Genomic DNA, 57,671 nt, shown 5'->3' with positions numbered 1-57,671 from the left:
ATAGACGGATGCTATGAGATTGACTTCGAGCTAGGTATAATATACAAACATGGAGTAGCAATGATTTTCCTTTTCGATGAAGAGATTTTTAAGGAATATACTTTTGATGAAATTCGAAAAAATCGTATGTGGCTCAAGAAGTACGATATGCGTTTAGAAGACTTTCAACGAATGAACTGGACTATAACCTATCCATAAATGTATAATAGAGTAGGGATAGCTAAACAAGCATATCCCTACTTATTGTCAAAAATTATGAAAAAATATATATTTATTTTATTGATCGTTCCTTTTCTATTGGCTGCGAACTGTAATGGAGATGATTCGGAAGATTGCCATCTTCGGGTTACTATAGTGAATAATTGGGATAAAGACATCTCTATATATGCTTCAGCTGATTATCCTGATTCAATAAGCAATCTGGGATACGCAATTATTGATAGAGATATTGAAGCCAATTCGACAAAGAAAGTTAGGTTTGAATATATAGATTGTTTAGAAACAACAATTAATTATCAAAATAAGGATGGCATAATGATGGTCTATTTTTATGATAAAGAGGTAATAGATTCATATCCGAGAGATACTATAATTAAATACCGTATGTATTTAAAAAAAATAGATCTGACAATAGACGATTTGCAAAACAGTGATTGGACGTTGACGTATCCGTAAAATTGATACTGAGGGGATGTCCCAAAAGTCGGACAAGCCCCTTTTTCTATGCTTTTTCTTCGGGTCTGTATCTGAGACCGTTTTCAAATATTCAATTCTCAGAGAAATAAAAATACTTTTGGGACAGCCTCTTAATTTTTCTATAAAGAATCCTTTTCAGTTACAATTCTTTCACATCCATCTTATCCTTCCTCAGCACATAATTCAGCCATGTATAACCGATGATAGCCGAAACCAGCGAGGCCAGTAATATCATTAGTTTCGATTCGTTAACAAGATGTTCTATTTCTTCCGGTGAAAAGCTAGGATTGCCTTTATATGCTAATAAAGTGATAAATATAGACATAGTGAATCCGATACCGCCGAGCATACCTGCCCCTATCAAGGCTTTCCATTTCACTCCGCGAGGAAGAGAACATAATCCTGTTTTTACAGAAATAAGACTAAATAGTGTAATTCCTAACGGTTTACCTACTATCAGACCGAGAATAATACCCAAGGCGAATGGCTCACCTATTGACTGATCCCAGTTGCCTTCTATCAGCATTGCTGTATTTGCCAAAGCAAAGACAGGCAATATAATGAATGCTACAGGATAATGCAGGGCATGCTGCATTTTGTTAGATAAACAGTGTGGGTCGCCTTTCTTAAATGGTATGGTAATAGCCAGAAGCACTCCGGCAATAGTAGCATGTATGCCCGAATGGAGCATGCAGTACCACATAATAATACCACCTATGATATAAGGGATCAGATTCGTCACATTGAACTTCTTATTCAAAATAAGTAACAAGACAAACATTCCCAAAGCAATCAGCAAATAAACCCATGAAAGTGATGTCGTATAGAAAATAGCGATTACTATTATTGCCCCCAAATCGTCTATAACAGCCAGTGCTGTAAGGAATACCTTGAGCGATGTGGGTACACGGCTACCCAACAGGGATAATATACCTAGTGCAAAAGCGATGTCTGTAGCCATCGGGATACCAAAACCATCATGTGTATCAGTTCCGAAGTTGAGGTACATATAAATCAGAGCTGGGATGAGCATACCACCTAAAGCTGCCGAAAGTGGGAGCATCGCCCGCTTTACATTCGACAACTCGCCTTCGTATATCTCCTGTATCAGCTCCAGGCCAACCAACAGGAAGAAGACAGCCATCAGGCCGTCATTTATCCAATCGGCTATAGTATGGCTACCCAAATGATAACCCCATATACCCCGATAACTGTCACCTATAGCTCCCGAATTAGCAAGCAGGATTGAAATCAGTGTACAGACGATGAGTGTTAGCCCGCCCGACTTTTCACTCTCCATAAATCTTTTCAGGGTGCGCCCCCTCAATATTCCGGATATTTTCATTCTTTTATAAATATATCGTTATCATATTCTACTTCCTCTAAAAACAGTGCATGCCCCGGAACAGATGTTCCTGCGGCACCCCTGTCTTTAGCTTCTATTATTTTTCGGAAATCATCCGGAGTTATCTTTCCACGTCCTGCTTCGAGCAATGTGCCTACTATAGAGCGCACCATATTGCGAAGAAAACGGTCGGCCTTTATTGTAAATATATAATCGTTACCCTGTCGTTGCCATTCTGCCTGCATAATCTCGCAGTTATTGGTTTTTACATCGGTATGCAGCTTGCTGAAACTGGTAAAATCGATATAGTCGAACAACACATTTGCACAGGCATTCATAGCATCCATATCTATATTGCCATGTATCTTATATTTCAGATGATGCAGAAACGGATCTTTCGCTGTCGTTACATAATATCTGTACAACCTCGATGTAGCATCGAAACGAGCGTGGGCATCGGCCTTTACCCTCATTATATTATATATTACAATATCTTTAGGCAGAATACGGTTCAGTTTAAATACCAACTGATGAACGTTTTCTATTTCTTCCACATCGAAGTGGGCGAACATTTGCCGAGCATGAACCCCTGCATCGGTGCGTCCTGCCCCGACAATAGAAACAGGATATCTCAATATGGTGGATAGCCCTTTTTCTATCGTTTCCTGCACAGAAGGAGCATTCGGTTGTATTTGCCAACCGTTGTAATTCTCTCCGTTGTAAGCCAAATATATAAAATAACGCTTCATACAGTTATCAGTCAACAGTTATCAGTCAACAACTCATAACTTATAATTTATAATTCATAATTCTTCATCTTACCGTTATATGAAAACATGCCTGCTTACGCTCATGCTTAATATAGCATCTGTCGCGCTGCCTGAGATCGTGCAAAACCTGCCCCAACACAGCCTTAAGCCGTCCATCATCCAGAATGCGTTCGTCAGAGGGATTCACTTTCTCGAATCGTGTCCATGCTATATCGAAAGTAGTAGCGTATCTGTGAACCGAGTTTTCACTCGCATTACGATTTCTTCTCGATAAGTTGGTAACATCATCATTCGTACGGGTTATACTGGTGACAATAGGCTTATACAATGGCAGCTTTTTGCTGATCAGCGAATCGCGAAAATTAAGACAAATATCCGAAAGCAATGTAGCCGCCTTAGGCACAAGAAACGGCATCGAGTGCTTTAGCTTATCCACTTTATATATTTCCAGTTCGCCCGGTATTCTCACCAAGCGGTCTTCATACAGCGCAGTATCACCTCTGGTCTCCAATGGTCCTACCCCGTTCACTACCGCTGCCTCTATATGCAAGTCGGGTAAATCGTTGAAAGTAGTACTGTATTTTCCGTCGAAACGGGTATATCTCTTCGGTTCTAACGGCTCACTGCCTGACTTCTCTTTAGATCCGCAACTCAATAAGGATAGAATACTTATCGAAAGCATCCAGATGTATTTCATTTCTTTTGCTTAATTTCGGGCACAAAGGTACAAAAATACGGACTTTTGTTTGTAATTAATACTTATTTTTGCACACTGATATCAATCCGAATAGAAATGGAACACATAACCAGCCTCCAGAATCCGAAGATAAAGAATATCGTCAAGCTCTCTAAAAACAGGGAACGAAAAGAACAAGGGCTTTTTATTATCGAAGGAGCCAGAGAGCTAAGTCTGGCACTGATGGCAGATTACGAAGCAGACTCTGTGTTTATATGTCCTGAGTTATTTGTTAAGAGTGATTATCCAGATGTTCTGGATTCTATTTCCCAAGATAAGCTATTTGAAGTAACGGAAGCTGTATTTGATAAGATCGCATATCGTGAAGGTTCGGACGGATTACTCACTTTAGCCAAGCCCAAAAGCCATACCCTTTCCGATCTGGAACTATCGGATAACCCTTTCATTATTATCCTCGAAGCGGTAGAAAAACCCGGTAATCTGGGAGCAATACTCCGTACAGCAGATGCCGCACAGACGGATGCAGTCATCATATGCGACCCGGCAACTGACTTGTATAATCCCAACGCAATCCGATCGAGCGTAGGATGCCTTTTCACCGTACAAACCGCAGTTTGTTCATCACAGGAAGCGCTAGATTTTTTACATAAAAACAATATCAGATCGTTTGCTGCCGAATTGCAAGCTTCGCTATGGTATCAGGATACGGATTTCACCGTTCCATCAGCTATTGTTATGGGTACGGAAGCTGACGGATTAACTGATTTCTGGCTAAATAATGCCGATGCGAGAATCAAAATACCAATGCGGGGAAAAATAGATTCATTGAATGTATCGGTTTCTACAGCTGTTATCACATTTGAAGCAATGAGACAAAGAGGATTTTAGGATTTTCACAAATTAGGCATCTCATCCTCTTTTCACCCATTCATTCCCCTAATTTTCAAAAACTTTCCTTACCTTTGCTCGATTTTAAGAAGTTTAGAAAAAAATATTTATGATGAATCCGATTACAAAGAGTATCGATTTGGGTGATGGAAGGACTATCACCATTGAAACCGGAAAATTAGCAAAACAAGCAGACGGATCTGTAATGCTACGCATGGGTGATACCATGTTGCTGGCTACTGTGACCGCTGCAAAAGATGCTAAGCCGGACGTTGATTTTATGCCTTTACAGGTAGAGTATAAAGAAAAGTTTGCCGCATTCGGTCGTTTCCCGGGAGGTTTCCAACGCAGGGAAGGTCGTGCGTCAGATTATGAAATATTGGTTTGCCGCTTGGTCGACCGCGCACTTCGCCCGTTATTTCCGGACGACTATCATGCTGAAGTATTTGTTAATGTCATCTTATTCTCGTCGGATGGTAAAGATATGCCCGATGCATTGGCAGGGCTTGCAGCATCTGCTGCTCTTGCTGTTTCCGATGTGCCTTTCAATGGTCCTATCTCGGAAGTAAGGGTTGCCCGTATCGACGGAAAATTCGTTATCAATCCGACATTCGAACAACTAGAACAAGCAGACATGGACATCATGGTAGGTGCTACCATAGATAATATCATGATGGTGGAAGGTGAAATGAAAGAAGTTTCGGAAGCCGAAATGCTTGAAGCCATTAAAGTGGCGCACGAAGCTATCAAGGTACAGTGTCAGGCTCAGATAGAACTGATGGAAGCTGTGGGCAAAACGGTAAAACGTGAATACAGCCACGAAACGAACGATGAAGAGCTTAAGAAAGATGTATGGGCTAAATGTTATGACAAGGCTTATGCTGTAGCTGCATCGGGAAATACAAACAAACACGAACGTGGCGATAATTTTGCTGCAATCGTAGAAGAATATAAAGCAGGTCTTACCGAAGAAGAGCTTGCCGAAAAAGGCACTCTTATTTCTCGCTACTATCACGATGTAGAAAAAGAAGCAATGCGCCGCTCCATCCTCGATGAAGGCAAGCGCCTCGATGGACGTACAACTACAGAGATCCGCCCTATATGGAGCGAGGTAGACTATTTGCCAGGGGCACATGGTTCGGCCGTATTTACACGTGGAGAAACCCAGTCTTTAACTACAGTGACACTGGGTACAAAACTGGACGAAAAGATCATCGACGATGTACTGAATAACGGGAAAGACAGATTCCTATTACATTATAATTTCCCTCCATTCTCGACAGGAGATGCCCGCCCACAACGTGGTGTAGGACGCCGCGAAATTGGTCACGGTAATCTTGCACACCGTGCATTGAAACCGATGATACCTGCCGATTATCCTTATGTTATCCGTGTAGTATCAGATATTCTTGAGTCTAATGGCTCTTCATCTATGGCTACTGTTTGTGCAGGTACGCTTGCATTGATGGATGCAGGGGTGAAAATCAAAAAACCTGTTACAGGTATCGCTATGGGACTTATCTCTGAAAATAAAGGAACTAACTATGCTGTACTTTCTGATATACTTGGAGATGAAGACCACTTAGGAGACATGGACTTCAAGGTATGCGGAACCAGAGATGGTATTACTGCTACTCAGATGGACATAAAGGTAGACGGACTTTCGTACGAGATACTTGAAAAAGCATTGAACCAGGCGCGTGCAGGACGCCTGCATATAATGGACAAAGTTACCGAAACATTGGCTGAACCTCGTCCAGACCTGAAAGACAACGCTCCTCGTATCGAAGTTATCATTATCAATAAAGAATTTATTGGAGCCGTTATAGGCCCCGGTGGCAAAATCATACAAGGCATACAGGAAGAAACCGGTGCAACTGTTACCATCGAAGAAATTGACGGATACGGCCGCGTAGAAGTTTCTGCAACCAATCGCCAGTCTATTGAGGCTGCTGTAGCTAAGATAAAAGGCATTGTTGCCGTTCCTGAAGTTGGAGAGGTCTACACAGCTAAAGTCCGTTCGGTAATGCCGTATGGTGCATTCTGTGAATTCCTTCCGGGCAAAGATGGTTTATTACATATCTCTGAAATCTCATGGGATCGTATAGAGGATATGGAAAAAGCCGGATTGAAAGAAGGTGACGAAATAGAAGTGAAACTGATCGATATCGATCCTAAGACAGGTAAATTCAAACTGTCGCGCAAAGTGCTTCTTCCTCGTCCTCCTCGTCCTGAAAAACCGGTACAGAAGAGAAACGAAAACGAAGGAGAAAATAATTAAATTTATATATCCGCATAAAAATGAGAGCGGCTTCAATATTGAAGCCGCTCTCATTTTAAGTATATTACATACATTTAATCATAAAGCAAATATACGATAGCCTAAAAGCTCATGCAATGATATTTGTTTTAGGCTACTTGTGTTTGCTGGTTTATCTAGTCCATATTGAGTACAAACATAATCGAAAGCTATAGTATAGGCAACTTTATTCTTTGTACTTATCATGTAAATATTATCATTTTCTCTACACGTATAATATTCATATTCAGGATTATTCATATTTAAGATATTTGTATTATACTCAAAATCTTTTTTAGGTAAAGTCTGTATAACTTCTGTTATATTCAAGTCATCATATATTGAGGGCACATGCATGTAATAATGCTTAGCCTTAACTTTAAGCCCAGCAAAGAATCCTTTCTCCTTGTCTATCATTTGATTAAATACTGCTTGAATATTAGCCTGTGTTACAGACATACCCGGCAATGTTATTGCCCCCACCCGAATATAATCATTATATTTGGTTACAAGGAATAACGAAGCAAATCTCATATCACTATCCCCATAAGTCTCTAAATATAAATATGGCTCAGTCAAAACCTTAGTTTCATTTGTCATGCTTGAGGTTAGATACCTTCTTGCCTGCTCTTTTAAGTTTTCTTCATATAAGAAATCATAGAATGGTACAAGCCCTTCCTCTCCTATTTTAGAAATAACTAATAAATTTTTATTCTTCAAAGATTGTGCCCAGCCTCCAAAATCAATTTCGGAAAGGTTGTCAATACTGACAGGGGGTGTGAATTTGGAAAAAGACATATCACCACCAAAGGTTCTATAAGATATATTTATAGATGAAAATTTCTTATCTCGTGAATTTGAATTTGAATTACTCTTGTGAAGAGTAAGGTCTATATTCCCATTTACATCTTTATATGATAAAGTAAAGTGAATACTATCATACATTGCTTTTGATCTATACTCATAATTTTCATGCGAAGTAAATGTTCCTTGATATAAAGCTGTCAGAATTCCTCCGGTTTCAACACCAGTTACTAAAAAATTACCATAAGACCTTAGTAAGTCCGTCATGTGCGTTGAATATAAATCCTTTTTAAATCTTGCACTATAAAAACCTGTTAAATCCTTATTTAAAGCCTCTCCTGTATTGATCCGATGTAAAGAATCTCTGTAAGCCATATCTAATTGTCCATAAACAGCTTTAGTTGTATCAATTATCAATTTATTGAAAACTTCTGTATATTTCTTTTTACTTCCAAAACCAAAGATGCTTCCTATTATAGGTATGTTTGTGAGAGAGAAACCTCCTTTCACCACTTTTGATACACTTTCAGATTTAGCATAGGCATTAAAATCTGTGAATGTCGCAATATCGGGAGCCCAAGAATTAATAAGCATAGATGTTTTTATATCATATTCTTTATTAGTCTTTCCTGCTTCAATAATTCTATTTATATCTAGTATTTGATAGCTTATATTAGTTACATCTATTAATGGTAATGTTATAGGCTTGTACCCATATCCCAAAAATTCATATTTATATATAATATCACTTTTCGTGACAGCATCATCGAGGTGTCTATTAGAATCTAAATTTAGCGGATAGTCAGGGTTACGATCTTTCAACAAAAACTCTTGAGTCTTAATATTGTCTACCTTTTCTATAAATTCATGTTCATTAGAACAGGAAAATAAGCATAATAGAATGACTATCAAAGGAATAAATGCTTTTCTCGTAATTTATTTATTTTTTATATAAGGTTAAATAATCACTTTTTTCTGCGGATATGATTTTCTGTAATTGTATATTCTTTTTTGTAGATATTGTAAAATGCCAAAGACCATCAACTATCAATTTGTCACTATCACCATAAATATTATAAAATCTTATCTCTCTATCCACGATTGAATATTCGAATAAACAAGAAAGATTTTCTTCACGATTTGAATAACAGTATCCTTCCTGCTCAGAATCAAAAGAGAGTAAAATCTTCTCTTCTTTTCCATCTATATTAATTGTTCCTTCCCAGATAGTTTGTGATAAATCTTTGCTGTTCCATACAATGTCCGGAGAATCATCGTCACCAGAACAACCCAATAAGGAAAAGGAGATTAAAGTTAATAGTAAAAATTTAACTGAAATTTTGAGGTTGAAATTAGTTTTCATAACAAGAATATTAATTTTATAGAGTTAATATGAATAAGAATTTTATTTATCTTATCACCAATGATTCATAGGATATTTCAGTTTCAAATATTCTGAAAATAAGTTGCTTGAAAAAATTGAATAGCAGTTAACTGACAATCATTCGTCTCAAAACTCATTATATATAATATTCAATTGCTAAATACTATATAAACGCCTAAACATCATGCCATAAACGTTTTATGCTTATACAATAGCATATAAATCCAGACAAGAATCTCCAAAACATTAAAAATGAAAAATTCCTTTTTGTTAAAACTTTATCCCACGAAAGTTTTAAATTAATTAATTTTGGCAGGTCTTCTGACTCACTTCATCTTTGAACGCCCTTCCCATTCAATGCGAACAGTGGTTTGAGTATTGTTCAAAGATTTTGATGAAGCTTACAGCAGCGGGTCTGTTCAGGATTTTCACTTGATTCCCTTTTCGCCATTACCCGAGAATACAGGCAATGAAACCAAAATCTACGCCGCAAAGCTAATATCTATTTTACAAAAAACCAAAACATTTATTAACTAAAATTTAAATAATTTCTAAATAGCTACTCAGTATATAGATAAATTACTTTTGGAAAAACACAAAAGTACAAGTATGCCGCGTGTTTTTCCCTTCAAGCAAAAAGAACAAAGAAGCCGATACATTATGTCTCCAATATGGCAAGAAGAGCCACTAATATATAACCAAATAGCTCTTTAGATTTATCCATTTACAGAATAAAAGTCATATTATCCCGACAAGAGATAAGACATTAACCACTGATTATCAATGAAAAATAAATTTATTGTTATAAAAAAGACCCATATCCGGAAGCGGTTAGAGAGTTTGACATCTCTTTTATCTATATATTTGTTTAAGCAACTTTTGTAAATACTCTGTGTGTGTGAGTATTTGTATAGCTTAAATGTTAACCTTAAATTCTTTTCTTCTTCCATCTTATTTATACTATTCTTCTAACCTTAAAAAGAAAAAAGGGATAGTATATATTGTTTGTTATCATTCAATATAAAAACGCTGTAACTTTTTTTCTTTTAAAAATAAGGTCGTACTTTTGCACACTAACTGATTAAAGTTATTACAAATAAACTAATTCGATGAATTTTGTTGAAGAACTAAGATGGAGGGGCATGATACAGGAAATCATGCCGGGTACGGAAGAACAACTGCAAAAGGAACTGACTTCGGGCTATGTGGGCATAGACCCTACAGCCGATTCACTTCACATAGGCCACCTTGTGAGCGTGATGATACTGAAGCATTTCCAGCGTGCAGGGCATCGTCCGATAGCCCTTGTTGGTGGCGCAACAGGTATGATCGGAGACCCTTCTATGAAGTCGGCCGAACGTAACCTACTAGATGAAGCTACGCTTCGCCACAATCAGGAATCGATAAAGAAACAACTTGCGAAGTTTCTCGATTTCGAGTCTGATAAACCCAATGCTGCTCTGTTGGTAAACAACTACGACTGGATGAAAGATTTCTCTTTTTTGAACTTTATCCGCGACGTAGGTAAGCACATCACTGTGAATTATATGATGGCTAAAGAATCCGTAAAAAAACGTCTGAATGGAGAAGCCTCAGAAGGGATGTCGTTTACAGAGTTTTCATATCAGCTGATGCAGGCTTATGACTATCTTCACTTATATAAAACAGAGGGTGCACGCATTCAGATGGGAGGCTCCGATCAATGGGGTAACATCACTACCGGAACAGAACTTATCCGCCGCACTGTAGGAGGAGAAGCTTTTGCGTTGGTTTGTCCATTGATAAAAAAAGCCGATGGTACAAAATTCGGTAAAACCGAGTCGGGCAATGTATGGCTTGAAAGGAAATATACTTCACCTTACAAATTTTACCAGTTCTGGTTGAATGTAAGCGATGAAGATGCTGAAAAATACATTAAGATATTTACAGCACTCAGCAAAGAAGAGATCGAAGCTTTGGTTGCAGAACAAAAAACGGCACCACATCTCCGCCCGCTACAAAAACGGCTGGCAAAAGAGGTGACCATAATGGTTCACTCCGAAGAAGACTTTGAGATGGCTGTTGAAGCATCGAACATCCTTTTCGGGAATGCAACAGCCGATGCTTTCAAGAAGCTGGATGAAGAAACATTCCTACAGGTGTTTGAAGGTGTTCCTGCTTTCGATATCTCTAAGAAAGAGCTTGCTGAAGGGATAAAAGCAGTGGACTTACTGGCTGAGAAGACAACAGTTTTCCCATCGAAAGGAGAAATGCGTAAAACAGTTCAGGCAGGTGGTGTAATGATAAATAAAGCGAAATTGGAAAACTTCGATGATGTTATAAATACATCCTCACTGATAGCCGGAAAATATATTATTGCACAAAAAGGAAAGAAAAACTACTTCCTATTGATCGCGAAATAAATTATTATTACTTTTGTATTCGCAAAAGTAATACTGTCTCATGGTGTAATGGTAGCACTGCAGATTCTGGATCTGCCTGTCTAAGTTCGAATCTTAGTGAGACAACAAAGCAGATAAACAAAAAGAATTAAGTCCCTGATAATTAATTATTATTAGGGATTTTTATTTTAGTCCGTTATCCTAAAAAAAATAATATAGGGTTTTCGATAAAGCCAAAGGAAGATGTATCTTTGAAGTTGCTAAACAAAAAGAAATATGTATCCAACAGACATTACTGAAAACCCAATGACAATATCCTCGGATATTATTGATAGACAAAGTGTAAATTAGACGGGGAGTAGTACAACAGGAACAATAGATGTAAGCAGAACAAAATCATTAATCTTAATTAGAAAAAATGAGAAATATATTTATACTGCTGACGATGATTTTAGTAGGTACATCTTGTGTAAATAAATCTCAAAAATCTGATTTACATCCGACTAAAGAGACTTATAACAATGTTGATGAATATCTTTCTTCTTTTAGGAATCTGGTAGAAATAGAAGGAAACAATAAAAATGTTCAATTTATTTTTTCAAATAAGCCATGGCCTAAGATATTTAATGAGAATACTTATTGTTGTATCTTTATTAATAATAAATTAGCTTTTAACGGAAAAATAGATGATGAAATTATAGTAGATATGTCTCTTTTTAGTAAAGAGAGCATACATCTTTCATTAATATTTTTAGTACTAAAAAAAGATGGGAAGTATGAAGTTTATAGATTGAGTAACAAAACAAAGATTTTTTGGGAAGATGATTACAGATATATCTTTACTTGTCTTTTCCCTACAAATCAAAATATAGACCAGGTGCAGTTTTTTCCAATAAAGAAAGATACTTTTTATTGATCCATTACCTTATACAGCAATAAAGATTTAAATCCACTAAACATCTTCCTGCCAACATTATTATTAACTGGCATAAAAATTATCAATACAGAAAGAGGGAAAGAAGCAGAGGTAATAAATGGGTTTCTGCTGTGATGATACACCGCAGACTAAATCCTTTCCCTTTATTCGCGTAAAATCAGCATTCGAGGAGAGGGTGAGACTCAATTCCGGTCTGTGTGCAGCAAAGCAAAAAAACGACTACCTTGCAAGCAAGGTATGGACAAGATGTCCGCACCAGCGAGAAACAGTCAACAGTTAACAACAATAAATGAGTACAATCAGCCAGATTCTAGTTAAAAAGTAACAAGTAAAAACAATTGCAAATCTGTTACCTTTGTTACCTTTTTACCGATTGATACTTGTCTGCTTTGTCAGGTTTTAGTTAAAAACTAGTGTACTAGATTATAGAGTTAGCTATACCTTGTTCCGCTGAACGATATTTCTAGTATACTAGAGAAAGGAAAATTTAGAACTAGCAAGCTAGTAGACTATAGACTATAAACTAATAAACTTGTAAGAAATGTAAGGTTTTAGTTAAAAACAGTATTTCTATTATTTACTTACTTTATCTTTGCTTAAAATATTTAGAAACTATGACACTGAAAGATAAACATATCGTATTGGGTATTACAGGGAGTATAGCCGCTTATAAGGCCGCATCACTGGCACGTTTGCTGATAAAAGCAGGCGCAGAAGTGCAGATCGTTATTACTCCTGCCGGAAAAGAGTTTATCACCCCCGTAACCTTGTCAGCCCTTACAGGCAAACCTGTGGTGAGCGAGTTCTTTACGGCCAACGACGGTACATGGCACAGTCATGTAGATCTGGGGCAATGGGCAGACCTCATGCTGATAGCACCTGCTACAGCTTCCACGCTAGGCAAGATGGCAAACGGCATAGCAGACAATATGCTGATCACTACATACCTTTCTATGAAAGCGCCTGTGATGATAGCGCCTGCTATGGATTTGGATATGTTTGCGCATCCTTCTACTACACGTAACATGGAGTTGCTCAAGTCATACGGAAACATCATGATAGAGCCAGCTGCCGGAGAACTGGCCAGCCATCTGATCGGTAAGGGACGTATGGAAGAGCCTGAGAAAATTTTATCTATAGTAGAGGATTTCTTTACGAAAGAGTCGTCACTCTCAAAAAAAAAAGTGCTGATAACAGCGGGACCTACATATGAAAAGATAGACCCGGTACGGTTTATAGGTAACTATTCCTCTGGTAAAATGGGATTTGCCCTTGCCGAAGAATGTGCCCGTCGGGGTGCGGAGGTCACCCTCGTTGCCGGCCCTGTTTCGTTGAAGGTGAACCATCCGAATATCACCCGAATAGACGTAGAGTCTGCCGAAGAAATGTATAATGCCTCTGTAAAAGCCTTTCCGGAAATGGATGCAGCTATACTCTGTGCCGCAGTGGCCGATTTTCGCCCGTCGGAACAATACGCAGAAAAGGTAAAACGTGGAGAAGATCTGTTGACTATTTCTCTTGTGCCGAATAAGGACATTGCCGCTTCGCTCGGTAAGATGAAGAAAACTAGTCAGCGCCTTATCGGATTTGCATTAGAAACCAATGATGAGGAAACCAACGCACTAAAGAAAATAGTGAAGAAGAATCTCGACTATATAGTGCTGAACTCATTGAATGATGCAGGAGCAGGATTTAAATACGATACGAATAAGATAACTATCTTAAATAAGAATGGGGAACGTACAGACTATCCGTTAAAGACAAAAAGAGAAGTTGCCTCTGATATTATAGACAAAACCTTAGAATAATGCATCGCAGGCAGGCAGCCTGAAAACAAATCGCTCTTTATACTTGTTCAATAAGGATAGACGGAACAAAACTAACGCTGTTTGATGGCTATAAAAGGGCTCAGAATACCGAAGATTCTTCTTCTCATACTCACACTGCTAATTGTGGGAGGATTTGCTGTAAACTGGTACATGACCTACCGTCTGCAATCAAAATTGAATGAGCGCCTTAGCGAGGAGGTACTGAAAGCCACAAACGGATTCTATCGCTGTTCGTTCGATAAATTATCTGTAGGCTTTTTCTCGGGAGAACTTTCTATTCAGGGGGTTGAACTAAAGCCCGACTCAGTCGCACTTGTGCAATGGAAGAGTGGTGATAGTCTACCCGAAGTCTACTATAACATTCATATCGGGGAAATCCATTTCAGAGGTATAAACCTCACATGGCAGAAAGACTATACAAACCTGCATTTCAGCTTATTCGAACTAAAATCGCCTGATATCAAGGTTGTTCAGCCTGTCTTATCGTATGTGCAGAAAAAAGAAGAGTATCCGGGCAAAGACCTGAGAACATTGTATGAGGTTGTTTCCCCCTATATTGACGAACTGACCGTTAACCGTATAAAACTGAGTAACGCTAATGTGCATTATGTGGTTGAAGATTCGGTTTCACCTGTTATCTATGGACTGAAAGGGGCTAATTTCAGGGCTTTCAATTTTCGCTTAAATAAAGACTCTTACAATTCGGGAAAACTGCTTTACTGTGACCATTTCGAGTTCGAGGCAGATCAGCCGCAACAGCTTCTCTATAGTGATCAGCTGATACTGGAGACTCAAAATATAAGGCTGAGCACAATCAAGTCTTTGATGAGCATCGAGGGAGTTCATATTGCACCGGAAGAAAGTTTCTGGAACAACAGGATGCATACCCCGGGCGGATATATAAAGGCTGAGATAGAGTCGGTTGCTCTGAAAGGAGTTAGTTTCAAAAGGGAGAATGCTGAGAATTACCTTCATGCCACATCGTTCGATATAGCGTCTACCGATATACAGTATTATAGTGTGAGAGGTGAGACACCGCAGAAGGTAGAGAAGGATAAATTACAGATAACCGATACAATAAGTGATCAAACATGGTCGCTATACAGCATATTGTCACCCATCCTGCATAGTATATCTATTGACAAGATAGGAATTGAAAAGACAAAGTTCAACTATACATTGACTCAGAAAGGATATACGGATATTTACACACTTTATCATTTTGATTTCCATGCGAATAACTTTCTTGTAGACTCGCTTTCCGAGCAGCAGAAGAAGTTCTGGTATGTAGACAATTTTACCCTGACCGGAGATAATATTAATGGGCTGATGGAAAGCAATAACTCAAACATCAGTGCCAATAGTTTATACCTGAGCACAATAGATAGTAGCTTCCAAATATCAGATATCACAGTAAAGCCATTATCCTTAAGCTCATCTAAGGACTATATGTCAGGTGGAATCAAGCAGATAGGTATAGAAGGGCTCGATTACGATAAGGGGGTTTCAGCCAGCCAGCTCCGGATCGACTCCTTCAATATTGATTACTACAAGGTTACTCAAAATGTGCCTAAACAGCCAAAGAGTAAGGGTTCGGAAAAGCCGGAAGACATACTGGATATGTTTACCCCTTATGCCGACTATCTGTCTGTCAGGAATATCAATCTGAAAGATGCAAATATCACCTTTCATGACAAGACGATGAAAGAGACATATCGTCTGCAACATCTTAATTTTTATGCTACAGAGTTCCTTATTGATGAGCAGACCAGAAGAGCATCGCGGTATCTGTTTACATGCAATGACATCGGGCTGTCCATTAAAGACTTTGACAACCTGCTGCCGGGAGGTTATTACCGCTTACAGGTGAAGGATGCTGATATTTCTACGCTGACCGGAAAGTTGAAACTGGAAGATGTAAGGCTTGTGCCTCAGACAGCGACATGGACAGATGTGCCTGATACATATTACGACTTTAAGACATCATTGATAGACATTCGTGGCTTTAATAATGAAGCCTATGCAAATAACGAAGCTATACAGGTAAAGTCTTTTAAGATGGCTTCACCCGACATCAGGATTGTTAAGACAGGCGCATCAACCGAACAAAAGGATACTACTAGTAAAGGGCTTCTTTCCAAAATAAGCAGGCTATTTGCTGATACCATAAATATTATGGGGGCAAAAGTCACTCTGTTAGATAAGGTGAAGAGCGATAGTATAAAAGCCGATCTCTATGCTTTAAACCTAAGGTCTTTGGATTGGGTTCCTCACAAAGGATTGGATGTAAAAGCACTTATACTGCAATCTCCTGTGATCTCCAATATTTCACATGAAGCAAAAGAAGCTGAACAGGCAGATAAGAATCAGTCATTGGATATGTTAGGGAAGCATGTTAATATCGAGACGTTTGTTATAACTAAGCCTCAGTTTAGCCACCAACAGTCTGATCTGAAACTTCTGTTTAAAACAGAATCATTTAACTTCTCTGGATTGCACTTGACAAAGCAGGATAAGTCAGTACTAGCCCTTACTTCTGTGAGTCTGGTAAAGCCATATCTCGATATTGATGAGAACTACCGGGCAAGAGTGGACACTACATCAGATAAGTCTTCCAATTCTAACCTGTATGCAATGCTAAGGCCTTATGTAAATGAAGCTTCTATTAAGGATATCAATATCTCAGATGCAAATATCAATTATAACCATGCATTGGATAAAAGGGTAGTCAAACATCGGACTATTAATAAGACCAACCTCAATATAGGTAATCTGACACTCAATACCGATCTGGGTGAACTGGATATGGACGACTTTCGCTTTAATACGACAGACCTCAGATTTCCTATCATGGATGGGTTTTATACACTGGCTTTTGGCAGGATAGAACTGGATAAGAAACAAGGTAAGGCACAAATATCCGGTATGCACATGATTCCCGCATACCCCAAAATGGAGTTCTCGTATAATCACCCGTTACACAAGGACTGGTTCGATGTTAGCGTAGGTAATATATCACTCTCTGGGGTAGATTATCCATTGTTCTTCAAAAGCAATATTCTCAAAGCATCCAGTCTGGATGTGAGTAAGGGCATGCTTTTGAATCTAAAGAATAAGCAGATATATACCCCTCCCAAGATGCAGCCGATGATCTATACGAAAATACAGGAACTACCTTTCGGGCTGGATATAGCTAAAGCTAACATCTCCGATTTCTCCGTTGTGTACGAGGAACTGCCAAAAGGCGGTACAGAGACAGGTAAGATTCTCTTTAGCAACATGAACGGCAGCTTCTCCAAGCTTACCAATATAGCCTCGTATCCCGAAGAGTACATGCAGCTCGACATTGATGGACGCTTTATGGATAACGGGCATTTTACAGCACAATGGGATATCCCTGTCAGTGCAGACTATGACTGCTTTGTGCTGGATGCCCGGCTTAAAGACTTTGATCTGAGAGAGCTCAACCAGATATTCCTGCCATTGGCAAAAGCCGAGATCACAAAAGGATTCATAAATGATTTCCGTTTCAGAACTGAAGCTACCAGTATGGATGCGCATGCTGATATGCTACTCCTGTATAATGACCTTAAGCTGAGTATCCTCAAAGATACCGAGACGGAAGAGCCTAATAAGTTCCTGACCAGTATGGCAAATATGATTGTCAGGTCAAATAATCCTAACAAGCCTAAGTCGAAACCGCGTGAGGCGAATATCTATATAGAACGTGATCCTTATCACTCCTCATTCAACTACTTCTGGCAGATTATACAACCGGCTGTAGTGGAGTCGGTTGGTGTATCGCAAGGAAAGCAGAACCGATTGAAGAAGGTTGCAGGCTTCTTTACCAAAGTGAAGAACTTCTTTAGTGGAAAGAAAGACAAAGAAGAGAAGCCTCAGGCTCTACCTGAATAACCGTCCCTGATAGGTCTCCCTTTCGGCAAAGCGTTTGAGTACCTTAGCGGTAAACTCGAAGTTCTTCAAACCCCAGTCGGGAGCGATCAGAAGCTGCTTTGGCGACTGAGAAATAAACCGCTCTATTATAAAGTCGGGGTTCAGCCGTTCTGCAAAGTCGATACACAGATCGATATAATCATCCACCTCAAACAGGTCGAACCAATCGGGATGCTCCCTGTGCTGCTTTGCCATCACTGTGCCTTTTATCAGTTGCAGCTGATGTATTTTCAGTGTAGTCAGTGGTAGCTTGGATACGACATCTGCGTGTCCCAGTATTGTTTCTCTACTCTCGTGCGGTAACCCCAGAATAAGGTGTGCGCCTGTGTAGATTCCTTTCGCTGCCGTTTTACGTATCGCTTCCTCACTTTCGGCATGTGTATGCCCCCTGTTTATAAATTCCAGAGTAGCATCCTGTGTCGATTCCAGTCCATACTCTATGATGAGGAAAGTCCGTTTATTCAGTTCCGCAAAATAGTCCAGCAATTCATCCGGCATACAGTCGGGGCGAGTACCTATAATCAGCCCGACAACATCGGGATAAGCCAGTGCCTCTTCGTACAGAGCTATCAGCTTATCTATACTATCATATGTATTTGTATAAGACTGAAAATATGCCAGATACTTCATGTTTGGATATTTGTATGAGAAGAAGGCTATACCATCTCTCAGCTGATCGCTGACCGATCGTTGTTTACCTCCATATCCGGGACTGAAACTCTGATTGTTACAGTAAGTGCATCCGCCTACTGCTTTCGATCCATCCCTGTTGGGGCAGGTAAAACCTGCATTTACAGAGATCTTCTGCACCTTGTAGGGGAAGTGTTGTTTAAGAAGTTCTCCAAACTCCTTGTAGAATTTGTTTTCCATCCTTGTGGTCACTTTATTGTCACTTCCCTGCTACCATCTTCCAATGCTTTTATATATACATTTACAGTATCGTGCGGCAAAAGGTCTTCTACTTTTTCCGGCCATTCTATAAAGCAAAGGCTTCCACTATAGAAGTAGTCTTCATAGCCAAAGTCATAAGCCTCTTCTATCTTGTTTATCCGGTAAAAATCGAAGTGGTATATAAGTTCACCGCTATCGGAGCGATATTCATTTACAATGGCAAAAGTAGGGCTGTTTATTGTGTCCGAAACACCCAGATTTTCACAGATAGACTTTATAAAAGTTGTCTTACCTGCACCCATCTCACCCCGAAAGGCAAATACAGTATTGTCGCCCATACCTTTTATAAATTCGATGGCTGTTTCGTCTATTTTGTCGAGAGATTCTATTTTCAGTGTCATTGTTTCTAAATATTTTAAGCAAAGATAAAGTAAGTAAATAATAGAAATACTGTTTTTAACTAAAACCTTACAAAAATTACACATTTGCCAGTTTTATCGTTTTAGCTACACTTTGTTGACTCCATCGATTCTTCGAAACAACATTCAGCAAAGCTTATTCATTATTTAACTCATAACGATTCTTACATATAGATAAATTTACAGGGAAAGAATAACCTTAGACTAGAATTTCATTTGTACCCTCTGTATTATATTCAATAACATTTGTTTATAACACATTTTATAACGAAATTTGTCGATTATAAAGAATGATTCTAGATAAGAAACTGTCGCAAACGATGTCGAATACAAAGAAAGTATTGGCTGTAGCCGAAACATCATATATCATCCGTAAGGGTCTGGTCTATGTTTTATCCCAGTTGTCGAGTGTGGGTAAAGTTGTAGAACTGAAAGAAATGGAAGATATAAATTACCAATTAGATATATTACAACCCGATGCAGTCCTCATAAATCCGATGTTGCTCGGGCACTCATCGAGGCAGGATGTAAGGCAGCAACTTAACCTGGAAAAGAAAACGGCTGTCATAGCATTGGTATATAATCTGATAGATGAACAGTTCTACCGGTCGTATGACGGGATTATTAAGATAAACGATTCGGAATCGAAGATAGAGGAAACACTTGATAAATGCCTTAATAAAGATCAAAGTAATCAGCCCGATCAGGAAGAACTGAGCGACAGGGAGAAAGAGATATTGATAAGCGTGGTGACAGGAATGAGCAATAAGGAAATCGCAGACCATCACAATATTTCGATACATACAGCCATAACACATCGCCGTAACATAACCCGCAAGCTCAAAGTGCATAGTATATCGGGGCTTACCATATATGCGATAATAAACAAACTTGTGGATATCTCCGAAATAAAATATCAGGATGAATAAAAGAAAGAGACTGTAAAGATGAAAAATGTAACTATTATATTTAAGAAGTCGATGAAAATGTCGGATCTGATAGACGCCGATTATCATCTGTTGTTGCTCCTCAACCGCCTGAATATCTCGTTGGGATTCGGAGAAAAGAGTGTTGATGTTGTCTGTCAGGAAAACGGATTCGATCCGGATTGTTTCCTTTTCCTTGCCAATTATCAATCCAACAAGTCGATAATAAATATAGAAGAAGCTTTCCGAAAATTGCCTTTACAGCCATTCCTGCAATATCTGAAAAGCTCACATAGCTATTTTCTGGAAAGAAGGCTACCGAATATCCGCCGCAAACTGGAGCTCGTATTCGCCGATACGGATAAGGGCTTACAGCATGTTGTGCTCGATTTTTTTGACAATTATACCAAAGAGGTGCACGAGCATATGGAGTATGAGGATGATACAGTGTTTCCCTATGTTTATTCACTGATGAATAAATCGTGTGATGACAGATATTCGATCAATATTTTTGAAGAACGTCACAACGATATTGAGGGCAAGATGAACGACCTGAAACAGATACTGATGAAATATGTGCCCGCCACTACCGATCAGATGCTGATGATAAATATACTTACCGAACTATATATGTCAGAAGAAGAACTGGAAGCACATACTTTCATAGAAGACAATCTGGTGATTCCTCGTGTAAAAGAAATGGAAAAAGAACAGGCTGGTAAATAACTTAGAGTAGGTCCCTATATTGTCTATAATTGCCTCCACTTTTAAGTGGAGGTGTTAAAAGGAATATCTTAAGATAATGGACTTTAGTCAAATAAAAGCAGAGTAAAGCTATATTTGGCTAAAGCCTTTTTACTTTATCAACCCTTATCCACGACTTGAAAGTCGTGGCAATTTACTAAAAATGAAAAGCTTATAATCTTCTGACCGCTTGTGAACAACAACCTGTACTATTTTTTCCTGAACCAGTTTTTCAGATCTTCTACACTAAATACCTTTTTGAGTTTTATATAAGCATATAGCAGAGATAGACACAGGATGGCTATACTCCATGCAAGTGTGTACCCTGTATGATAGTGCGCGATGTAAAACGCTGCACATATAAAGATCAGACTTGCCAATGTCATTTTCAGTATATCTCCGTTCCATTTGAATCCCGAAATATTATATCCTGCCCATACAATAACCGGAAAATATACCGCGTAGGCTATCAGGTAACCGATACCCGCAGCATCGAGCCCGTATGCCGGATATAACAGATAAGCCGACAAAAGATAAGAGGCATAGAACATAACTTCTGTAATAAGGAACAGAAAGCCTTTGTTTCTAGCCAGAAGAATGAATGAGATCGGCCAGCCCAAAACCTTTAGGAAAGTGCCGAGCACCTGCCATCTTAATATAGTGCCCGCACCTGTAAAGTCATAGGAATACAAGACCGACAACACAAAATCGGAGAAAAGCAGCATTCCCACAATGATAGGTAAAGCTATTACCAATACAATATAGCTTTGTTCATTTACCAGTTTCTTTACTTTCTCTTTTTCGCCGGATATGGCAGATAGACGTGGAAAATAGTCCGAGCCCATAGATCTGAGTATAAGCCCCAGATATACATTCGTAATCACCCATGCCGACTGGAACAGACCCGCAGCATCCAAGTCTATGTTGCGCGATATATAAGCCCTGACAAGAAACATGCTCACTGTACTCACTATTCCTGCCAAAACAATATATACACCCAGTCGGAGCGAGCTAAGCCCAGCCTCAAAAGCTTCTTTATTCGATATATTGACTTTTTTTATGGCCTGCTTTCTGTAATAGAATATTACGCACAGAAACCATATAAAGGCGTTTATTATCAGTGCCGGAACAATACCATCCAACCGCCAGACGTAGTAAACAGGAATGGTGACAATAAGTCCGATAAGGCTGCCCCAGACCGCCGACTTTGCCATTTCGGGTATTTTGCGTAGTCCCTGTAGTATGGTAGATTTTCCGGTAGCCAGTATGTGTAGTGCAGCAGCTATCGACAGACAGGCAATATATATTGCATATTCGTCACTGCCGAATGCCCAATGGCTTATCGGATAACAGAATGCGATGCAAATAAGCAATGCTGACAACGCACTGCCACGAAACCATTTATTGAAACGCGCGATTGTTTTATACAGGGAATCTTTATCTGTGTTGCTATCCGCTTCGGCTATGTCTTTTACTCCGGCTGTATCTATCCCAAGACTACAGGTCGAACGTACCATCTCTATAACCGATTGATAAATGCCGATAATACCGATCCCTGCTGTTCCCAATAGCACTGCGATGATCTTGGTGCGTATGAGCCCGATAAGGATAATAAGCACCTGAGACCCTCCGAATATGGTGGTCGATTTCAGTATCTGGTTATATGACGAGTTTTCTTTTTTCAATGCTTTTTAAGGGTTAGTCTTTTGAGCCTTCTACTAAAAATGTATCTTCTATCTGATCAAAAGTTATCGGATATAGAAGGAGGAGTAAATTTTATAATCACATTTTCCGGCAATGGCGGATACATGTTAAATTCTGATACGTATTTCTCATAGCCTCTCAAAACTTTTCTTATAGAGTCTTGATTTGCTATTGTCTTGTTCTTTTTTATAAAAGTTTCTACCGAATCGCAGAAAAACCAAGACAATTCAGATGTTTCTTCCGATATGGAGAATGGACGGCCACTCAAACGGGTAATGCTTCCATCTTCTTTTTCAATCAATACCATATAATAATGAGCATCGTATATCTGCGGCTGAATATCATTCCATGTCAGTATCGAGTCGGAAGGAAAACTATCAATTAGCTGTAACACCGTATTTCTCAGCCAGCGTGCAGCATAAGCTTCACCATAATAATAATCGCCATAAAAACTGAGACGTTTCGTAGCTTTCATCCTAAAATTCTTATCCATTTCCAAAAGCCCCATGATAACCATATAGTTCGGGTCGGCAAGTACAACAGAATCGTTGATAAATTCATAGTTTGGTCCCCAACCATTGACCTCAAGGATTGAAACTTTTTTTACATTAGATGGTAATGTCGGGCCTTTTACCGTTTGACGACAGGCTAACAGTCCGAATATTAGCAGGATAAAGAAACATGATTTTCTCATAAATATTTGTGTAGGATATTTATCCGCAATAAAGATAAGTATTTTGTTTTACAGCGGCTAAAGAGGAAACATCAAAAGTAATTCTCGATAGATGTATGATATATTTATGCTAATTCTTAGAGCGATTTTTATATGAATCTATTACATGGTCTGAGGTTAGAAATCAAAATTATGTGAAAAAATATACGAAATAATTTTATTCTGACTACTTTAGCAAAAAGAAATCTTATAACGTAAAAATAATCCGGATGAACACACTTCTATTTTTAGGGAACTTGGGTACCGCAGAAATAATTATTATAGCAATCGTTGTCCTGCTCCTGTTTGGAGGCAAGAAGATTCCTGAACTGATGAAAGGTATCGGTAAAGGAGTAAAAAGCTTCAAAGACGGCGTAAACGGACTCGAAGAAGATATAAAAGGAACTGAAAAAGAATGAATATAATTTCATATCAGATATTTGAAACTCGGAACTGTATTGCTTCGGGTTTCTCTTTTTAAAAACAGATTAATTAATATTTCGGCAATGGATATATGTATAGATTTTGACGGAACATGTGTAACACACGACTATCCGGAGATAGGTAAAGACATAGGGGCTGTTCCCGTATTGAAAGCACTTGTGGAAAAAGGACATCGGCTGATTCTTTTCACTATGCGCAGCGACCGTAAGAAGAAAAAGAAAGTAAACGGTGAAGAAGTTATTGTTGAGGAGAACGTACTGACCGAAGCCGTTCAGTGGTTCGAGGATAATGGCATAGCATTATATGGAATTCAGAAGAATCCTACACAGCGCTTCTGGACGTCATCGCCTAAAGCTTACGGTCAGATGTATATAGACGATGCCGGTTTGGGCTGTCCTCTGCTATACAATGAAGATATCTCAGACAGACCGTATGTAGACTGGAATAGGGTGCAACGGATGTTGAAAGAGAGAGGCATTTTGTAAAAGTACTATATTATGACAAAAATACTGATGGGGCAGAACTTTGCAAGAGAAGGTTTTGCTAGTCTTGAGGGAAAATTCGAAGTCATTTATCCCGAAAAGGATCTATTCTCCAAAGCAGATATAATAGAGCGGATTGCAGATATAGATGTGCTTGTGCCGAATTTTTCATTCCAGACAGATGCAGAGATTATAGATGCAGGAAAAAATCTGAAACTGATTGCAAATTATGGTGTCGGTTACAATAATATAGATGTGGCTTATGCCGCTTCTAAAGGTATTACAGTAACCAATACGCCGCAATCGGTACTCGAACCCACAGCAGAACTTTGCTTTGCGCTGATAGTGGCTACGGCTCGTAAAGTGGCATATTACAATCATAAACTACATAGCGGCGAACGGCTGAACTGGGGATTGTTCGGCGATCTGGGTATGCCTATTTATGGGAAAACACTGGGTATATATGGTATGGGACGTATAGGGCAGGCAGTTGCACGCAGAGCTGTGGCTTCGGGCATGAAGATCATCTATCATAACAGACACCGTTTAGCAGAAGATATAGAAAGCCGATATAATGCTGTCTATGTCGATTTCGATACCTTATTGGCAGAGTCTGATGTACTCTCTTTGAATGCTCCTTCAACGGCTGAAACACACCACCTGATGGGTGAAGAGCAATTCAGAAAAATGAAAGATACGGCAATACTAATTAACACAGCGCGTGGAGCTTTGGTAGACGAGTCTGCACTGGCTGTTGCATTGCGCAGAGGAGATATCTGGGCTGCGGGACTGGATGTATTTGAACGCGAACCGAAGATATTACCCGAGCTATTGGAACTAGACAATGCGATCGTATGTCCTCATGCAGGAACAAAAACGTATGCAGCACGACTAGACATGGAACTGGAAGTAGCGAAAAATATCATCAATTTCTTTGAAGGAGGAGAGATCGACAAGGTAAATTGATCTATGAATATTATGAATAAGCTTTTTGTTTTACTGTCTGTTATTATTTTACTGGGGACGTTGTTTTCGTGCCGTACAACTAAAAATATTACAAAGTATTCTGTTGTGGATGTAAATGTGGAATTACCATTAAAACTAGATATGATTGAGAGAGGGAAGGGGCTGGCATATGCAGTTCCCGCCTCTGCCTGTAATCTGATAGAAACAGTGTTGAATGAACCTTTATTGAAAAAGGCAGGCTGGAATAATTATACCGGGATATTGTACGAAGCAGAGGATAATATATACTGGGGTCATGTAAAGTTGGATAGCGAATATAATAAGATTGTAAACACTCTCTATAAATCGGAGCGAAAGGAATATGATGGGATACAAAGAGCACTGAACTATCTGGATCGACAAACGGCAGTAGACCTTGTTACTGCGGCTATCGGGCGAGGAGCCGATTCTTACATACCCGAGCCGATAATAAAGTTGAAGCTGGACGAAGATACTAGCGGCTATAAAGTATCTGTAAGCGGGCTACTCCAATACTCTAATCACTGGGCGTATGAGTTGAATGCCGATGGAGAAAGAAAATACTATCTCTTACAATCCCAATATACATTCGACGGAACTATAGAAACTGCAGTAGGACAAAATCCTGTGTTAAAGGCAATGAAGACGGTTTTTGTTGACATGCAGAAAAAATAGGTATCATAGTTCCCTGTTCTTCATCTTATCCAGCAACCCTTCGCAAGCATCTTCCAGTAAATCTAATACTAATTCGAACCCATCTGCACCCGAATAGTACGGATCAGGAACATGGTCGTGGCTGTAACGTTGCGAAAAATCTGTCATGCGATATACTTTCTTCTCTGATTCGAGATCTATAGCCAGGCGCATGATATTGCGATAATTATTATCGTCCATAGCCAGTATGATATCGAAGTTATCAAAATCGCGACTGGTAAATTTACGTGATAAAGAATCAAATTTATACCCTCTGCGTGCCCCATGCTGACGCATACGCGAGTCCGGTAATTCTCCGTCATGATAACCCGATGTACCCGCCGAATCGACTGTAATCAGATTGTCTAATCCTTGTTCTTTTACCATTTTTTTGAAAATACCTTCTCCGGCCGGAGAGCGGCATATATTTCCGAGGCAGACGAAGAGGACTTTATAGTTTTTCATGTGTTTTCTCTAATTTTTAAGTAAACAAAAATGACAGGATACTGTTCCCTTTCTTAATCTATTAGACGTAATTGAGCTTTCAGCTGTGTTATCTCTGCTCTCATGTCGTGTATTCTGCCCAGCAGGTTGCGGATAACGTCTATTCCTTCCACATTGATAGAGAGATCGTAGTGCCAGCGCGCATATTGCTCCACATCGCTCAGTTGCGATATGTGTAAATATCGTTCGTTGTTGACGATCGTTACCTCTATAAGCCCTTCATTTTCGAGTTGTACGATAAAGTCCGGTTCTATCCGGCTCTGGATACAATATTCTCGTATTATTATCAGTTCTGTGTTCATAATCGTAAAACTTTAAATTAAGACTTCGCCAGTTTTTCGAACAATTCTTTCTGCTCGGCGTTCAGGTTTGTCGGTATTGCTATTGCATAGGTAATGATAAGGTCGCCGAATTGTCCCTCTTTTTTGTAGACAGGAAATCCTTTTCCCTTCAATCTTACTTTTGTTCCATTCTGAGTACCTGCTGCAATCTTCAGTTTTACCTTTCCGGTATAGGTGTTTACTGTCTCTTCACCACCTAGTACAGCTGTGTATAGGCTTATATCAGCAGTTGTGTACAGATCGCCTCCAACTCGTTTGAAGCCAGCGTCTTCAGCTATTACGAACGTGATATATAAATCACCACTAGGTCCTCCGTTCGCACCTTGTCCACCCTGTCCGGTAAGCTTTATTACCTGTCCGTCGGTTACTCCGGCCGGAATGCTAATGCGCAGGTTCTTGCCATTGATGGTTATAGTACGCTTATGTGTCTCATACACATCGCGTAAGTTAAGATGAAGCTCGGAAGTGAAGTCCTGACCACGAAATCCTCTACTGCTGCGCCGACTGCCGGATGCTGCCCTACTGCCACCGAATAGAGACTCGAAGAAGTCTGAAAACCCATCTTCGCTACCCCCTTCAAAACTGTAAGCCCCTCCACTGAAGCCTCCAAAGCTGCCAAAATCGGCAAAACCGCCATTTTGCGATTGCTGCTGACGTGCTTTCTCATATTCTTCGGCGTGCTTCCAGTTTTCTCCGTATTCATCGTATTTTTTTCGTTTCTCAGGATCGGATAAAACCTCGTTCGCTTCGTTTATCTGTTGAAATTTCTTTTTTGCTTCCTCATCGTTAGGGTTAATATCCGGATGGTATTTCCTTGCCAGTTTGCGGTATGCTTTCTTTATATCGTCTGCACTGGCAGTTTTGGATATACCCAATATGCTGTAATAATCTATAAATGCCATATGTCTTATTTTATTTTTTCTCTGTATTCCAATTCTTTGTATATTTTCAGACAAGCCCATGCGTCGATGGCGGCATACATTTTCTGAGCATCAGATAATATGTCTGCTTCCCAGTTCGACAGGCGTTGCCCTTTCGATATTCTTTTTTCAAAAAGTATGCCATAAATGCGCTGCAAGCCATTGTCTTCTATGCCATAATCTTTGACAAATGATTGTAGTTCTACAAAATTGGAAGGAACAAGAGATTTTCGCTTGTGTATAGCTGAAAAATCGTCACGCAGAGAAAGCCCTATTTTTTTAATGGCAGGACTTACCAGAATGTTTGCCAGACAATCGGGCAATCCTATTATGTTGAGCCGGAACAGGAAACAGGTGTCGTCTGTCGACAACTGCATCAGGGCTATCTGATGCGATACTCCTTTGCGGAACGCGGGACGGGTCTCGGTATCGAATCCGATTATATTATACTTTTCCAGATACGAGCATGCTTTTGTCGCCTCGGCTTCACTTTGTACAACTATAATCCTGCCAGTAAAAACTTCTTGGGCATAGCTTGCTAACACCTCTTTGGATATTGTATTCACCATAGTTCATCGGTATCAATAGGTTCGGAGTTATCTTCATCCAGCAGGCCGGCATCTGCTGTATATTTGAGCGAATGCAGTGCCCGCAATACATTTACGAGTTTTTGCCCCCAATATTCCTTAAAGTTTTCGATACACACATACAATGCGTCATTCATATTCTCTGTTATACCTCGTTCGAATATAGTGGCAAAGTTTTTCAGATCCTGATAGATGTCGGCAAGGTCTTCGCTGATGCTGGCAGCAATAGGAGTTTCACTGTATTTCATATCTTGCAGGAATACTTCGAGATATGCGTCATTATTCAGGTATATATTATATAATCTGGATGATATATAGTTGTAATCGTCTTCCGTTACACTTATTTCGGGATCTTCCTCATTTACAGTATCTGTCTCGGGAACAAGCGAAGCTTTCAGGTAAAGCAGGGGGAGTAATTTAGTCAGCTTATCGGTAAGTTCCGATTCTGTTGTTTCTTCAAAATTCTCAAGGAAAGCACAGTACTGCACTGCTACTGTAACAAACTCTATCGTATCACGAGAATACACTATTTCTTTTAACTGGTCGGTCATTTTCCAATCGTTATTTTATTAGAATAACAAATTTAGGAGATAATTTGTTAAGTAACGAAAAGGAAAAGGTTTTTTAACCGGTTTGTCTATTTCAGCCGGCAAACTGATGACAGGTCGCTGAGTAGCGAAGTGTATATAAAATGAAAAGCTAGCACAGGAGTGTGTGTTAGTGATGAACTAAATTTATAAATCCCGGACAAAGATTGAGGCAGTACAAATCAAATACTGATTGACATTAATATGGGATTTATAATTTGAGGTTTTTAAAGACAGGATAAATACTTTGTTACTTAAATATTTATATTAAATAAGAATATATGTACCTTTGTTACCTTTTTAATAAAGAACAGATTATAAACAATTATGTACAAAATAAGTAAACAATTTTCTTTTTCGGCCTCGCATATTCTCGAGGGCTTACCACAGGAGCATCCCTGTTCGCGCCTACATGGGCACAACTATGTGGTGACTGTGCATCTGAGAAGTGAGCATTTGAATGAGGTCGGTTTTATAAAAGATTACAGGGAATTGGATAACGTAAAAAGATATATTGACGAAAAGCTCGATCACCGACACCTGAACGATGTCCTGCCACTCAATCCGACAGCCGAGAATATGGCGAAATACCTGTACGATGTCTTCAAAAAAGACATACCCGAACTCTATGCCGTAGAGGTATCGGAAACTCCTAAAACCAGTGCAATATATGAAGTTGACAGTAAATGAGATATTCTACTCACTGCAAGGTGAGGGCGGGCGTAGCGGTGAGGCCTCTATATTTGTAAGGCTCACAAAATGTAATCTGGCATGTAGTTTCTGCGATACCGACTTTGCCGAAGGTGACGACATGACTCTCGATGAAATACTGGAGGTGCTGCAAACATATCCCTGCAAATGGATTATCTGGACAGGGGGCGAACCTACTATTCAGCTAAGAGACGAGCATCTGGCTTTCTTCCGCAGTCACGGCTACAAACAGGCAATAGAAACCAATGGCACACGTCCTGTGTCGTCACTGATAGATTACATCACATGCAGCCCTAAGAAGAATTATGAAAGCATCCGTTCGCGCATACCCGTTGCAGATGAGATACGTATGCCGATAGCTGTAGGCGATACAGTACCCGATATTTCCATCTTTCCGCAGGCAAAGAACTATTTTCTGAGCCCTATATTCGATGCCGATAAGATAAACCTGCAAAATGTAGCCTACTGTGTGGAACTGATAAAAGAACACCCACAATGGCGGCTAAGCCTGCAAATACACAAACTAATACATATAGAGTAAAGCAATAATGGAGAAATTTGAACTCGATATACTGGGCTGCGGCTCAGCTACTCCGACCACAATCCATAATCCGTCGTCGCAAGTCCTGAATGTGAGGGACAAGCTGTTTATGATAGATTGTGGGGAAGGCACACAGCTACAGTTGCGCCGCAGTAAGCTGCGCTTCGGGCGGCTCAACCGTATTTTCATATCGCATCTGCATGGCGACCATTGTTTCGGGCTGATAGGGCTGATATCTACATTGGCACTGCTTGGACGAATGGGCGATTTATATATCCATACCGTTGCCGGACTGGAAGAGACACTTGCCCCAGAACTGGCATTTTTCTGCAAGGACAATCCTTTTCAGGTAAAGATAGAGACTTTCGATCCGAAGAAGAGTGAGGTGATATATGAAGACCGCTCGGTGACGGTGAAGACTATACCACTTCTCCATCGGGTTCCCTGTGCCGGATTCCTGTTCGAAGAAAAGCAGAAAGAAGCTCATCTGCTGCCCGACATGATAAAGTTTTATAACATACCGGTTAAGTCGTTGGCAAAGATAAAGCAGGGTGCAGACTACGTGACCGAAGAAGGGCGTGTGATACCCCATACCCATCTGACGACACCTGCCGATCTTGCCCGCTCGTATGCCTACTGTTCCGATACGGCGTACAGCGAAAAGATTATACCCATTATAGAGGGTATCGACTTGTTGTATCACGAAGCTACTTTTGCCGAAGCAGATGCTTTACGTGCAAAGGAAACGGGACACTCTACGGCAAAGCAGGCTGCGACTATTGCCAAAATGGCGAATGTAAAGAAACTGATGCTCGGACATTTTTCGGCGCGATACAATAACAATAAGATATTGCTGGACGAAGCGAAGGGAATTTTCCCTAATACAATACTTGCCAACGAAGGACTTCGTGAAAAATTGTAAAAGAATTTACTTTTTTTTATTTTTTTATTCTTTTATAATCTTTAATGCCTATATTTGTGCTCATTAGGCGTATAATATATGATAAGGTACAAAAAAATATTGTTTCTATTATTGTTTGTAGGAGCCGGTTTCACAGCAAATGCTGCGGGAATGGACTTTCCAGCAAGCAGTTCTGTATTTGAGCAACAGCAGCAAAATACCATGTCATTCGACCTAAGAATAAACGGAACTACTACCGTTAAAATGGAGAATGTGCCTACTTCGGGTTATCTGGAAGTTTACAGTATACTTGGTGTGAAGGTGACAAGTGTCAACCTGAAAACCTGTGTTGGTGGCCGCGATATAGAGCTGCCTAAAGGATTGTATATACTGAAAGCCGGCAAGATGGCATTGAAGGTAATTGTAAGATAAAATAAGAAAAATAATATAATGCGAGGGTTGTTTCACTATGAAACAACCCTCTGTAGTTATGTATATTCCGTTAAAAAAATCATATCAGCTTCACCTTATTTTTCACTCATCCTTCTATAAAATAGCAGATTACACAATACGAGCCGATCTAAAAAGCTATATGCACCATTTTTTGCAAGTGTTAAATTGCTGAAATGAGCTAAATTTACAGAATATCAATCTACTTTTAATATTTTTTGTAGCAAAAAACACTAATTTTAAAATTGAGATGCTTATGAAAAAAATCTACCTGTTTTTATTTGTTCTATTATGTATTGGGAGTGTCGGTTCTCTGATAGCGAATGATGGTGGAGGAACCCCATCTACAAAACCTCCTGTCGAAGCCGAAACGGTTGTTATGTCTGTTATGTCTGCACCTATAACGGCAGAAGTGACTGATGGCAACAATTTGGAAACATCTTTCGATACGCCTCTTGGTATAATTAGTGTAACTGTGGCTGATGACGCTACGGGGATTGTTTATGCAAAAAGAAGCGTAGACACTTCAAGAACCCAAAAACTGCCTATAAAAGTTCTTTCATCATCCGGACAATATAGTGTAACCTATACCGACGCCAATGGAAATAAAATTCAGCATGGAAAATTCAAGATTAAATAGCTGTAAGCCGGCTATGTTATCATAATGTAGTTAATAAAGAAAAGTCCGGAGGCGGAAACTTCGGACTTTCACCTTAATAACCCATTTTAATGAAAAATATAATATCCGGAAAACTCAACATTGTTTATCTTGTATTAACAACGGTGTTTCTATATTCCTGTGAAGGATCGAACCCTTCAACAGAGATACTTGCACAAGCTCAAAGCAAAATGGAAGACGATCCTTCTGCTGCACTTTATTTGCTAAACTCCATAAATAACCCTCAGAATATGGACAAGGAGTATTATATGGAGTATATTGTGGCAAATGTACATGCAAAAGTATTGTTGTCTCAGAATGTAAAGAATGACACACTGATATTTGAAGCACAAAAATACTTTAACAATCGAAACAATCCTGCTCAGGCTGCTTATGCTAATTATTATGCTTCACATGTATATTATAGCAATGAGGCTACTTATGATGATCTGGAAAGTACTATGTTAGCAAAATATTACGCATCGAGGGCAGGTGATAATAAATTGGTAGCGAAAAGTTCACAAAGCATAGCGAATACGTATTATGAAAAAGGAATTTTAGATAGTGCTCTTGTCTACTACAGGCAAGCATTCTATTATTATAATTTTACACAAGGGCAGGAAACTCAAAAATATAAGGTTATAAATTTTATAGGACAATCACATTATAATAAAGGAAATATTGACAGTGCCGATTTCTATTTTAATAAAGGATTGTTAGAAGCGATACGACATGATAGAAAGGATTTAGAAGTGACTTTTAGACATATGTTGGGTAGAGTCTATCGTAAACAAAAGGATTTTTCAAAATCATCTGCTTATTTGCACAAAGCCCTTGCAGAAGTGGAAAACAAGGAAGAGGCAGCCCGAATAAATCTTAGCTTATTTAGGTTATATATTGATAAAAATCAACTTGATTCGGCAGGATATTACTCAACTAAGGTTAAAGAGTCCCTGCCTGATATAAGTTATATTTATTCACGTCAAGGGGCATATAAGTCTCTTTCCTATTATTACCAGAAAAGTGGAAATTACAAAGAAGCGGCTAATTATAAAGATTCACTAAGAAGTGTAGACCGTAAAATACATGAACTGAATAGCGAACGTGGGCTGAAAGAAGCTGAGGACAAATATAAGTCCGTCCTTCGTGAAAAAGAGATACATAACTCACAGATACGCAACATGTTGTTGATATTATGCGGTATTGTAGTGCTACTTTCTGTTTTTGCTATATTTTACTTTATGCTCAGGAATATGCGTCAGAAGAAAGAACAGGAGGTGGAGAAAAACCGATTGCTTCAAAAAGAAATGGACCAGCAGGCCGAGTCACTCTCATATATGCAGGAGATATACCGCAATATCGTTACCGAGTGGATGGAAATAGAGAAAACAGTGAAGAAGCTTACTAAAGAATTGGGGGCAACAGAAGAACCCGAGATATATACCCGCATACGCAATCTGATAGACAGTTTTAAACAAAATACCAATAAAGAGTTTATTAAGTTAGCAAAGAATCATTTGGCAAAGAATTCTTATGGACAAAAAGCTTTAGAGCTGCTCGAAGAGCGCGAATTGCTTTTGTTTATGCTTTATTATTGTGGATACAGGCGCAAGGAAGTGGCACTGCTATTAGGTGTAAATTCGCATATAAACAATATGAAACTCCGCAAACTTGAGCTTAGAAATAAGATGGTAGAGGCTGGTATGCCACGCGAAGAAATAGAGGAAATACTTTTTGCTGAAGACGAACAGGCTACTAATAAAGAGGAAGACGGGTAACGTTATTCTTATGCTATCTGTTATTCCTGTGGGGAGATAAACAAGCTGTTTTTCCATGTTATTTATGCCAATCAGTATTTGAGATAGCATTAAATAATCGTTTTTTGTATATAGACTCAACTTAGCATAAGCTTTATAGATTCGGCTCATACCTGATGTACACTTCCGCGCTTATTTTTCATTTTCCATATGCTCCGCTCCTGTGATCGTTGATTTGCATTGCCCAAAACGAACGATTAGCATTGCTTATATCAATATTTCGTATTCTGTGATCCGGTTTGTTAAAAAAAATTGAATCTTTTTTAGGGGTATTGTTTCCGGGCTCTGTCTAATAAGAAAAACAATATCAAAAAAACAGAATAGCTATGAGAAAGATTCAATTGATCAGCATCTACCTGTTACTTTCCATTGTCGGTTACGCACAGACACGGACTATAACAGGCACTGTGTATGAAGGATATAACTATGAAACATTGATCGGATGTTCCGTTATTTTAGAGGGTACCACAACCGGCACCATTACCGATATAGAAGGCAGATACTCCTTGACCATCCCTGTCAAAGATAATCAACAACTCAGATTTTCGTATCTCGGCTATGAAACTGAATATGTAAGGATATCTGAAACCACCAATACATATGATATCAGAATGCGCGAATATGGCGGATATCGGCGTGTTGTACGTAATATAAGGAGAGCGCAGGTTTCCAATGCCGATCCGCATAAAGTAAAAGATATCAGAGGGCGTCTCATGCAAAACTATACATCCGATGGCTGGAGCAAAGCTATCGAAAACCGGGAAATAGAAGTTCTGTCGCAGGGAATAAAAGTAAAGACCGACAAGAAAGGATATTTCTACCTGAAAGCAGTCACCGATGCCGACTATCTGAAAGATGTCGCTACAGGAGAAACAGTATTGGTTGCCGAAGTTACCGACTCGGTACTGAAAATATATCCCGATCCGGTCTTCTCTCATCTGACGACCAGTAAGAAAGACACGCTAGGAGTTTTGTTTATGACTAACAATATGCCTGCAAGCTATCAGAATATATACCTTAATAAGATTGAGGATATAAAAGATCTTGGTAAGAATAAGTTCTCGATGACACAAGCCCAAGACAAATACAAAACAATAGGACAGAAAATCTCATTCACATCATATATCGATGTGGGTATAGCCGGAAAGTCACCGAAACTACAAACTAAATATGCACAAGGACGGAATGGGGAATGGCAGGGTGCCGATCGGAATGAAGTATTCAGTTGGGGGCCTGCTGTCAGCAATCTGGAGTATAGCAACAATGGCAACCTTGTACCTATTGGCGAAGGTAATGGAGCTCCTGCAAAACAATATGATTCGAAAGACTTTTTCAAGACAGGTATTTCTTTCGGTAATTATGTAAACGCTCATTTTGCAACTTTCGGATCTAGCATTCTCTCTTTAAAACTGGGACAGAATCGTAATAATTCGACTATACAGGATGCTTATAAAGAATCGTATAATGCGTCTATAACTTTAGAAAAAATAAGGACAGGAGCTTTCGAAAGTGAAGTTGGAGCCCTGTTTAAAACATCTTATGGAAGGTTGACCCAACAAGGTGCAAATCTGTCTTCACTATTGCACTCTGTCCTTACCACTCCGGTAACATTTGACAATGGGGACAAGCAATCGTCTTATGCTCCCGGTTATGTACATAATCCATATATGCTGGCAAGCGAGCTACCCGACCGCGATAAAAACAATGATATATTAGCCTATCTGAAGACCAAAAGAAGATTCAGCGCTGTAGAGACATCCGCAATGTTGAGCTATGACAAACAATGGAACAAAAAGCATAGCGGAATATTCGAAAGCCTGATATTGCCGGAACGTCTGTCGTACCGGAATATGCATTCTTCCAACATCATGGCTAAGGCGGACATGGACTGGCAAATAAAAAAATATGATACAAAGATTAACGGGTTTCTGTCTTACGGATTTAAGCATACAGAGGAAAAAGTGAACAGAAATGACCATTACTCATCCGGAAGTACAGAATTTTATTTTTCTGAATATAACAAGTTGATCCGTAATGCCCATGATATAAAATATGGTACAAGGATAATCAACAGAGATGGAGACTTAACGGTAGAGGCATACAACAAGCATTATTTTTCCAATACGGCTAAAAGCTCAGATTATGTAAATCTGTTTCCCGAACTGGGCGCATCATGGAATATGGAACGATTTATCGAGAATCTATTTGATAGATATAACCGTAACTTCATATTATATGGCTCAGTTGGCAGGTCGATAGGAGAATCATCACTCATATACAGGAATCCGGCTGTATTATCCACTTTGTTGAATGCTAAGGATTTCAGAAATTACAGTGAATACTCCGAGATATATAGCTACAAGGGGCTTAAACCTGAAACATACCTGAAGAGCGAGATAGGATTACGATATCATTCCCCCTCCAATAAGTTTTCAGGAGAAGCGAATGTGTTCTATTACAACACACACAATTATATTGCGCCTGTTATAGAAAGCGGACAGACAGCTACCCTCAACAATGTAGGCAGGCTGCGCAATTATGGATATTTCCTGTCGGCGGGATATACAAAATATAGTTATGGTAGCGGTTTAGGGTTTGAAATAAAATTGAATTTCAGTCAGACAAAGAATAAAGTATCGGCTGTCTATGGAGACAGAAATATTATTTCATTAGCCGGGTTTACCGATATACAGACAGTATTCGCCAAAGGCCAGCCATTAGGTGCTATCTATGGAACAACTTATCTGCGCAACGATAAAGGGCAACAGATTATTGATGCAGAAGGTTATCCGATGGTTGACAACGTATTGAAGAAAATAGGAGACCCTACACCTGATTTCATATTGTCACTGAATCCTACATTCTGGTGGAAAAATTTCACTTTCTCGTTTGTACTGGAATACAATCATGGAGGCGACCGTTGGAATGGAACTCAGGCTATACTCGATTATCAAGGAATGTCAGAGAACTCGGCGCGAAACAGGGATATCAAGCAATACATATTCAAAGGAGTAGATGTTGCAGGCAACGTCAATTCCACTCCCGTAGATTTCTACAATCCAAATCTGCCTCTATCAGAGAATCGCTGGGTACGCTATGGTACTACCGGTGTCGGAGAAGAATACATTCAGGACGCATCTTTCCTTCGCCTATCGAATGTAATGTTGACATACTCGGTATTCAGGAATAAGACACACCGATTGTTTAAATCGATGAAAGTAAACGCACAGGCTCAGAACCTGTTTGTCATAAGCCCCTACAAAGGCGTAGACCCATCATCTCTACTCTTTGGTTACTCTTCAGGGTTCGGGCTCGATCTATTTAATCTTCCTTCAACTCGCAGTTACTCTCTTTCATTAACACTAGAATTTTAAGGTCATGAAAAAACATATATATATTATCGCTTTTATACTATTGCCTGTCCTGCTTATCAGTGCAACAAAGTATGGTTTTGTAGACAAATTGAAACAGTCTCTGCTCGTAAACCGTATTACCTATCCGGATGAGAAAACTTATCTGCAAACAGATAAAACATATTACAAACCATCCGAAAAAATCTGGTATAAAGGTTTTCTTGTAAACGGATCAGATAACAGACCTTCCATAACAAGCGATGTAGTCTATATCGACCTCATCGACCCATGGGGGAAAGTTATTCAACATAACGAACACAATACATTAGAAGGAACTTACTCCGGCAATTTTGTTATTGCAGAGAGCAATCCGGGTGGGTTGTACAAGATCAGGGCATATACCAGCTGGATGAAAAACTGGGGAGAAGAAAAGTATTTCACAAAGGAACTTACCGTCCAGAAGGTAATTACTCCACGCATGCTCTTAAAACTTGATTTTGCAAAACGTGCTTACGGGGCAGGAGATGAGGTTGTAGCAGACCTGAAAGTTACAGACCTGAGTAATAATAAAACCAGCGGAAGCGAAGTCAGTTCTACGGTACGTATCGGAGGTATTGCTGTACAAACACTCACAAATAAAACGGAGAACGGAGAAGTAGCTATAAAATTCAATCTGCCCAAAGACCTCAATACGACAGACGGTATTTTGCAGATAGTTGTAAGAGACAAGGGCGTGGAGGAATCTATAACCCGTTCCATACCTATTGTATTGAATAATATTGACATACAATTCTATCCCGAAGGTGGAACACTTGTAGAAGGCGTTAAGTGTAAAGTAGCGTTCGAAGCTTTGAACGAATTCGGGAAAGGCGCAGATGTGAAAGGTGATATTGTAGACCAGTCGGGAAACAAAGTTGTGTCTTTCGAAAGTTTCCATCTTGGTATGGGTGCATTTGAGTTTACGCCGGAGGCAGGTAAAACATATTATGCAAAGGTTACGCAGCCTCAGGACTGTAATACACAAGCGACCTTACCTCAAGCTGACAAAGACGGTTATGTACTCAAGCTGAACTCAAAAAATGAGAAGAAAATATCATGGGATATATACTCTCCCGATAATACGAAAAACGTTTCACTTGTAGGGCATACACAGAAAGAAATCTATTACAGCGAGACACTGAAACTAAAAAAAGGTTGGAATAAAGTGGATGTAAACACATCTGAGTTTCCTATTGGTGTCGCAATATTCACATTGTTTGATAAAGAAACCGAAAAGTGCGAACGTCTGGCGTTTATCAATCCTGATAAAGGGTTACATATTGAGATCGAAACCAACAAGGACACTTATGCACCTACGGAGGAAGTCTCTCTTACTGTAAAAGCGAAAGACAAGCAGGGTGAGCCTGTCGCTGCAAATATTGGCCTGGCTGTGGTTGACGAGCAGTTGCTGACAATGGCCGACGACAAACAAGACAATCTGTTGAGCTATATGCTTTTCTCTAGCGAACTGAAAGGTAAAATAGAAGAACCATATTTCTATTTCAACAAAGAAGAACCCAAAGCGAAAGAGGCCATTGACTACCTGATGCTTACGCATGGCTGGCGTAGCTTTGTATGGGAAGAAATATTAAACCCGCAGCAGAAAGAAATAACACATTTTGCCGAAAAAATAAACACTGTATATGGCTATGTATTAAGTAAAGACGGGAAACCGGCTCAAACGGACGTATATCTGATAGAAACGGACGGGCGGAAACGCATCGGGAAAATAAAAACAACAGAAGAAGGACATTTCGTATTTCACGATGTGGATTATACAGGAAACATACATGTAACAACGCGTCTGCCGAACAGAGTTGTCCTTCTGAATGGCAAGCCGGAGATTGCACCTCCGCCATCATTCTCATTATCTCCTTTTGCCGCTAATGACGATCAGTACACTGCCATAGGAGAAGATAAGGTCGTGACAAAAATAGCTGAAAGCTATCAGGACAATCGGGTATCAGACATCGTTGTACCAATGCCCGAAGAGCAATATGAAAGCACAGGAAGTGCCTCCCAACTGGATGAGGTAGTAGTTGTCGGTTATGGAACACAAAAACGAGCGAACCTTACCGGATCTGTATCCATAGTAAGGAGTCAGGAACTGGCAAGCTATTCTTTGGCTTCCCAATTGGCAGGAAGGGTTCCCGGAGTAATGATCAGTCCTGCGGACGGAAATCCCGGCGCATCTTCAAATATACGCATCAGGGGTATTTCTTCCCAATCGACACAGGGTGAGCCGCTTGTCATTATAAACGGTATTCCGATAAACGATTCTTATTCATCCTCATTGAGCTTTATCAACCCCGATGATATAGACAATGTTTCAGTACTAAAAAACACCTCATCTACAGCAATATACGGAAGCAGGGCTGCTAATGGTGTAATTTTAATAACAACAAAAAACAGCCAGTTCGGACAAAAATATATTCCAGGTAAAGCACGTTTTGCGGGTTCAACGGTTATGAAACGCAGGTTTTATAATGCAACACCATACAATCAGCATACCGAAAATGCCGGACTTGAAAACTCTACTGTCTACTGGAATGGCAATGTCCGTACCGGTAATAATGGGGAGGCTACGGTTAGTTTCAAAAACAGTAAACAGTCTTCTACATTCCGTATTACAGCCGAAGGACTTTCGGTCAATAGCGGACTTATAGGCAGTGAGACAAAACGGATTGTTACAGAAAAGCCATTCTCTCTGGATGCAAAAACACCTGTCTTTGCTGCGGTAAACGATGTGATCAATCTTTCGGTAATGGTGCGCAATACAACGGATAAACCAATGAATAGCATCGTGTCGGTCAACCTAAGTAAAGGTTTCCCAGGTGATATACAGACGACATTACCGTCCCAGAATATTCTTATTCCGGCAAAAGAGACAAAAAATGTATATTTCCCTATCAGAGTGGGGCATAATACAGGCAAGTTTAATATATCCATAAACGCTACAAGTGATATGCACAAAGACGCCATAAGTAGAGAGATCACAGTACGTGATGTAAACTTTCCGTATTCGTACAGTTTCTCCGGAAATAACACGACTCAGACCGAAACCTTTACATTGCCCGACTATGTATCCGGTTCTCTTAGAGCCGAAGCTGTGGCTTATATCAGCGTTCTGGATGAACTGATAGATGGTGTGGAAAGTATATTCAGTGTGCCGTCCGGTTGTTTCGAACAGGTGTCATCGAGTACATTCCCGAATATTTTTGCTTTGCAGTTATTGAAGACGACTGGGCAAACCCGTCCGGAAATTTATAAGAAAGCCACTGAATACCTGAAGATAGGTTACAACAAATTGGCAGCCTATGAAGTGAAAGGGACAGGTGGATTCGAATGGTATGGCGGAACTCCTGCACACGAAGTATTATCAGCCTACGGATTAGTCGAATTTTACGAAATGGCTAAGGTGTATGATAAGGTAGACAAAAAGAAGATGAACAGGGCGTTGTCATTCATATTGAGCCGCAAAGACGGATCGGGTGGATTTAAGCAAAACAGAGGTAGATATGGTTTCTCCGGTGCTCCTAGACATGTAAACAATGCTTACATTGTCTATGCCCTTACCGAAACAGAAAATACGTCAGATATCAATAAAGAATATCAGTCGTCACTGAAAGAAGCATTGGACAGCAAAGACCTGTATCGTATGGCACTGATGGCGAATACCGCCTATAATATGAAAGACATGGCTTCGTACAACAAATTGACAGACTATTTCGGTAACTATGCGCAGAAAGAAGATCTTTCGAAAATAAATATAGAATCTACCATCGTGTATAGTCATGGTGATGCCGGGCGTAGAGAAACCGTAGCTTTCTGGCTGATGGCACTGCTGAGAGATGGCAAAGACATGGCACTGATAGAAAAGTGCGTTAGATATATCAATAGTGGACGCAGTAGAGGTGGTTTCGGCAACAGTCAGGCAACTAGTATTTGCTTGCAGGCTTTAACAAAATATGCCGAACGAATTAAACTGAACGAAGACAATGGTGGCGAATTTTGTGTAACAATTAATAATGAAAAACTTGATTGTAAGGACATCAAGGCAGCAGTATCTGCCGGGGAAAATAGGCTGGCTGTTTATTTCAGCGATAAGCTAAAAAAAGGGAGGAATACCATAAAAGTGGAATTTGAACAATCTAAGAACAAATACCCTTACGGGGTTAATATTTATTGGCAGTCACCGACTCCTCCGTCCAGTGGATTATGCCCGTTAAAATTAACAACTACATTGGGTTCGAACACGATAAAAGTGAATGAAACAGTACGCTTGTCAGTCAAACTTCAGAATACAAAACAGGAAGGAATACCGATGAGTATTGCAGTGATCGGCATTCCGGGCGGAATGAGCCTGCAACCTTGGCAGTTGAAAGAACTACAAGAAAAAGAAGTATTTGACTTCTATGAGATAATAAATGATAACCTTGTGATTTATTATCGCGAATTCGGACCGAGTGAAACCAAAATTGTAAATCTCGACCTGAAAGCAGAAATAGCAGGCCAGTATAGGGGAATCGCATCTTCTGCCTACCAATATTATATGGAAGAGTTCAAATACTGGATAGAAGGGCTTTCAGTTACAATAGAATAACTCCTTTGGCTAGTCCGAAATAACAGTTACAGATTTACTTAGATAAAAATATTAATAATTTAACCTGTGGTGTATTTATACTTATATAAATGCATCACAGGTTTTTCATAATTTTACAATTGAAGTTTTTCACAAAAGAGAGAAAGAGGCAGAACCGCTTCCCAAAACCTTATCAACTCACCAGTTGGATTCTCGTATGGGTCTTGGATCTGGGAAAAAGATATAGTCTAAGGAACTGTTTAAATTTGACCGAAAATATTTCATATAACTGTTTCAGATATCACTTCATTGCCACTCGGCACATTGATACCTTATAAGTAAACTTCTATGATTTCAACAAAACTACTATTGTTTACGTATAATTTACGCTAAACATTTTGCAGAATAAAAATAACATTATATATTTGCGTATAATCTACGCAAACTAACATATAGACTATAAAAATGAACGAACAACATAAAAAAAGAATAGGAAAATTTCTGAGTCTCGTCTTACGTCATGAGCCTCAGAAAATAGGCATCCAGCTTGATGGAAACGGTTGGGCTTGATGTACAGGAGCTCATACAAAAGTGCGCAAAGCACAGGGTGAATTTCACAATGGCAGAGTTGGAAGAAATAGTAGCCACAAATGATAAGAAACGCTACTCGTTCAACGAAAAAAGAACAAGGATACGCGCCAATCAGGGACACTCTATAGAAATAGACCTCACCCTGTCTCCTGTCGAGCCACCGGAATTTCTATATCATGGTACAGCCGATAGATTTTACACTTCGATAATGACAGAAGGAATAAAGAAAATGAACCGTCAGCATGTACACATGAGCAAAGACAAAGAAACCGCACATAAAGTTGGTTCGCGGCATGGACGACCAATAATTCTTACTATCTTGGCAAAACAAATGTATAGTGACGGAATCGAGTTTTTTCAGTCCGACAATGGGGTTTGGCTGACGGAATCTGTTGATCCGAAATATATATCGAAATAGAATGGATATAAAAGACCGGTTAAAAGGATGCTTAATTGCCGGAGCGGTTGGTGATGCTCTCGGACATAAATATGAAGGAATTGATCATATAACAGATATGGACATTGAGTTCGATTGGCAAATATCCGATGACACACAATTAACTGTAGCTACATCCGAAGTTCTTCATAATGCTATAGAGATTGAACCCGAAAAAGTAGCTGAAAGATTTCTATACTGGTACAATAAAGGTAAACTTTCCGGACTGGGAGCAAGTACATTAAAGGCATTACGTGAGTTACAGGTCGGAGGACATTGGGCTATAGTAGGACGTTCAGGTGAATTTGCTGCAGGCAATGGTGCGGCAATGCGCATAGCTCCCTTAGCGTTCAAAAAATATGCAACCAGACTAAAGATCAGAGATATCTGCTCTATTACCCATCGTAACGATGAAGCTTACACCGGAGCTTTAACCGTCTACTATGCAATAAAAGCATCTATACTGAATATTTGGGAAGGAGATGATAATCTTATCGATTATGTAATAGAGAAAATACCGGATACCAGAGTTCGGGACAGATTAATAGAGGTCAATAAACTCAAACATTTATCCATTGCCGAAATAGGAGAAATATATAAGCCGACTGGCTATGTTGTAGACTCTGTGCCAATGGCAATATTCGCTGCACAAAAGATTAATCAATCTGATTTCAAATCTCTTATCACAAGTTTGATAAAGATAGGCGGAGATACAGATACTGTTTGCTCTATGTTTGGCCAAATAACAGGAGCATTGAAAGGCATTGATATGATTCCTGCCGTTTTCATGAATAAATTTGATAATTTAGAAGTCAGTCAAACTATCCTAGACCTTGTAGATAAATGGAGAGAATAAACATTACGTATAACACATGGAAAATAAATAGCTATGGATACTAAAATCACTCTAATAAAAGACGACATAACCACCATACAAGCCGATGCTATCGTAAATGCAGCCAACTCTTCGTTACTTGGCGGAGGAGGTGTCGATGGTGCTATACACCGCAAAGGCGGAAGCCAGATACTCGAAGAATGCAAAGCTATCCGCAACAGGCAAGGCAAATGTGCCACAGGACAGGCAGTATATACTTCTGCGGGACGGCTTCCGGCAAAGTATGTTATACACACTGTTGGACCTGTGTGGAACGGTGGAGGGCGAAACGAACCTAAACTGTTAGCTGACTGCTATTCCAATTCTTTGAGATTGGCAAACGAGTTGGATGTAAAAACTATCGCTTTCCCTAATATCAGCACAGGAGTGTACAGGTTCCCGAAAAAAGAGGCTGCCGAAATAGCCATCCGGACAGTGCGTGATTTTGTGAGCAACGAAAACCGGACTGTAGAAGAAATTATCTTCGTTTGCTTCGATGACGAGAACTATCTTTTGTATAAAGAATTGCTGAAAATATAGTTAACGAAAGGCTTCATTTTCTCATCAAACATCCTACCTTTGTTATTATTCAAGTCTTATAACAAAATCGTAGCTTACTATGAGAAAATTGATTCTTTCGCTCTTAATATCAGTGATAGCCCTACCGCTGATATCCGCCCAAGAAGCGCGGTTGCTCCGTTTTCCGACGACAAACGGACAGGAAGTAGTCTTCTCTTATGCAGGAGACCTGTATAAAGTGTCTATCAATGGAGGAGAAGCCAAACGCCTTACCTCGCACATCGGATACGAGATGTTTCCGAAATTCTCGCCCGATGGCAAAACAGTCGCTTTCACCGGACAATATGATGGTAATACCGAAGTATATACAATTCCTTCGGTAGGAGGCGAACCTCTCCGTATTACCTATACCGCGACAAACAGTCGTGACGACATAGGCGACCGCATGGGGCCCAATAATATTGTAATGGGATGGACACCAAACGGAACGGATATTATCTATCGTAACCGCATAAGTGACGGATTCTCCGGCAAACTGTATCTTGTAAATAACGAAGGTGGTCTGTCTAATGTACTGCCATTACCCGAAGGTGGTTTTTGCAGTTATTCACCTGATGGCAAGAAACTCGCTTACAACCGTGTGATGCGCGAGTTCCGCACATGGAAATATTACAAAGGCGGTATGGCAGACGACATCTGGATATACGATCCCGCAAGCGGATCGGTAGAGAATGTCACCAATAACGATGCGCAGGACATTATGCCAATGTGGATAGGCGATGACATTTACTTCATATCCGACCGCGACCGCACCATGAACCTGTTCGTATACAATACAAAGACCAAGCAAACAAGCAAGGTGACTAACTTTACCGAATACGATATCAAGTTCCCGAGTTTTCATGGCAATACTATCGTATTCGAGAATGGCGGCTATATCTATAAACTGGATGCAGCAAGCAAGCAGCCTGTAAAGATCAATATCACACTGGCATCAGACAATATCTATGCTCGTAGCGAAATCAAAGACGGACAAAACTATCTGACCTCTGCAAGCCTGTCGCCCGACGGAGAACGCCTTGCTGTGACCTCGCGCGGCGAAGTATTCAACATCCCGTCTGAAAAAGGCGTTGTTAAGAACATCACCCGCTCGCCGGGAGCACACGACCGCAATGCTGAATGGTCTCCTGACGGGAAATCTATTGCATACATATCCGATGCTACAGGAGAAACCGAGCTTTATCTGCAGGATGCAACAGGCTCAGAGCCCGTACAACTGACAAAGAACAATGATACTTATATCCGCTCATTCAGTTGGAGTCCCGATTCTAAGTCGATCGTTTACACTGACCGCAAGAACAGGATAAACCTGCTGGATGTATCATCAAAGCAGAAGAGCACATTACTCACCGACCCTGCGGGCGAACCGCGCGCAGTGGCTTTCTCTCCCGATAGCAAATGGCTGACATATACCCGTTCCGAATCCAACGAATTCGATGTAGTATATGTATTCAACATTGCTGCCAAGAAGGAATACCCTGTGACCGACAAATGGTATGAATCATACAACCCTGCATTCAGCAAGGATGGCAGATATCTGATATTCACTTCCGACCGCGACTTCAATCCGATATACGGACGCAAAGAGTGGAATCACGTTTATACTACTTCTGGTGGCGTCTACCTCAGCCTGCTGTCGAAAGATACCCCTTCCCCATTCCTCGAAAAGGATGCCGAAGTAAAGACAGGTGATGCTAAGAAACCCGAAGCCGCCAAAAAGGACTCGTTGAATACGGTAAAAATAGACTTTGACGGCATCACCGACCGCATCGTGAAACTACCTATAGCTCCATCATATTATTGGGGATTCTATAGTGATGGCGACAAGGTATATTACAACAAGCCGGGCAATGCTATGATGTATGACCTGAAAAAGCAAAAGGAAGAAACGATTGCCGATCAGGGAGCATCGATACACATAGGCAATACAGATAAGAAAGCACTGTTCCTTAGAAACAAACAACTGTTCGTCACTGCGATCCCTTCGGGCAAGACCGAACTGAAAGATGCTGTCAATATGTCGAACATGAAGATAACTACAGATTACCCGATGGAATGGGCACAAATATTCGATGAAGCATGGCGTGTATATCGTGATGGATTCTATGTGGAGAACATGCACGGGGTAGACTGGAAAGCCATAAAGGCCAAATATGCCGTACTGCTGCCTTATGTAAAAAACCGCCTCGATCTGAACTACATCATCGGCGAAATGATTGGCGAACTCAACTGCGGACATGCCTATGTGAATCCGGGTGAAGCCGATCGTGCCGACAGAATCAAGACCGGACTGCTGGGTGCAGAAATATCGAGAGACAAGAGCGGATTTTTCCGCATCGAAAAAATACTGCAAGGTGCATCGTGGGATAAGAAGTTACGCTCTCCACTTACCGAAGCAGGCATAGAGGCTAAAGCAGGCGATTTCATCGTAGCAATAGATGGTGTACCCACCAACAGCGTAAAAGATATGTATGCCCTGCTGACCGGAAAAGCAGGCATACCTACCGAAATATCGCTCAACAGCAAAGCACAAGTGGCAGGTGCACGCAAAATAGTGATCAGCCCGTTGGAAGAAGAATACTCGCTCTACCACTACGAATGGGTACAGAACAACATTAAGAAGGTAGAGAAAGCATCCGGCGGAAAGATCGGCTACATCTACATACCCGACATGGGGCCTGAAGGGCTGAACGAGTTTTCTCGCTACTTCTACCCGCAACTCGACAAAGAAGGGCTTATCATAGACGACCGCGCAAACGGCGGTGGGAACGTGTCTCCGATGATACTCGAACGCCTGTCGCGCGAGCCGTACCGTCTGACAATGCGACGTGGGTCGAACCGTATAGGTACTGTGCCCGATGCTGTACAAGTAGGACCTAAAGTGTGCCTTATTAACAAATACTCGGCTTCGGACGGTGACCTGTTCCCTTGGGGATTCCGCGCACTGGGATTGGGCAAACTGATCGGAACACGCACATGGGGCGGTATAGTCGGCATATCGGGCTCCCTACCGTTTATAGACGGAACAGATATACGCGTACCGTTTTTCACCAGTTACGACGCCAAGACCGGACAATGGATCATCGAAAATCATGGTGTAGATCCTGACATAATTATCGACAACGACCCTGTGAAAGAGTGGAACGGTGAAGACCAGCAACTCAACAGAGCCATAGAAGAAGTGATGAAGGAACTGAAAAACCGTCAACCGTTGAAACCTGTTCCTGCACCAAGAGTATGGAACAAGTAAATAATGAAATCAACATAATTAAGGGTGGCTTCGGTCACCCTTTTTTAATGATTTGCATTAGTAACTGTAAGCCTTTTATTCTTAATATATAGTCTGTTCTGTTTTTGCTTATCTACCTGATTTTAAACAGGCTCTAAAAAAAGATTGCCGGAAAAGTATATTATCTTGTAATAACTTTTCCGACAATCTCAATCTCAAACGTTAGTGTATAATTATTTATTTAATGGATCGAAACATTTCATAAAGCAATATTTACCTATTCACCCGTTTCTACTACACTTCTCTGCTTAGGATTTACAGGTGCAGTGGCTGAATGAACACAGTTACCTACATTGACCAATATAGCATCGCCTTCTACCATACCGCAACGGTCGGTAGTGATACGGCGATAATAATATGCACCGGAAACCGTTTGAGCCGGAAATATATAGTTGACGCCGGTAGCACCGGAGATATCCGTCCAGCCGGAAATACCATCGGCACTCGACTGCCACTGATAGGTATAAGACCCGCTGCCACCCGTTACTTCGGAGGTAAGACTAACACTCTCCTTTTTGCAAATCTCCTGTGTACCCGAAGATACACCTTTTGCAACGGACGGATATACTGTTATATCTACTTTCCCTTCTATTGGCTGAGAACAAAACTCAGGTGTAACGGACACTTTGTATGTACCCTGCATGGCAAGGGTGGCGCCGGTAATCACTGGATTTTGCTCGGTAGAAGTGAATCCGTTAGGGCCTGTCCACAGATATGAAACGCCGCCCAAAGTAGCACACTTGAGGTTGATGCTTTCGCCCAGACAAACAGATGATGGTTCGGTACTGGCAATATTGATAGTGGACAGGTCGAATACTTCGATACCGATATTGTCCATACACGTGCCGCAGGCGTCGGTAATATGTATGGTGTATTTATCGCCGGTCTTGCCATAGTGAAATATTGCCCTGTCGTCACTAACTACAGGGTCGATAGCTTCGCGCTGTGTGTTGTCGGCATTCCATAGCTCGTAGGTATAGGGGGCAATACCGTTTTGTGCCTTCACTACAATAGTGCCCGACTCGCCGCCGATACAGTTGTAAGCTGAGGTTTTGGAAACATCTAGCGAGAGGGGTTTCTTTATATATTCTTCGATAGGCATGCTACAAACTAAATAATTTGTAGCACCTGGATTTTGGGCTATCCCCACCCCTAGTCTATATTTCCCTACTGAAGCCATAGTTAGTGTTTGTCCCAGAGGAATGGTAGTCTGGTCGTAGCCATCCGGACCTGAGCTAAAATGAAAATAAACAGGAACTGCTAGACCATTATATATAATATCTGCTGTGGGAGTAACCTCAATACCATCACAAGTTTCCTTCAAAGTATAACCAAAGTTTCTCACTTTGTAGTTTGCACCATTGGCAGTTATTTTTATTGTTTGCACATTGCCACAATTATTATCAGCCACGATAGTATAAGTGCCGGCAGGCGTATAATGTACAGCAGACGGCAAGAGCGTTATCTCCTGTTTGCTTGCTGATTCAGGGTTTAAGGTATATGTACGGGGAGTATATCCGGACGGACCAGTAATAGATACAGTAGTACCTACAGAAACATTAGTGCCGGATAGTCTGAATGATGCCATATCATCTCCACAACTGAGGGAACTATAGCTTGTTGTAAAAGTATATGAAGGTGTCGGCATTTTTTTTGCCGGAATGTTTAAAGTTTTCCATTCACCATTGACAAACCTATAATTAAGACTGTAATCGACACCATAACTCAACAAAGGCATACTATAATATTCAGTAGTGACAAGTTTTGTATCAATAATAGTAGTTCCTTGCCTAAGTTCTATATCCATAGATTTTTCACAACCTTTTGGTAATTCAACAGAAGCCTTCCAACCTTCACAATACAGTTTAAAGGTACTACTTAACTTAGCTTCCGTTGTGTAAGGGTAGCTATACTTGATATTGATTGTATGAATTTTTCCCGTATTGTCCGTTATTGTCATTGTATAAGATGTATCGAATTCGATGGGCACTGTACTTTTCAAATAGTCGCCAAACTGGTACTCTGCATTGTTATATATCTCTTGCTTACCTTGTTTGATGGTGATCGAAAGTGGGTAGCAGTAAAGGAATTTGGGCTGAATATCAGGACATATAGTAATTGTCGGCTTACAGTCTTTTACTGCTAATTTATAAGGGATAGGACGCATGACATTAGTCATATATTTATCTGGAGAAACCGTCTGTGTCTGATACACTCTGCTATATGACGCATAACCTTTTAGTCTGACATGTATATCCAAGCTATTACTTGTGAAAAAATCGGTATAGCTATATGGGGATAAATCCAGTGGAGTAGTTGATGTATAATAAAAATATCTACCGTTCACTAGTTCCTTATTTTGATATACCCAGTCAGTCCATGCAGTCGGAGTTTGTCCGGTAGGCGCAGCTCCTATTTCGTACATTTCATCTTCAAAATAAAGGTGGTAATCATTATCAGCACTGGCGGATACTCCTGCTGTATTAATAACAATAATATTACATGATTTCCCATCAACATAAAAAGGAGAATTTATAGTGCTACTAAGAATGGAATTCGCCTCCATATTGGGAATCCCTGTCAGTTCTTCCAGTGTAAAACTCGCAATAGCCGTATAACACTCATCGGAGATCTCTACCGTATAGTGTCCTGCAGAGTAGTTTTTAGTAGGGAATCGGTACAGGTCACCGTCTTTTATGGGTGTTATCACTCCAGTAGCTACTCCGGCAGGTGCTGAGGTGATATTGAATGTAAGAGATCCGTTACCGCCAGTCACATTTAATACTATGCTTCCGGTAGCGCATCCGGCATATGGTTTACGCGATTCTAGGAAATTGATTGAAGTCTCTATTTCTCTGTAGTTACCTTCTACTATTACATTTTCTATTGTTTTTATCTCGTTGTAGGTAGGATCTGCACTACACTGTGCCAGTACGGTAAGTGTATATGTTCCGGCAGGCACGCCCGATATGGTACTGTTGTTTTGCGGTGTCACATTAAAGCCATCGGTACTGCTTAGCCCGTATTGTATATTTATCAGATTTTGGGTGTCGCCATCCAGTGTTACGGTTACTGTACCGTTTGCCATACAGGTAGACGGCGATGTAGTTGCTGCCACCGTAAAGTCGTGTGCGCATGTCTGTGCTACTGTATGCTGCGATAGCAGACATAGCATGAGCAGGCAGACAAATGCTGCTATGTACTTGTTGTTTATATATAATTTCATAAGTTTCTGTATTACTTTATATTCCGGCTGTCATCCAAAACAGCAACACCTCCTGTTGTCATTTGAGTACAAAGGAAGAGTGCACTCAGGCATAGCACGAGTACAATCAACTATATATCTTCGATGATTACCGGATTATACGGGTTATTTTACTTTAAATATGATATTCATATAGGTGTTGTCCGATATGCTGTATCCATTTTTCACCTTGTATGTAAGCAACCCGTTATTATCTACAGCTACCTGTTCGAATACATCTTCATCGTAGTATGTAACAAAGAAATCGAGCCTTGTTGCCGGATATAGCGGCAATGTTCCTGCCAGAGGATTTTTAGTGGTATGTGTAGTCTTTGTCAGCGCAAACTGTTCGGAATACTTCTGGTAGAGTGGAATTTCAAACTGCTGCAATGTAGTATTGTATTCTGTGCCTCCTGTCGGTTCGAGGGGTAATACTATAGAGGGCATATAGAAGAATGTTTCGGCTTCGGGCACCAGACGTATCCATCGCGTGCCGTTGTTGTAGTAGTATCCGGGCTGTACATCGTCTGCCGTTTGCGTATTGTACACAGTCATTCCTTCTACGTGTGCTGTCATAGGAGCAGCCAGTGTTGTCGATTGCAGCGATACGCGGGGCATCAGTAAGCCTTTCTGTGCAGTCCCGTTAGTCTGTTCGCTGAGATCTAATAGTGCATCTTTGTTAGGTGGTGTAGCTGACCCGATAGTTACCTGAGCTTTTACATTCTCTGATCCGCATATTATTAAAAATATGCTTAATAATAAAACTGTTAGTTTTGTCTCCATCTTTTTTGTGAGTTTAGTTAAGTATTAATATTTATATAATCTGTTAATAAATTATTTCTAAATAAATTCAATGCGCTGAAGTATCTGTCATCGGTTTTCGCAAATAGATGACAAATTAATGAAGACAAGACAAATATTTGAAGACAATTAGTATAGTACTGTGATAATATAAGTAATATATACTCTCCATTTTTTTCTTCAGGCATTGAATTTTATATGCTCATATATTTTTGATCGCTTATTATTTTTTAGTTCAACCTCAAACTGTAGTGTATAATTATTTATTTAATGGATCGGAGCATTTTTAAGCGACCATACAAAAATATCGGTCAATACTTTGGCAAAATTGTTCCATCTATCGCCTGAAGATACAGATCCAAATTTGTCGCCAAATATAAATACGCCGTTCGATAGGTCGGCAAAGGCTGAAGGATAGCCGTCGACATTCATAAATACTGTTCCGGTTTTTGACGATACATATCCGCAGTTAGATCCGCTATAACCTATCCCCTGACTGATTGTCCCTATATTGAAAGGTGCGCCGTTAGCCGATGAAAACACTTCGGGCAGGCGACTGCCATATACAGATCCATAAGCTGAGCTACCATCCTCTATATAATATCCCAGAGCGTTTGGTACGGTCGATTCGGCTGCTTTATCCCCGGTTATCATAACAATCCCTTTTCCGGCTTTGCTCCATTCATTAATCAGCACTCCTGCACCATAGTGATGTATTTCTGATGCTCCCACCCAGATGATAGAGGCTTCTTCAATATATGTCTGTAAGACAGCCATCTCTCCGGATATTGGAACATTTATAATTTCCACATTCAGTGTGCCCGCATACACTCTTGGGGCACTTAGAGTTGTGCCTACTATTGAGGTAGAGGCGCCTCGCAGCCAGTTCCCAACAGCAGTGTAAACAGAAGATGAACTATAATTACCCCCGGTGGAAGTTAGCCCTGTACTATTTTGATCACCGGCCAAATTAAGTATTTTCAGAGTGGCTTCCGATCTTTTCAGAAATTTGATTTGTGTACTTGTACACACTACCGTTATAGGGTCAGGATCGCCATCTACCGGTGTAATAGTAACGGTAGCATTGAAGGTGCCGGCAGCCGTTGGTGTTCCGCCTGCAATGTCGATATACAGGCTTACGGTAGTAGGCCCCAGATTTACGAAGTTTCCTCTACCCTCGAATGTAATCCCGTTGCAGACAGCAGAATAAACATAAGAACCCATTTTCGTCACGTTAACAGGAACTTCTATCCTCACATTCTGGTCTTTAAGCGGCTTGTCCATATCGTATGCGCCTGTGACTGTTATTTTGTCACAATCAGTAAACTCTACAAGACCCGGCTCTTGTCCGTTGCATAGGCTGATCCATTCCATAGAGTTCCAGAATTCGAAACACTTGGTTTCGGTGTTAAAAATTGCCAGTCCCTTTGCTCTTTCTTTTTTATTGTCTTCGCTTATTGTTGGCAGCGATAGTGAATTTCGTTGTGTAGTTGTAAGTTGTGGCAGGCGAAGCCCCCCTTTTGTTTCAGCTGTAGATATTTCCAGTACGGAAAAATCCTGAGGAGGAGTTCCGTCCCCGATCGTTACCTGAGCCTTTACATTCGTAGACCCGCATATTATTAAAAATATGCTTAATAATAAAACTGTTAGCTTTGTCTCCATCTTTTTTGTTAGTTTAGTTATGTATTTATATATTATAGTCTATATAGTTTGTTATTAAATCATTTCTAAATAAATTCAATGCGCTGAAGTATCCGTCATCGGTTTTCGCAAATAGATGACAAATTAATGAAGGCAAGACAAATATTTGAAGACAATTAGTATAGTACTTTGATAAAAAAAGTAATATAAACTCTCCATTTTTTTCTTCAGGCATTGAATTTTATATGCTCATAAGTTTTTGATCGTTTGTCATTTTTTAATAATTGTCGCAAAGCTAATTGTTTAATTATCTTACAACTAGAATATGCGGTATGGTACCCGCAAAAAGAAAGTATGCTCTCCGCAAAAAGAGTATGACTGCCGCACAAAAAAGGTATGAAATGAAAATCTTACAGAGAACGTCGATGTAACACGCAGGATATAAACACATTACACCTACACCCTGCTACTTATCGAACAAAACACTGATATTGAAGAAATATCATTGAAAAATGTAAGTATGGCTATTAAGCCTATGCTTTTATTATTGCTTTTTAGACAACTTTCCGTAACTTTGAGACATCTTTTTTGTTATAAGGATGAACAAACTAGAATGTAAACAAAAATGGAGAATACTTTAGTAAGAACAGATTTCAATTTTGCGGGACAAACCCATGTATATCATGGTAAAGTAAGAGACGTTTACTCAATAGGTGAAGACCTGCTGGTGATGATAGCTACAGACCGTATTTCGGCATTCGATGTAGTATTACCACAGGGAATCCCATATAAAGGACAGGTGTTGAACCAGATTGCTGCCAAGTTTCTGGATGCGACAGCCGATATTGTACCCAACTGGAAACTGGCTACTCCCGATCCGATGGTGACTGTGGGGTTGCGATGCGAACAGTACAAGGTAGAAATGGTGATACGTGCATACCTTACCGGTAGTGCATGGCGTGAGTATAAGGCAGGAGCAAGAATGCTTTGCGGTGTACCTCTGCCTGAGGGAATGAAAGAAAATGAAAAATTCCCCTCTCCTATTATCACTCCGACCACCAAAGAAGATGTAGGACACGATGAGAATATCTCGAAAGAAGAAATTATTGCTCAGGGGTTGGTAAGCAAAGAAGAATATGAGCAGCTGGAGAAATACACTTATGCCCTGTTTCAACGTGGAACAGAAATGGCTGCACAAAAAGGACTGATCCTTGTAGATACGAAATATGAATTTGGTAAGAAAGATGGTAAAATCTATCTGATAGACGAAATACATACACCCGATTCGTCACGCTACTTTTATGCCGACACTTATCAGGAATTGTTCGATAAGGGTGAAGATCAAAGACAGTTGTCTAAAGAGTTTGTTCGCAAATGGCTTATGGATAACGGATTTCAGGGTAAAGACGGGCAGAAAGCACCTGAAATGACCGAAGAATATTGCAACAGCGTATCGGAACGCTACATCGAACTATACGAAAAGATAGTGGGTGAAAAGTTCGTTAAGGCTGATGCAAGCGATGTTGCCGGACGTATTGAAAAAAACATAATTAATTATCTGAATAAATAAGAAGGGGTTTATCGATGCCGAATCTTTATATCATATCAGGCTGCAACGGTGCGGGAAAAACAACCGCATCGTATGCCATGTTTCCCGAAATGCTGGACTGTAAGGAGTTCATCAATGCGGACGAAATAGCGAAGGGGCTTTCTCCTTTTCAGCCGGAGACCGTTGCTATCGATGCAGGGCGTATCATGCTGATGCGTATGAACGAGATGCTGCGCATGAAAGAAGATTTTGCAATCGAGACCACACTGGCTACTAAGTCGTATGCCAACTTTATACGCCGGGCGCAGAACGAAGGGTACTTTGTTACTCTGATCTACTTCTGGCTCGAATCGCCCGAACTGGCAATTAGAAGGGTAGAGCAGCGTGTACGTTTCGGAGGACACCATGTTCCCGACGAGGTTGTTTTAAGACGGTATTATGCCGGTATGCGCAACCTGTTCTCTATGTTTATACCTATTGCCGATTACTGGATACTGATTGATAATTCTACCGATCCTTTCCAGATGATTGCTGAGGGCAACCGTACACAGGTACAGGATATTCAGGATGAAGAAATTTTCTATTATTTGAAGAACGTATGACATACGAAGCCGAAAAGGTAGTACCCTACTCCAGTGAAGAGAACAAGGGCGCTCAGGTAGAGCGTATGTTCGATTCCATAGCCGAAAATTACGATGCGCTAAACCGTACGATGTCGATGGGTATCGATATCAGTTGGCGCAAGAAAGGTTTGTCGATGCTAAAAAAGCAAAATCCACAGACGTTACTCGATATTGCTACAGGTACTGGCGATCTGGCAATACAGGCGTTCGATATACTTCAACCTCAATCTATCTTGGGAATAGATATTTCGGAAGGTATGATGGAAGTAGGCCGTAAGAAGGTAGAGAAAGCAGGATTGTCGGATAAGATCAGCTTTGAGAAACAGGACTGTATGGCTCTGGAAATTCCCGATAATTCGTTCGATGCAGCTATGGTTGCTTTTGGTATCCGCAATTTTGAAGATCTCGACAAGGGACTAAGGGAAATACTGCGTGTGCTGAAACCCGGAGGACAACTGATGATACTGGAATTAACTAAACCGAATAGCTTCCCACTAAAACAGGGATATTGGCTTTACACACGGTTGTTCATTCCTACAATCGGACGTCTGATATCGAAAGATAAGACGGCTTACTCTTACCTGCCTAAATCGATACAGGCATTTATACAAGGCAAGGAAATGACCAATACACTTTTGAAAAATGGTTTTTGTGAGGCTATCTATAAAACTTATACGATGGGTGTTTGTACTATGTATCTGGCATCTAAATAATAGATAATAAAAATAAAAGCCCGCTAAACATAGTGCTTAGCGGGCTTTCTTTTATACTGGGTTTTCTTATCTTCTCATCTTCGGCATTTTGCCACCCTTCATCTGAGTCATCATTTTCATCATCTTGCGGGTTTCGTCAAACTGTTTGATCAGCTTGTTCACTTCCTGTATAGATGTCCCGCTACCAACAGCTATACGTTGACGGCGGCTGCCGTTCAGTATTTCGGGAGAAGTTCTCTCTGCCGGAGTCATTGAGTAAATGATAGCTTCGATACTCTTGAAAGCATCATCGTCTATATCGAGGTCTTTGATGGCTTTACCCACACCCGGAATCATGGATGCAAGTTCTTTGAGATTACCCATCTTCTTGATCTGCTGAATTTGTCCGATGAAGTCGTTGAAGTCAAACTGGTTCTTGGCAATCTTCTTTTGCAGGCGGCGAGCCTCTTCTTCATCGTATTGCTCCTGAGCCTTTTCTACGAGTGACACAATATCACCCATTCCCAGAATACGGTCGGCCATACGTTCAGGGTGGAATACATCCAGTGCATCCATCTTCTCGCCTGTACCTACAAACTTAATCGGCTTGTCTACTACCGAACGGATAGAAAGCGCAGCACCACCACGTGTATCACCATCGAGTTTAGTCAGCACAACCCCATCGAAATTCAGCCTGTCATTAAATTCCTTAGCGGTATTTACAGCATCCTGTCCGGTCATGGAGTCTACCACAAAGAGTATTTCGTCAGGTTTCACAGCTTCTTTTACAGCTGTGATCTCTTTCATCATCTCTTCATCTATAGCCAGACGTCCGGCAGTATCTATAATAACAAGGTCGTTGCCGTTCTGCTTGGCAAATTTTATCGCATTCTGTGCTATCTGTACAGGATTCTTATTCTCTTCCTCTGCATAAACGGGAACTTCTATCTGTTGTCCCAGTATCTTCAACTGCTCTATGGCGGCAGGACGATATACGTCTCCAGCCACAAGTAATGGATTCTTACCCTTTTTCGATTTCAGCAATTTGGCAAGTTTACCCGAGAAAGTCGTTTTACCTGATCCCTGAAGACCAGACATCAGGATAACAGCAGGCGAGTTATTCAGATTGATATCGGTAGCTGTACCACCCATCAGGGTAGCCAGTTCGTCATGTACGATCTTCACCATCAACTGCTCAGGTTTAACGGCTGTTAGCACGTTTTGTCCCAGCGCTTTTTCTTTTACGGTCTCGGTAAATTGTTTAGCTGTTTTGTAGTTAACGTCGGCATCCAACAGCGCGCGGCGTACATCTTTGAGGGTTTCCGCTACGTTTATTTCGGTGATTTTTCCTTCACCTTTCAGTATCTTAAACGAGCGT

47 protein-coding genes and 1 riboswitch (2 of these 48 running past the window's edge) are annotated in these 57,671 nt (G+C 40.3%); of the genes, 29 read left to right on the top strand and 18 right to left on the bottom strand.

Going from position 1 to position 57,671, the window contains the following annotated elements; translation table 11 throughout:
• Both M2448_RS00720 and M2448_RS00715 read left to right on the top strand, forming a co-directional pair.
• Positions 1 to 198, top strand: partial view of a hypothetical protein gene (locus M2448_RS00720; RefSeq protein ID WP_280644337.1) — the end only. The gene continues 234 nt to the left of window position 1, outside the view; 198 of the gene's 432 nt are visible here — the last part of the coding sequence; the start codon falls outside the window, past its left edge; the stop codon is at positions 196 to 198.
• A gap of 57 nt (positions 199 to 255) precedes the next feature.
• The gene (locus tag M2448_RS00715) at positions 256 to 675 is read left to right on the top strand and encodes a hypothetical protein (protein ID WP_280644336.1); all 420 of its coding nucleotides are present in this window, start codon (positions 256 to 258) and stop codon (positions 673 to 675) included.
• A gap of 160 nt (positions 676 to 835) precedes the next feature.
• On the opposite strand, the gene nhaA is transcribed toward M2448_RS00715, so the two are convergent.
• From nhaA to M2448_RS00700, 3 genes are all read right to left on the bottom strand, one after another.
• Positions 836 to 2,041, bottom strand: coding sequence for a Na+/H+ antiporter NhaA (nhaA, locus tag M2448_RS00710; RefSeq protein ID WP_280644335.1), 1,206 nt, complete (start codon positions 2,039 to 2,041; stop codon positions 836 to 838).
• Complete coding sequence (gene truA, locus M2448_RS00705) at positions 2,038 to 2,790, bottom strand: tRNA pseudouridine(38-40) synthase TruA (protein ID WP_280644333.1); 753 nt, start codon at positions 2,788 to 2,790, stop codon at positions 2,038 to 2,040. Before truA ends, nhaA begins: the two co-directional genes overlap by 4 nt.
• Before the next feature lie 64 nt (positions 2,791 to 2,854).
• On the bottom strand, positions 2,855 to 3,508 hold the full coding sequence (locus M2448_RS00700) for a DUF5715 family protein (protein WP_280644332.1): 654 nt from the start codon (positions 3,506 to 3,508) through the stop codon (positions 2,855 to 2,857).
• A 96-nt stretch (positions 3,509 to 3,604) separates the two neighbouring features.
• Here M2448_RS00700 and M2448_RS00695 point away from each other — a divergent pair, with 96 nt between their 5' ends.
• Positions 3,605 to 4,396, top strand: coding sequence for a TrmH family RNA methyltransferase (locus tag M2448_RS00695; protein ID WP_280644330.1), 792 nt, complete (start codon positions 3,605 to 3,607; stop codon positions 4,394 to 4,396).
• A 109-nt stretch (positions 4,397 to 4,505) separates the two neighbouring features.
• Positions 4,506 to 6,677 (top strand): polyribonucleotide nucleotidyltransferase, encoded by a 2,172-nt coding sequence (gene pnp, locus M2448_RS00690; RefSeq protein WP_280644329.1) that lies wholly within the window; start codon positions 4,506 to 4,508, stop codon positions 6,675 to 6,677.
• Positions 6,678 to 6,755: 78 nt separating this feature from the next.
• On the opposite strand, the gene M2448_RS00685 is transcribed toward pnp, so the two are convergent.
• Positions 6,756 to 8,411 carry an MAC/perforin domain-containing protein gene (locus M2448_RS00685; protein ID WP_280644328.1) on the bottom strand — a complete coding sequence of 552 codons (1,656 nt, stop codon included), beginning with the start codon at positions 8,409 to 8,411 and terminating at the stop codon, positions 6,756 to 6,758.
• Positions 8,412 to 8,439: 28 nt separating this feature from the next.
• Positions 8,440 to 8,862 carry a hypothetical protein gene (locus tag M2448_RS00680; protein ID WP_280644327.1) on the bottom strand — a complete coding sequence of 141 codons (423 nt, stop codon included), beginning with the start codon at positions 8,860 to 8,862 and terminating at the stop codon, positions 8,440 to 8,442.
• Positions 8,863 to 9,176: 314 nt separating this feature from the next.
• Positions 9,177 to 9,378, bottom strand: a riboswitch (cobalamin riboswitch).
• A 614-nt stretch (positions 9,379 to 9,992) separates the two neighbouring features.
• On the opposite strand from M2448_RS00680, the gene tyrS reads away from it, so the two are divergent.
• The 4 genes from tyrS (at position 9,993) to M2448_RS00660 (ending at position 17,945) form a co-directional block, all read left to right on the top strand.
• Positions 9,993 to 11,285, top strand: coding sequence for a tyrosine--tRNA ligase (tyrS, locus tag M2448_RS00675; RefSeq protein WP_280644326.1), 1,293 nt, complete (start codon positions 9,993 to 9,995; stop codon positions 11,283 to 11,285).
• 397 nt (positions 11,286 to 11,682) lie between these two features.
• Complete coding sequence (locus tag M2448_RS00670) at positions 11,683 to 12,180, top strand: hypothetical protein (RefSeq protein ID WP_280644325.1); 498 nt, start codon at positions 11,683 to 11,685, stop codon at positions 12,178 to 12,180.
• A 635-nt stretch (positions 12,181 to 12,815) separates the two neighbouring features.
• Positions 12,816 to 14,009 (top strand): bifunctional phosphopantothenoylcysteine decarboxylase/phosphopantothenate--cysteine ligase CoaBC, encoded by a 1,194-nt coding sequence (coaBC, locus tag M2448_RS00665; protein WP_280644324.1) that lies wholly within the window; start codon positions 12,816 to 12,818, stop codon positions 14,007 to 14,009.
• A gap of 84 nt (positions 14,010 to 14,093) precedes the next feature.
• Positions 14,094 to 17,945 (top strand): hypothetical protein, encoded by a 3,852-nt coding sequence (locus M2448_RS00660; RefSeq protein WP_280644322.1) that lies wholly within the window; start codon positions 14,094 to 14,096, stop codon positions 17,943 to 17,945.
• Here M2448_RS00660 and M2448_RS00655 read toward each other — a convergent pair.
• Both M2448_RS00655 and tsaE read right to left on the bottom strand, forming a co-directional pair.
• A complete protein-coding gene (locus tag M2448_RS00655; RefSeq protein WP_280644321.1) occupies positions 17,934 to 18,854 on the bottom strand; it encodes a TIGR01212 family radical SAM protein in 921 nt (306 codons plus the stop codon). The genes M2448_RS00660 and M2448_RS00655 overlap by 12 nt on opposite strands.
• An 8-nt stretch (positions 18,855 to 18,862) precedes the next feature.
• Positions 18,863 to 19,276, bottom strand: a complete 414-nt coding sequence (tsaE, locus tag M2448_RS00650; protein WP_280644320.1) for a tRNA (adenosine(37)-N6)-threonylcarbamoyltransferase complex ATPase subunit type 1 TsaE — start codon at positions 19,274 to 19,276, stop codon at positions 18,863 to 18,865.
• Between the two features lie 308 nt (positions 19,277 to 19,584).
• Here tsaE and M2448_RS00645 point away from each other — a divergent pair, with 308 nt between their 5' ends.
• The gene (locus M2448_RS00645) at positions 19,585 to 20,223 is read left to right on the top strand and encodes a LuxR C-terminal-related transcriptional regulator (protein ID WP_280644318.1); all 639 of its coding nucleotides are present in this window, start codon (positions 19,585 to 19,587) and stop codon (positions 20,221 to 20,223) included.
• A gap of 18 nt (positions 20,224 to 20,241) precedes the next feature.
• Positions 20,242 to 20,946, top strand: coding sequence for a hemerythrin domain-containing protein (locus M2448_RS00640; RefSeq protein WP_280644316.1), 705 nt, complete (start codon positions 20,242 to 20,244; stop codon positions 20,944 to 20,946).
• Between the two features lie 227 nt (positions 20,947 to 21,173).
• On the opposite strand, the gene M2448_RS00635 is transcribed toward M2448_RS00640, so the two are convergent.
• Together M2448_RS00635 and M2448_RS00630 are read right to left on the bottom strand one after the other, a co-directional pair.
• Positions 21,174 to 22,649 carry an O-antigen translocase gene (locus M2448_RS00635; protein WP_280644314.1) on the bottom strand — a complete coding sequence of 492 codons (1,476 nt, stop codon included), beginning with the start codon at positions 22,647 to 22,649 and terminating at the stop codon, positions 21,174 to 21,176.
• 56 nt (positions 22,650 to 22,705) lie between these two features.
• Positions 22,706 to 23,362, bottom strand: a complete 657-nt coding sequence (locus M2448_RS00630) for a hypothetical protein (protein ID WP_280644313.1) — start codon at positions 23,360 to 23,362, stop codon at positions 22,706 to 22,708.
• A 248-nt stretch (positions 23,363 to 23,610) separates the two neighbouring features.
• Between M2448_RS00630 and tatA the strand changes: the two genes are divergently transcribed.
• The 4 genes from tatA (at position 23,611) to M2448_RS00610 (ending at position 25,965) form a co-directional block, all read left to right on the top strand.
• Complete coding sequence (tatA, locus tag M2448_RS00625; protein WP_280644311.1) at positions 23,611 to 23,799, top strand: twin-arginine translocase TatA/TatE family subunit; 189 nt, start codon at positions 23,611 to 23,613, stop codon at positions 23,797 to 23,799.
• 87 nt (positions 23,800 to 23,886) lie between these two features.
• The gene (locus tag M2448_RS00620) at positions 23,887 to 24,309 is read left to right on the top strand and encodes a hypothetical protein (RefSeq protein ID WP_280644310.1); all 423 of its coding nucleotides are present in this window, start codon (positions 23,887 to 23,889) and stop codon (positions 24,307 to 24,309) included.
• A gap of 12 nt (positions 24,310 to 24,321) precedes the next feature.
• Complete coding sequence (locus M2448_RS00615; RefSeq protein WP_280644309.1) at positions 24,322 to 25,272, top strand: NAD(P)-dependent oxidoreductase; 951 nt, start codon at positions 24,322 to 24,324, stop codon at positions 25,270 to 25,272.
• A gap of 12 nt (positions 25,273 to 25,284) precedes the next feature.
• Positions 25,285 to 25,965 (top strand): hypothetical protein, encoded by a 681-nt coding sequence (locus tag M2448_RS00610; RefSeq protein WP_280644307.1) that lies wholly within the window; start codon positions 25,285 to 25,287, stop codon positions 25,963 to 25,965.
• Between the two features lie 3 nt (positions 25,966 to 25,968).
• Here M2448_RS00610 and M2448_RS00605 read toward each other — a convergent pair whose 3' ends face one another.
• From M2448_RS00605 to M2448_RS00585, 5 genes are read right to left on the bottom strand one after another with little or no spacing between them, the layout of a single operon-like run.
• A complete protein-coding gene (locus tag M2448_RS00605) occupies positions 25,969 to 26,448 on the bottom strand; it encodes a low molecular weight protein-tyrosine-phosphatase (RefSeq protein ID WP_280644306.1) in 480 nt (159 codons plus the stop codon).
• Positions 26,449 to 26,501: 53 nt separating this feature from the next.
• Complete coding sequence (locus M2448_RS00600; protein WP_280644304.1) at positions 26,502 to 26,789, bottom strand: chaperone modulator CbpM; 288 nt, start codon at positions 26,787 to 26,789, stop codon at positions 26,502 to 26,504.
• Between the two features lie 17 nt (positions 26,790 to 26,806).
• Entirely contained in the window at positions 26,807 to 27,730 is a 924-nt protein-coding gene (locus tag M2448_RS00595) for a J domain-containing protein (RefSeq protein ID WP_280644303.1), read from the bottom strand.
• A gap of 5 nt (positions 27,731 to 27,735) precedes the next feature.
• Positions 27,736 to 28,317, bottom strand: coding sequence for a 3'-5' exonuclease (locus M2448_RS00590; protein WP_280644301.1), 582 nt, complete (start codon positions 28,315 to 28,317; stop codon positions 27,736 to 27,738).
• Positions 28,311 to 28,886 (bottom strand): DUF5063 domain-containing protein, encoded by a 576-nt coding sequence (locus M2448_RS00585; protein ID WP_280644300.1) that lies wholly within the window; start codon positions 28,884 to 28,886, stop codon positions 28,311 to 28,313. Before M2448_RS00585 ends, M2448_RS00590 begins: the two co-directional genes overlap by 7 nt.
• A gap of 363 nt (positions 28,887 to 29,249) precedes the next feature.
• On the opposite strand from M2448_RS00585, the gene queD reads away from it, so the two are divergent.
• The 12 genes from queD to M2448_RS00525 all read left to right on the top strand — a co-directional run bounded on the left by queD (position 29,250) and on the right by M2448_RS00525 (position 47,704).
• On the top strand, positions 29,250 to 29,612 hold the full coding sequence (queD, locus tag M2448_RS00580; protein WP_280644299.1) for a 6-carboxytetrahydropterin synthase QueD: 363 nt from the start codon (positions 29,250 to 29,252) through the stop codon (positions 29,610 to 29,612).
• Complete coding sequence (locus M2448_RS00575) at positions 29,593 to 30,174, top strand: 7-carboxy-7-deazaguanine synthase QueE (protein WP_280644298.1); 582 nt, start codon at positions 29,593 to 29,595, stop codon at positions 30,172 to 30,174. Before queD ends, M2448_RS00575 begins: the two co-directional genes overlap by 20 nt.
• Before the next feature lie 7 nt (positions 30,175 to 30,181).
• Positions 30,182 to 31,096 (top strand): ribonuclease Z, encoded by a 915-nt coding sequence (locus M2448_RS00570; RefSeq protein WP_280644297.1) that lies wholly within the window; start codon positions 30,182 to 30,184, stop codon positions 31,094 to 31,096.
• 78 nt (positions 31,097 to 31,174) lie between these two features.
• Complete coding sequence (locus M2448_RS00565; RefSeq protein ID WP_280644296.1) at positions 31,175 to 31,507, top strand: T9SS C-terminal target domain-containing protein; 333 nt, start codon at positions 31,175 to 31,177, stop codon at positions 31,505 to 31,507.
• Positions 31,508 to 31,781: 274 nt separating this feature from the next.
• Entirely contained in the window at positions 31,782 to 32,165 is a 384-nt protein-coding gene (locus M2448_RS00560) for a DUF3244 domain-containing protein (protein WP_280644295.1), read from the top strand.
• An 89-nt stretch (positions 32,166 to 32,254) separates the two neighbouring features.
• Positions 32,255 to 33,961: a hypothetical protein gene (locus M2448_RS00555; RefSeq protein ID WP_280644294.1), complete on the top strand. Its 1,707-nt coding sequence runs from the start codon at positions 32,255 to 32,257 to the stop codon at positions 33,959 to 33,961.
• 365 nt (positions 33,962 to 34,326) lie between these two features.
• On the top strand, positions 34,327 to 37,374 hold the full coding sequence (locus M2448_RS00550) for a carboxypeptidase-like regulatory domain-containing protein (protein WP_280644293.1): 3,048 nt from the start codon (positions 34,327 to 34,329) through the stop codon (positions 37,372 to 37,374).
• A gap of 4 nt (positions 37,375 to 37,378) precedes the next feature.
• Positions 37,379 to 41,995 (top strand): TonB-dependent receptor plug domain-containing protein, encoded by a 4,617-nt coding sequence (locus M2448_RS00545; RefSeq protein WP_280644291.1) that lies wholly within the window; start codon positions 37,379 to 37,381, stop codon positions 41,993 to 41,995.
• A gap of 529 nt (positions 41,996 to 42,524) precedes the next feature.
• Complete coding sequence (locus M2448_RS00540) at positions 42,525 to 42,983, top strand: RNA 2'-phosphotransferase (protein WP_280644289.1); 459 nt, start codon at positions 42,525 to 42,527, stop codon at positions 42,981 to 42,983.
• Position 42,984: 1 nt separating this feature from the next.
• Complete coding sequence (locus M2448_RS00535) at positions 42,985 to 43,857, top strand: ADP-ribosylglycohydrolase family protein (RefSeq protein ID WP_280644287.1); 873 nt, start codon at positions 42,985 to 42,987, stop codon at positions 43,855 to 43,857.
• A 33-nt stretch (positions 43,858 to 43,890) separates the two neighbouring features.
• Positions 43,891 to 44,415, top strand: a complete 525-nt coding sequence (locus M2448_RS00530; protein WP_280644286.1) for an O-acetyl-ADP-ribose deacetylase — start codon at positions 43,891 to 43,893, stop codon at positions 44,413 to 44,415.
• 79 nt (positions 44,416 to 44,494) lie between these two features.
• Positions 44,495 to 47,704, top strand: coding sequence for a S41 family peptidase (locus M2448_RS00525; RefSeq protein ID WP_280644285.1), 3,210 nt, complete (start codon positions 44,495 to 44,497; stop codon positions 47,702 to 47,704).
• Between the two features lie 256 nt (positions 47,705 to 47,960).
• Here the strand turns inward: M2448_RS00525 and M2448_RS00520 are convergent, their stop codons facing one another.
• From M2448_RS00520 to M2448_RS00510, 3 genes are all read right to left on the bottom strand, one after another.
• Positions 47,961 to 50,969: a hypothetical protein gene (locus M2448_RS00520; protein ID WP_280644284.1), complete on the bottom strand. Its 3,009-nt coding sequence runs from the start codon at positions 50,967 to 50,969 to the stop codon at positions 47,961 to 47,963.
• Positions 50,970 to 51,113: 144 nt separating this feature from the next.
• On the bottom strand, positions 51,114 to 51,770 hold the full coding sequence (locus M2448_RS00515; RefSeq protein WP_280644283.1) for a hypothetical protein: 657 nt from the start codon (positions 51,768 to 51,770) through the stop codon (positions 51,114 to 51,116).
• Between the two features lie 285 nt (positions 51,771 to 52,055).
• Positions 52,056 to 53,450, bottom strand: coding sequence for a hypothetical protein (locus M2448_RS00510; RefSeq protein WP_280644282.1), 1,395 nt, complete (start codon positions 53,448 to 53,450; stop codon positions 52,056 to 52,058).
• Positions 53,451 to 54,054: 604 nt separating this feature from the next.
• Between M2448_RS00510 and M2448_RS00505 the strand changes: the two genes are divergently transcribed.
• From M2448_RS00505 to ubiE, 3 genes are read left to right on the top strand one after another with little or no spacing between them, the layout of a single operon-like run.
• Positions 54,055 to 54,999, top strand: a complete 945-nt coding sequence (locus M2448_RS00505) for a phosphoribosylaminoimidazolesuccinocarboxamide synthase (RefSeq protein ID WP_280644281.1) — start codon at positions 54,055 to 54,057, stop codon at positions 54,997 to 54,999.
• 14 nt (positions 55,000 to 55,013) lie between these two features.
• Entirely contained in the window at positions 55,014 to 55,580 is a 567-nt protein-coding gene (locus M2448_RS00500; RefSeq protein WP_280644280.1) for a zeta toxin family protein, read from the top strand.
• Positions 55,577 to 56,314, top strand: a complete 738-nt coding sequence (gene ubiE / locus M2448_RS00495; protein ID WP_280644279.1) for a bifunctional demethylmenaquinone methyltransferase/2-methoxy-6-polyprenyl-1,4-benzoquinol methylase UbiE — start codon at positions 55,577 to 55,579, stop codon at positions 56,312 to 56,314. Before M2448_RS00500 ends, ubiE begins: the two co-directional genes overlap by 4 nt.
• Before the next feature lie 66 nt (positions 56,315 to 56,380).
• On the opposite strand, the gene ffh is transcribed toward ubiE, so the two are convergent.
• Positions 56,381 to 57,671: the 3' portion of a signal recognition particle protein gene (ffh, locus tag M2448_RS00490; RefSeq protein WP_280644278.1), read on the bottom strand. 29 nt of this gene lie beyond the right edge of the window; the window shows 1,291 of its 1,320 coding nt (coding positions 30-1,320); the start codon falls outside the window, past its right edge — the gene reads right to left on this strand; the stop codon is at positions 56,381 to 56,383.

The sequence above is a fragment of the Dysgonomonas sp. PF1-14 genome, assembly GCF_029892965.1.
Classification (GTDB): domain Bacteria; phylum Bacteroidota; class Bacteroidia; order Bacteroidales; family Dysgonomonadaceae; genus Dysgonomonas.
Note: the sequence above shows the minus strand (reverse complement) of the source record. Positions and strands in the feature narration are given on the sequence as shown.

Excerpts from the sequence above, each read along its gene's own strand:
- M2448_RS00550 (WP_280644293.1), top strand. The coding sequence starts at position 34,327 with ATGAGAAAGATTCAATTGATCAGCATCTACCTGTTACTTTCCATTGTC.
- M2448_RS00680 (WP_280644327.1), bottom strand. The coding sequence starts at position 8,862 with ATGAAAACTAATTTCAACCTCAAAATTTCAGTTAAATTTTTACTATTA.
- M2448_RS00620 (WP_280644310.1), top strand. The coding sequence starts at position 23,887 with ATGGATATATGTATAGATTTTGACGGAACATGTGTAACACACGACTAT.
- M2448_RS00565 (WP_280644296.1), top strand. The coding sequence starts at position 31,175 with ATGATAAGGTACAAAAAAATATTGTTTCTATTATTGTTTGTAGGAGCC.
- M2448_RS00695 (WP_280644330.1), top strand. The coding sequence starts at position 3,605 with ATGGAACACATAACCAGCCTCCAGAATCCGAAGATAAAGAATATCGTC.
- M2448_RS00660 (WP_280644322.1), top strand. The coding sequence starts at position 14,094 with ATGGCTATAAAAGGGCTCAGAATACCGAAGATTCTTCTTCTCATACTC.
- M2448_RS00535 (WP_280644287.1), top strand. The coding sequence starts at position 42,985 with ATGGATATAAAAGACCGGTTAAAAGGATGCTTAATTGCCGGAGCGGTT.
- M2448_RS00645 (WP_280644318.1), top strand. The coding sequence starts at position 19,585 with ATGATTCTAGATAAGAAACTGTCGCAAACGATGTCGAATACAAAGAAA.
- M2448_RS00530 (WP_280644286.1), top strand. The coding sequence starts at position 43,891 with ATGGATACTAAAATCACTCTAATAAAAGACGACATAACCACCATACAA.
- M2448_RS00605 (WP_280644306.1), bottom strand. The coding sequence starts at position 26,448 with ATGAAAAACTATAAAGTCCTCTTCGTCTGCCTCGGAAATATATGCCGC.
- M2448_RS00640 (WP_280644316.1), top strand. The coding sequence starts at position 20,242 with ATGAAAAATGTAACTATTATATTTAAGAAGTCGATGAAAATGTCGGAT.
- M2448_RS00575 (WP_280644298.1), top strand. The coding sequence starts at position 29,593 with ATGAAGTTGACAGTAAATGAGATATTCTACTCACTGCAAGGTGAGGGC.
- M2448_RS00715 (WP_280644336.1), top strand. The coding sequence starts at position 256 with ATGAAAAAATATATATTTATTTTATTGATCGTTCCTTTTCTATTGGCT.
- M2448_RS00500 (WP_280644280.1), top strand. The coding sequence starts at position 55,014 with ATGCCGAATCTTTATATCATATCAGGCTGCAACGGTGCGGGAAAAACA.
- M2448_RS00585 (WP_280644300.1), bottom strand. The coding sequence starts at position 28,886 with ATGACCGACCAGTTAAAAGAAATAGTGTATTCTCGTGATACGATAGAG.
- truA (WP_280644333.1), bottom strand. The coding sequence starts at position 2,790 with ATGAAGCGTTATTTTATATATTTGGCTTACAACGGAGAGAATTACAAC.
- coaBC (WP_280644324.1), top strand. The coding sequence starts at position 12,816 with ATGACACTGAAAGATAAACATATCGTATTGGGTATTACAGGGAGTATA.
- queD (WP_280644299.1), top strand. The coding sequence starts at position 29,250 with ATGTACAAAATAAGTAAACAATTTTCTTTTTCGGCCTCGCATATTCTC.
- M2448_RS00700 (WP_280644332.1), bottom strand. The coding sequence starts at position 3,508 with ATGAAATACATCTGGATGCTTTCGATAAGTATTCTATCCTTATTGAGT.
- tyrS (WP_280644326.1), top strand. The coding sequence starts at position 9,993 with ATGAATTTTGTTGAAGAACTAAGATGGAGGGGCATGATACAGGAAATC.
- tsaE (WP_280644320.1), bottom strand. The coding sequence starts at position 19,276 with ATGACACTGAAAATAGAATCTCTCGACAAAATAGACGAAACAGCCATC.
- M2448_RS00525 (WP_280644285.1), top strand. The coding sequence starts at position 44,495 with ATGAGAAAATTGATTCTTTCGCTCTTAATATCAGTGATAGCCCTACCG.
- tatA (WP_280644311.1), top strand. The coding sequence starts at position 23,611 with ATGAACACACTTCTATTTTTAGGGAACTTGGGTACCGCAGAAATAATT.
- M2448_RS00610 (WP_280644307.1), top strand. The coding sequence starts at position 25,285 with ATGAATAAGCTTTTTGTTTTACTGTCTGTTATTATTTTACTGGGGACG.
- M2448_RS00615 (WP_280644309.1), top strand. The coding sequence starts at position 24,322 with ATGACAAAAATACTGATGGGGCAGAACTTTGCAAGAGAAGGTTTTGCT.
- M2448_RS00545 (WP_280644291.1), top strand. The coding sequence starts at position 37,379 with ATGAAAAAACATATATATATTATCGCTTTTATACTATTGCCTGTCCTG.
- pnp (WP_280644329.1), top strand. The coding sequence starts at position 4,506 with ATGATGAATCCGATTACAAAGAGTATCGATTTGGGTGATGGAAGGACT.
- M2448_RS00590 (WP_280644301.1), bottom strand. The coding sequence starts at position 28,317 with ATGGTGAATACAATATCCAAAGAGGTGTTAGCAAGCTATGCCCAAGAA.
- M2448_RS00630 (WP_280644313.1), bottom strand. The coding sequence starts at position 23,362 with ATGAGAAAATCATGTTTCTTTATCCTGCTAATATTCGGACTGTTAGCC.
- M2448_RS00510 (WP_280644282.1), bottom strand. The coding sequence starts at position 53,450 with ATGGAGACAAAGCTAACAGTTTTATTATTAAGCATATTTTTAATAATA.
- M2448_RS00555 (WP_280644294.1), top strand. The coding sequence starts at position 32,255 with ATGAAAAATATAATATCCGGAAAACTCAACATTGTTTATCTTGTATTA.
- M2448_RS00570 (WP_280644297.1), top strand. The coding sequence starts at position 30,182 with ATGGAGAAATTTGAACTCGATATACTGGGCTGCGGCTCAGCTACTCCG.
- nhaA (WP_280644335.1), bottom strand. The coding sequence starts at position 2,041 with ATGAAAATATCCGGAATATTGAGGGGGCGCACCCTGAAAAGATTTATG.
- M2448_RS00655 (WP_280644321.1), bottom strand. The coding sequence starts at position 18,854 with ATGGAAAACAAATTCTACAAGGAGTTTGGAGAACTTCTTAAACAACAC.
- M2448_RS00515 (WP_280644283.1), bottom strand. The coding sequence starts at position 51,770 with ATGGAGACAAAACTAACAGTTTTATTATTAAGCATATTTTTAATAATA.
- M2448_RS00600 (WP_280644304.1), bottom strand. The coding sequence starts at position 26,789 with ATGAACACAGAACTGATAATAATACGAGAATATTGTATCCAGAGCCGG.
- M2448_RS00540 (WP_280644289.1), top strand. The coding sequence starts at position 42,525 with ATGGAAACGGTTGGGCTTGATGTACAGGAGCTCATACAAAAGTGCGCA.
- M2448_RS00505 (WP_280644281.1), top strand. The coding sequence starts at position 54,055 with ATGGAGAATACTTTAGTAAGAACAGATTTCAATTTTGCGGGACAAACC.
- M2448_RS00595 (WP_280644303.1), bottom strand. The coding sequence starts at position 27,730 with ATGGCATTTATAGATTATTACAGCATATTGGGTATATCCAAAACTGCC.
- ubiE (WP_280644279.1), top strand. The coding sequence starts at position 55,577 with ATGACATACGAAGCCGAAAAGGTAGTACCCTACTCCAGTGAAGAGAAC.
- M2448_RS00520 (WP_280644284.1), bottom strand. The coding sequence starts at position 50,969 with ATGAAATTATATATAAACAACAAGTACATAGCAGCATTTGTCTGCCTG.
- M2448_RS00670 (WP_280644325.1), top strand. The coding sequence starts at position 11,683 with ATGAGAAATATATTTATACTGCTGACGATGATTTTAGTAGGTACATCT.
- M2448_RS00560 (WP_280644295.1), top strand. The coding sequence starts at position 31,782 with ATGAAAAAAATCTACCTGTTTTTATTTGTTCTATTATGTATTGGGAGT.